The organism is Pseudomonas sp. IT-P100, assembly GCF_949767185.1.
Taxonomy (GTDB): domain Bacteria; phylum Pseudomonadota; class Gammaproteobacteria; order Pseudomonadales; family Pseudomonadaceae; genus Aquipseudomonas; species Aquipseudomonas fluorescens_B.
Window position 1 is genome coordinate 56,131 of the sequence record NZ_CATKQK010000009.1, and the last position, 55,361, is coordinate 111,491.

Below are 55,361 nucleotides of genomic sequence, written 5' to 3' on the forward strand. Positions count from 1 at the left end.
GACGTATCGCTAAGTAAGATTGGCCGCGAGAGATACAGGCCATTACAAAACCGATACGTGGGGGATACATCGAGGTGGCAAGGTTTGCCCATACCTCCTTTCCACCCTTCAGTCGGAGCCCCCGATGAATAAATTGCTGTCTGCGTTGGCCCTTGGTTGCACGTTGGGTCTGTCACTGGTCAATACTTCCCACGCCGCCGAACCGGCAGGTTATTCCTCGGATCAGTTGGCGGTGGCCTACCGCAGTGTCAAGGTCGATGGCCTGAGCATTTTCTATCGTGAAGCCGGTCGTGCGGATGCGCCCACCTTGTTGCTGCTGCACGGTTTTCCCAGTTCTTCACGCATGTATGACCCGCTGTTGGCGCGGTTGGCGCAGCACTATCATCTGGTGGCGCCGGACTATCCGGGGTTCGGCCATAGCGATGCGCCGGATGCCAAGGCGTTTGCCTACACGTTCGATCATCTGGCCAGTGTGATGGAGCATTTCACCGAAGCCCTCGGCCTGAATCATTACTCACTGTATGTGCAGGACTACGGCGGCCCCGTTGGCATGCGGATGATGCTCGCCCACCCCGAACGCGTGCAGGCGCTGATTGTGCAGAATGCGGTGTCCCATGAGGCGGGCCTGGGGCCGCTGTGGCAAAAGCGTCGTGAATTCTGGGCCAACCGGGCCGCCAATGAGGCGGGGTTGAGAGCGAGCTTTTTCTCGTTGGCGACGACCCGACAACGGCATGTCGGCGCCAACCCGCAGATCGAGGTGTTCAACCCGGACCTGTGGACCGACGAATTCAATTTCCTCAACCAACCAGGGCAGGCCGATATCCAGAGCGACCTGTTCTATGACTACCGCAACAACGTCGCCAGCTATCCGAAGTGGCAAGCGTGGCTGCGCGAGCATCAACCGCCGACGCTGGTGGTGTGGGGCAAGTTCGATCCGTCGTTCGAGGTGGCGGAAGCGGAGGCTTATCGCCGGGATTTGCCCAACGCCGAGATTCATGTGCTGGAGGCGGGGCATTTTGCGCTGGATGAGAAGCCTGATGACATTGCGCGATTGGTGGGGGATTTCCTCGGCAAGCACGTGAAGACAACAGGAAAATAAAGCTGGGTTTCGGGTAAGAGGGTGGGCTGGTCGTGGGCCACCTTCAGCCTGGCAATCGAGGGGGACGCAAACCGACAGGCGTGACGCCGCATTCTCACGGAATGAACCCGTAGCGAAGGGGTCAACCAGTAAGGCCACCTTCGGACAGTCGTCATGCCTAGCCACTGCCGCATTTCCATCAATGTACGCGAGCATCAGGACCCGCATGGACGCGGCTGAGTCGGCGCTGATGGCCGCACGCATGCAGTTTGCGCTCACCATCAGTTTCCATATTGTGCTGGCCGCGCTCACCATAGGCCTGGCCAATTTTCTGATGGTGCTTGAAGCGCTTTGGCTGTGGCGTGGCCAACAACGCTATCTGGATGTTTACCGTTACTGGCTGAAAATATTCGCCCTCAACGTGGCGGTGGGCACGGCGTCGGGGCTGATTCTGGAGTACCAGTTCGGGCTCAACTGGTCGCGGCTCTCGGTTCAGGCCGGCGATATCCTCGGCCCGTTGATGTTCTACGAAGTGCTGGCGGCGTTTTTTCTGGAGGCGGGCTTCCTCGGCATCATGCTGTTCGGCCTGAAAAAGGTCGGCCCTCGTCTGCATTTTTTCGCCACCTGCGCGGTGGCCATTGGCTCGTTGATCAGCGCGTTCTGGATCCTGTCGGCCAATTCCTGGATGCAGACACCCGCCGGTTACGCCATTGGCGCCGATGGCCGTTTCATGGCCGAGAACTGGTGGGCGATCATTTTCAATCCGTCGTTTCCTTATCGTCTGGCCCACATGACGCTGGCCGCGTTGCTCGGCACGGCGACCCTGGTGGCGGGTGCCGGCGCCTGGCAACTGTTGAAGGCGCCGCACAACCCGCGCGCGCGTCTGCAATTGTCCATGGCGCTGTGGACGATTGTCGTGCTGGCGCCCCTGCAAATCGTGGTGGGTGACCTGCATGGTCAGCACAGCCTCAAGGTGCAGCCACAGAAGGTGGCGGCCATCGAAGGTTCGTGGACGCGACCGCCGGAGGGTGCGGGCGAACCGCTGCGCTTGTTTGCGATTCCGGACATGGCGCAGCGGCGCAATCATTGGGAGGTGGCGATTCCGCGCATCGGTTCGCTGTACCTGACCCACGACCTGAGCGGCACCATCGCCGCGCTGGACGAGTTCCCGGCTGAGGACATCCCGCCGGTGCCGGCGGTGTTTTTCGCGTTTCGCTTGATGGTCGGCCTGGGCCTGTTGATGCTGGGGCAGGGGCTGGTCAGTCTGGTGTTGCGCTGGCGCGGCCGGTTGTACGCAGCGCGCTGGATGCTGCGGGTGTGCGTGCTGATGGCCCCGGCGGGTTTGCTCGCGATGCTCAGTGGCTGGGTCGTGACCGAGGTGGGACGGCAACCCTTTACCGTGTATGGATTGCTGCGCACGGCGGACAGTGTGTCGTTGGTGTCTCGCCAGCAGGTGGTCGGCTCGACCTGGTTGATTCTGATGTTTTACCTGCTGATCTTCGGCATCGGGCTGTGGGTGCTGCTTCGCCTACTGCGTGAGCCTCCGCATAAGGACGAGCCCGGGCCGCAGCCGACGTTGGCGGACGAGACGGGTGAACCCTGATGGACACTGACTGGATCACACTGCTGTCGGCGGCGGCCCTGGCGTTCTCGGTCATGAACTATGTGCTGCTCGATGGCACGGACCTCGGCGTCGGTGTGCTGATGGGCGTTACGCGATGCAGCCGGCAACGCCGCACGATGGCGGTGACGATACTGCCGATCTGGGACGCCAACGAAACGTGGCTGGTGCTCGGGGGTGGCGGTCTGCTGGCGCTGTTTCCGCTGGCATACGCCATTCTGCTGCCGGCGCTTTATCTGCCGTTTATCCTGATGTTTTTGGCGTTGATCCTGCGAGTGGTGGCGTTGGAGTTTCGCGACTACGCGCCCAATGCCGCCATCAAGCGTGTGGTCGATGGCTTGCTGATGTGCGGGTCAGTGCTGGCCGGTGCAACTCAGGGGGTGGTGCTGGGCACGCTGGTTCAAGGCATACCTGAACAGGGCGGGCAGTACAGCGGTGACGGCTCGGAATGGCGGGATATGTTTCCGCTGTTTTGTGGCGCCGTGCTTGTGGTGGGCTACACGTGGTTGGGGGCTTGTTGGCTTTACTGGCGCACTGAAGACGAACTCCAGCGGCGCTCGGCTTTTCAAGCGAAGGCGCTGGCCTGGGCCACCGTGCTGTTGTTGATCGTGTTGGTGGCCTGGACCGCGACGCTGGACACGCGCTATGCGCAACGGCTGGCCGATTGGCGGGTGTGGATGCCGGCGGTGACGTTGCTCGTCGCGCTGCTGATCGGCTTTGTGCTGGGCTTTCGAAGTCGCCTTCATGCGTTGCCACTGTTCGCGGCATTGGGCGTTTTCGTGTTGGCGTTTGCCTTGATGATCGTGGCGCTTTATCCGCTGATCGTTCCGCCGCACCTGACCCTGCAAGCGGCGGCGTCCAGCCCGACCAGTCAGGCATTCATGCTGATTGGTTTTGCCGTGCTGATACCGGTGACGCTGATCTACAACACCTACGGCTTCCGCGTCTTCAGCGGCAAGGTGCGTGCGGTGCGTGATTGACCTCAGGCCTGGACCCAGCGTTGCCGACTCCAACTGCTCAAGGTATCGACGGCGAAGACCAGGATCAGCATTGCCAGAATCACTGTGCTGGCTTGCGCTTCCTGAAACAGGCTGAGGCTGACATAGAGCATTTGCCCCAGGCCACCGGCGCCGACGAAGCCGAGCACACTGGCCATGCGGATGTTGTTTTCCCAGCGGTACAGGATGTAGGCCAGCAGCTGCGGAAACAGGTTGGGCAGGGTGCCGTAACAGAAGGCCCACACAGCGTTGCCGCCCTGCAACCGGATGGCATCGGCCGGTTCCGACGGGGTGTTTTCCAGCGCTTCGGCGAACAGCCGGCCGAGCACGCCGGTGGTGTGCAGCGCCAGCGCCAGCGTGCCGGCGTTGGGGCCGAGGCCGGCGGCGAGCACCATCAGCGCGGCCCACACCAGTTCCGGCACGGCGCGTAACGCGTTGAGCAGCAGTCGCGATGCGCTCTGCAACGGCCAGCCGAAACGTCCGGCCGCGGGCAATGCCAACAGCAAGCCGAACACCGCCGCGAGCAGGGTGCCGAGGGCGGACATGGCGATGGTTTCGAGGGCGCCATGGGCGATGGCTTGCAGGTGATTGGGGCTCAGGTCCGGGCTGAAAAAGCGCTGCGCATAAGCGCCCATCTGGTTCAGGTTGCCGGTGCTGCCGAGTTCGCTGAGGTCGATGCCGAGGTAGATGAACGAGGCGATGACGGCGGCGCCGATGCCGAGCAGCAGGGCCAGGTTGAACAGACGGTTCATGCCAGCCTCCAGCGCAGCAGGCGGCTGAGTTGGTCGGCGAGCAGCACCAGAACCAGGAAGGTCAGCAGCAGACTGGCCACTTCTCCGCCGGCGAACATGCGCAACGACAGGTCCATCTGCTGACCCAGCCCGCCGGCGCCGACAAAACCCATCACCACCGAGGCCCGTATCGCGCATTCCCAGCGATACACCGTGTACGACAGTAGTTCTGCCGAGACATTGGGCAGGATTCCGTAGAAAAACGCCGCCAGCCGCCCACTGCCGGATTGCAGCAATGCATGGGCCGGACGTTGATCAACCGATTCGAAAATTTCCGCGTAGACCTTGCCCAGCATGCCGCTGTAGGTAATGGCGATGGCCAGCACGCCGGCAGTGGGGCCGAGGCCGACGGCCCGCACGAACAGCAGGGCCCAGACGATTTCCGGCACGCTGCGCAGGAAAATCAGCAGCCCGCGCACCGGCCAGCGCAGCAGTTGACCCCCATAACTCGGGCGCCCTGCACGCGACGCCGCCGACAACGACAGCGCACGACTGGCCAGCAGGCTGGCGGGAATCGCCAACAGCAACGCCAGGGCCATGCCCGCCGTGGCGATGGCCAGGGTTTGCAGGGTGGCTTGCAGCAACAGCTCGATGAACGCCGCGTCATGGGCCGGGGGCCAGAAGGCGGACACGAACCGGCCGATTTCACTCTGGCTGTCACTTGCGACCAGCACACCGAGGTCCAGCTCGCTGTAGTGGATGCCCGGCCACAGCAGGGCGATGGCCAGCAGGCTGAGCAGCAGGCGCGGCAGGGTGGCCGGATCGCGGGTGTCGGACGTCAGCATCGGGGAATCTGCACACTCAAGTGAGCGGGAGGCACCGGCGAGCGTTCCAGTTGCTCGTTGGCGTAGAGCGCGTCGAGCTGCTCACGGTCGACGGCGCTGGCGGGCAGGTCGAACAGAATCTGCCCGTCACGCAGGCCAATGATCCGCGAAAAATGCGCCAGGGCCAGCTCCACCGCGTGCAGGCTGGCGACCAGTGTGACGTTTTGCTCCCGGGCATGACGGCAGAGCACCGACAGCGTGTGCTCGGCCAGCACCGGGTCCATGGCCGAGACCGGTTCATCGGCCAGCAACACCTCGGGCGCTTGGTACAACACCCGGGCAATGCCCACGCGCTGCAGCTGTCCGCCGGACAACTGCTGGCATCGGGTGAACAGTTTGTCGCTCAGGTCCAGCCTGGCCAAGGCCGCTCGCGCGCCCGGAATGTCCAGCGGATAGAACAAATTCAGCAGGCTCTTGCCCAATCCCCATTGACCCAGCTTGCCGGCCAGAACCGCCGTGACCACACGCTGGCGCGGTGGCAACGGCGGCGCTTGATGGATCAAGCCGATGCGTGCGCGCAGGCGCTGACGCTGACCGGCCGACAACTGCCAGGCACGCTCGCCGAGCACTTGCAGTTCGCCGGCGCCCGGTCGCAGGGCGGTGGCCAGCAGGTTGAGCAGGCTCGATTTGCCGGCACCGGACGGGCCGATAATGGCGACCTGTTCGTGGGCTTCGATGTGCAGGTCCACGCCACGCAGCGCGTGAACGCCGTTGGCGTGGGTAAGGCTGACCTGGGTCAGATGCAACGTCATTTGAGCAGTTCGGCGGCGCGTGCGGCTTCCTCGATGCCCTTGTAGTTGTCCGGGCTGGTTTCGATGAATCGGCTGGCGGCCTGCAAATCGAGAATTTCCTTGTCCTTCGGGTTCGCCGGGTCGAGTGCGAGGAACGCGGCTTTGATCTTGGCCGCCAGTGCCGGGTCGAGGGTCCCGCGTACCGTCCAGTTGTAGTCGAAGTAGGCCGGGGTGGTGGCAAACACCTTGACCTTGTTGGTGTCGACCTTGCCGGCCGCGACCAGTTTTTCCCACACGCTGGCGTTCAACACCCCGGCGTCGACCTTGCCGGCCTGGACCCAGGCGACCGTGGCGTCATGGGCGCCGGAGTAGCCGACGCGGCTGAAGTAGGTTTCCGGTTTGATGCCGTCCTTGAGCATGAAGTAGCGCGGCATGAGGCTGCCCGACGTGGAAGACACCGAGCCGAAGGCAAAGGTCTTACCCTTGAGGTCGGCGAGGGATTTGACGGCGGGGTCGGCGGTGATGAATTTGCTGGTGAACTGCGCATCCTGTTCGCGCTGTACCAGCGGAATCGCGTTGCCGGTTTTCAGGCGTGCCTGCACGAACGTGAAGCCGCCCAGCCAGGCCATATCGATCCGGTCGGTGGCCAGCGCCTCGACCACGGCCGGGTAATCGCTGACGGGCACGAACTCGACCTTCATGCCCAATTGCTGTTCCAGGTAGGCGCCCAGCGGCTTGAATTTTCGCAACAGTTCGGTGGGCGCTTCATCGGGAATCGCGCTGACCTTCAAGGTGTCGGCGGCCTGCGACAGCAGGGTGCAAAAAGACAGGGCCAGGCCGGCAGTCAATGCCAGGGTACGCTTGAACATGGAAATTCTCCGGTGCATTTACGGAACACTATAGAGGTGCGCCGGGCACACGCAGGTGACGGCAAGGCGCTTTGTGAGGTTAGACGAAGCGTAGCGGGGCCGATTACTTCAGGCCTTGGTGCAAGTGTGACGTGGATGTAAGCCAGGGGGAAGCCGGGGCGATAAATACCGTTCGTCAGCGATGTGCGCTACGACCTATTGACACAGGTGCGTGCCTGAGTGAATATTAATCCATCGCACACGACACAATCGAACGCGACAAGAAATCAAACCCCATTGCACCGTAGAGGATTCACCCCATGAGCAAGATCGACAAAGTCCTGGCCACCGGCAAAACCCACACCACCGCCAGCGCTGCCGGCAACACCTCACGCGGTCACAACGGCAGCCTCGACATCACCTTGTCGACGCCGGGCACTGCCAAGCCAGCCCACGTATTCGCCGCGACCCAGCCGCACCCGACGGCCGAGCAACTGTTCGCCGGTGCATGGTCGGCTTGCTACACCGCCGCGGTCGGTCTGGTGGCCAACGACTTGAACGTGGTGCTGCCGGCGGATCTGTCGGTCGACATCGAAGTCGATCTGGGGCAGGGCGGTGCGGAGTACTTCCTTCAGGCTCGGCTGACTTTGCGTGTACCTGGCCTGTCGCAGGACATTGCAACGACCCTGGCGCATACCGCTGACCAGATTTGCCCGTACTCGAAAGCGACTCGCGGCAACATCGACGTGGCGCTGAATGTCCTCACCGTTTAAATCTTTTTTTATTTCATATATATCGCGTGCGATAAAAGCGCATACGAATACAAATCTTAAGGGAATCATCATGAGCAAGATCGATAAAGTACTGGCCACCGGCAAAACCCACACCACCGTCAGCGCCGCTGGCAAGACCTCGCGCGGACATAGCGGCAGCCTCGACATCGTGCTGTCGTCGCCCGGCAGCGCCACACCGGCACATGTGTTTTCGAACACTCAACCGCACCCGACTGCCGAGCAACTGTTCGCCGGCGCCTGGTCCGCCTGCTACACCGCAGCGGTCGGGCTGGTGGCCAAGGACCTGAACGTGGCACTGCCGGCGGAGACGTCCGTGGACATCGAGGTCGATCTGGGCCAGACCGGTCAGGCGTACTTCCTGCAGGCTCGATTGACCTTGCGTGTGCCAGGCCTGTCGAACGAGATTGCAACGAAGCTGGCGCACACGGCCGACCAGATCTGCCCGTACTCGAAAGCCACCCGCGGCAACATCGACGTGGCACTGAACGTCATCACCGAGTGATGCGACAGGACTCGACGGCGCCACGGGCGGGCGCCGGACGAGTTCACGCCGTTGCAAAAAAAAACGGTGGTGAAACGGTGCAACAACCTGATCAAATCAGTGGGAGCCTCGCCCGGAGAGTCCCATGAATCCTCGATTGCCACCTTTCGCCGCATGGGTTGTTGCGCTCACCTTTGGCGCCTTGTCTGGCGCCGATGCCGCCGAATACACGCAAGTCAATACAACCGCCAGCACGCTTTCCTTCACTTATAACCAGTTCAGCTCTCGGGTTTACGGCACGTTCAGCCAATTCGAAGGCAGGCTGGATTTCGACACCGCAAACCCTTCAGCGGCCCATGCCGCGCTCACCATCCAGCTCGACAGCATCGATGCCGGCAGCATTGACGCCAACGAAGAACTGAAAAAGCCCGCCTGGTTCGACACCGCGAACTCGCCGGTAGCGACGTTTGAGTCGACCGCTGTGAAATCAGTGGGCAACGACCGCTATTCGATCACCGGCCAACTCACGCTCAGGGGCATCACCCGCGAGGTGGAAGTGCCCGTGCAACTGAAAGCCGAGAACGCCATCGGCATCTTCGATGGCGAACTGACGCTCAAGCGCAGCGACTTCAACATAGGTGAGGGCGAGTGGGCGGACACGGTGGTTTCCGACGACATCAACATCAGGTTTCGCATGGTTGCGCCGCAGCAGTAGGGTGCACGTCGCGGCTTGCCGGCGCCAAGGTCCGAACAACCAGCACAGCTCCCCCCTTCGGTCCCGCCAGCACGTTATGATACGCACGCCCGTCCGTTCCCAGAGTCCAGAGCCTCAATGCCCCAGATCACCCACTTCAAGACCCCATGCCCTGAGCATCTTTCCAGCCAGATCCTGCAGATGGTCGTCGACAACCTGACCGACATCAGCATGGTCGCCATCCCGCCGAGCAACCTGTTGTACAACGTGTACCAATACGCGATCGGCTACGAAGTGCACCTCTATCTGGAGGCGTTGAACGGGTCGAAAGGGGTTGCAGTGGAGTTGATCGTCGCCACGGACGTGGACGATCCGGAAACAGTTATCGGTTTCTTGCTGTACTTGCCGTTCCAGGATGATCCCGAGGCGTGCGGCGTGGCGTACATGGCGGTCCAGGCCGGTCATCGGCGCCAGGGCGTGGCGCGCAAGATGCTGCGGGAAATGGTCGGTCGCTACCCGCATGCCGAGCTGACCTGCGCGGTTGCCAAGGTACCGTGGTTTGAGTCGATGGGCTTTCAGGTGGTGGGCGTGCGCGGTACTCAGGTGCTGATGAACACCCGCGATCATCGTTCCGGCGGCTTGATGGGATTGCTGGATGTGGCGTCGATCTACAGCTCGCTGGAGGTGCGGCAGATTCATACCTACTTGCTGCAAAAACACGGCAAGCGCGCGATGCTCGATGCGGAGAAACAGCGTGACCGGCATCTGGACCAGCTGACGTACAAGGCCAATGAGTTTGTCCGCGAGCGGTTGGGCGAGTAACCGCGCTCTAAATGTACAAGCGAGCTTTTGTGGCGAGGGGATTTATCCCCGTTGGGCTGCGCAGCGGCCCCAGCATTTCCTTGTTAAACCGCATGTACAGGGTTTACGACTGCTGCGCAGCCGGACGGGGATAAATCCCCTCGCCACAAAAAGCCCATTCCCACATTAGACCCAATCAGGGTTTAAGAAAGCTTCACATTCATGGTGATCCGCGCCGTGAACACCTTCCTGCCTTCAACGTCGAGTATGTCCACCGGCACGATTTTGTCGCCTCCCGTGGTCCAGTCGACGTCGCCCCCATCGGCCACCGCCGTGACGTCGGTCTTTGCCTTCGCCAGGTACTCGACCGTCATGCCTTTTGGAATCCAGCGTGCCCCTTCGGGAATCGACACGTCGGTCATCATCCCCGCCGCCAGTTCAGCCGCATTGCACATCGCGATGGCGTGCACGGTGCCCAGGTGGTTGGTGATTTCCTTGGCGAACGGCACCTGCACCGTCGCAGAGCCTTTGCGCAACTCCGTGACCAGCGGGTTGATGGTGCTGAAGTAGGGCGCCACCTGGCAGGCCATTGTGCTGAAGGCTTGCGGGCCCACGCTGTTAAACAGGCTGAGGAACTGACTCATTTTGAAACCTCATTGATGATCGGATTAACAGAATGTTGTTCCGTAACAGAATAATGTTCTGTGACGGAACAGTATTCTGTCAGCGGGAAATCTGTCAACCTTGTTCGATGGCGATCACCTGCCTTCACTCTTGGTTTTTTGGGTCTGTGTTAAACATGGAAACGTCAGATTTACTCGAGCGCTGCTACCCCGGAAGACGCGCTGAACTCAAGCGCGATATTTTTCGAAAGGCCCTCACACTGTTCAATGAGCAGGGGATCGAGGCCACGACCATTGAAATGATCCGCGCCGAATGCGACACCAGCGTGGGCGCGATTTATCACCACTTCGGGAACAAGGAAGGTCTGGTGGCCGCGCTGTTTTTCACCGCCCTGGACGATCAGGCCAGGTTGCGCGACAGCTATTTGAGCGACGCGAAAACCACGCAAGAAGGCGTATACGCGCTGGTGCACAGTTACGTGGATTGGGTCGACAGCCAACCCGAGTGGGCGCGCTTCCAGTACCACGCGCGATTTGCCGTCACCAAAGGGCCTTTCAAGGACGAACTGACGACCCGCAACAAGGCGCGCAACAAGCAACTGCTGGAATGGCTGTCGGCTTCGGCCAGAGGCGATGAGTTGAAAGGCACTCCGGCCGAATTGCTGATGTCGCTGATCATTGGCCAGGCAGACAGCTATTGCAGGGCATGGCTGTCGGGCCGGGTAAAGGGCAGTCCGAAGGTGTACCGGGACACGCTTGCACGCGCGGCGTGGCGATCGGTTTCCGGCGATTGAACAGCAAAAAGCCCGGTCAGAAGCCCAATGCTGTTCACTTAAGCGCGCTCTTGGATCGTGCATACCTTTGTGGCGAGCGAGCTTGCTCGCGCTGGGCTGCGTAGCGGCCCCAAAAATCTGACAACTATTGCCGAGTTTTGTGAGTGCTACGCACTCAAGCGGGAGCAAGCTCCCTCGCCACAAGTTTCCTTTGATTCAAGACACTCTTAAGTGAACAACATTGCGGTCAGAAGCCGGGCTTTTTCCTGTCTGGAATGCGTGCACTTGAAAAAGAGCCTCAAGGCTCTTTGATGGGGAGGAAGTAGAGCTCTCGAGGCTCAAGATGCACGTGAAACAAGCGGCGAGCTTGGTAGGGGTTCAGATCACTCACCACCTACGCAACCGCTGAGTTGAGCAAACAAACGGCTGCGTAGAATCATCGTAGGAAGATGAGGTTTGGCACTCAAGTACCGCTAGTCGCCTCTGTGCCAGTCCTGCCACGCGCGCCTCTTTCAACCATTGCGACGATGGTTTCGAATAGCTCGTCCTGCGCCTGTACGGCGCTGATTTCACCCGTCGCGGCAGCCTGGGACAAGGCTTCCGCCGCACCGAGCATCGCCCGCAAACCCGCTGCCGTGATCTCGCCCGTGCCCGCGAAGGGGGCGAGGGCGGATCGGCATTTGTTCAGGAAGATCGCCTCGTACTCGCGCTTGATCTTCTCCAATTCCGGCGAACTGGCCAACGCGGCGATCACGCCCGGGATTTCGTTGCCCTGCAGCAACACACAGTCCACGTACGACGAGGCAATTACCCTGGCGGTGCCGACCAGCGTCGGTTCGCTGTTCTGCAGTGCCGTATCCATGACGGCAGTCTGGCGCGCATCAAAGTCTTGGTAGAGCGCCGCCAGCAAGCCGGGGCGCGTCGTGAAGTGGTCATACACCACCGGTTTGGTGATCCCGGCCTGTTCGGCGAGCCGCCCCAGCGTCAGCGCGTCGGTGCCTTCTTCCCGAACGAGTTGCCAGGCGACGTCCAGCAACTGGCGCAGGCGGTCCTCCCGGGACAGGCGTCGTCGTGGTTGCGGGGTGGAATCTTGCGCGGTTGTTTTGGAGGTTGACATGGCTATGTACCAAAAGTAACTTACTGATCGTAACTTACCAAGAGTATATAAGGTCCGCCCTGTGCTCTCAACCAGGAGTTTCCATCATGCATACCCTCATCGTTGTCGCTCATCACAATCCCGATTCGCTTACCCACAGCCTCGCGGCCCGGATCGCTGAAGGCCTGACCGCCAGCGATCCCGCCAGCACCGTGGAATTTGCCGATCTGTTCGCCCAAGGATTCGAACCGAGGTTCGGCGCCGCGGATTTTGCGGTGCATCACCGGGAAGCGTCACCGCCCGCCGATGTGATCGCCGAACAGGCACGAATCGAACGCGCCGACCATTTGGTGCTGGTCTATCCGGTCTACTGGTGGTCAATGCCGGCGATTCTCAAGGGCTGGATCGATCGAGTGTTCACCAACGGCTGGGCGTTCGATTACACGGCGGACAGCCTGGAGAAAAAACTGGGTCACCTGCGGGTTCACCTCATCGGTGTCGGCGGTGCCGATGCGGGCACGTTTGATCGACACGGTTTCACTGAGGCGATGAGAACGCAGATCGACCACGGCATTTTCGATTACTGCGGTGCTCGGGTGCTGACGTCCGAGCTGTTCCTCGAGTCGGAAAGCCAGAACCCGACGGTGCATCTGAAGGCCGCTAGCGCCTTGGGTCGCCGCCTCCTTGCGGCTTCGGCACAGGTCGATCCCGTTACGCCTGTTCGCCCGGCCAGCCTGCCCGACGCAAGGCTTTGAGCAGCGTTTCGGCGTCCAGCCCCGGCACCGCATGGCCATTGCCTTCGGCGGTGTCGGAGGCCAGCAGGGCGTTGATGATCGCTTCTTCCACGGCTTCGGTGGCGGCCAGGAACAACTCGCTGATGTGGTCGTTGTTGACCATGCGCAGGTGGTCTGTTGTCGGCGCCTTCTTGCTTTCATAAGCCGCGGGTGGGACGTCGTTGCCGGTGGCGAACGCGATGAAGATGTCGCCGCTATGGTCTTCGTTACCGCCGCCGGTGCGTGCCAGGCCGAGGCTGGCGCGCTGGGCGAGGCGGGTGCATTGATGCGGCAACAGCGGCGCATCGGTGGCCAGGCAAACGACGATCGAGCCCATGCCCGGATGGGGCAACGAGGCCTTGAGAAATGGCGAGTCAGCTTTTTCCATGGAGCGCCCGACCGGGTAACCGTCGACGCGCAATTCATTGCGGATGCCGTGGTTGGCCTGGACGATGGCGCCAACGGTCCAGCCGCCCTGGGCACTGTTCAGACGTCGCGAAGCGGTGCCGATGCCGCCCTTGAATTCGTGACAGATCATGCCGCTGCCACCGCCGACCGATCCTTCGGTCACGGGCCCGCCCGTTGCGGTGCGCAGGGCTTCAGCCACATGTTCGGGCTTCACGTGAAAGCCATTGATGTCATTGAGCAAACCGTCGAAGGTTTCCAGCACCACCGGCATGTTCCAGTAAAGGCGTCCGTCGTCGGGTTGCTGTTCACGGTCCAGGACAATCAACGCATCACGAACCACACCCAGGCTGTGGGTGTTGGTGAAGGCGACCGGGCTGGTCAACAGACCCGCTTCGCGAATCCACTCTAGACCGGTGGCATCGCCGTTGCCGTTGAGCACATGGACACCGGCGAAGCACGGGTGCTGGCTGGTGGAACCGGCTCGCGGCTCGATCACGGTGACCCCGGTCAGGATGTCGCGGCCATGCGCGCTGCGGCCCCGCACATTGCTGTGGCCGACCCGGACGCCGGGTACATCGGTGATGGCATTGAGCGGGCCAGGTTGCAGTTGGCCGAACTGGAGGTTCAGGTCGCGGGCACGTGGTTTCATCGATTCTCTCATCTTCAATTCGTGGCAGAAAAAAGTGGCTGGGCTAGACGCAGACCCTGCGGGAGCGGCGCAATTACTGACCGTTTTTGACTTTGCTCCAGATCCGCGTCCGCACCCGCTCGGTGGCCGGCGGCAGCGGCTGAAGGGTGAACAACGTGGCCAAGGCTTCGGCGGACGGGTACACCGCCGGATTGTTGCGGGTCGCTTCGGCCACCAGTGGCGTGGCGCTGCGGTTGCCGTTGGGGTAGTTGAGGTGGTCACTGACCGGGGCAATCACATCAGGGCGCATCAAGTAATCGATGAACGCCAGCCCTTGCTCCGGGTGCGGTGCATCCTTGAGCAACACGAGGGTGTCGAACCACACCGGCGCGCCTTCCTTGGGCAGGCTGTAGGCGATCTTCACGCCGTTGCTGGCCTGCTCGGCGTTGGTCTTGGCTTCAAGCATCGCCCCCGACCAGCCCACCGCCACGCAAATGTTGCCGTTGGCCAGGTCGCTGATGAACTTCGACGAGTTGAAGTAGGCGATGTGCGGACGCAGTTTCAGCAGCAGCGCTTCCGCCTTCTTGTAGTCCTCGGGGTTGGTGCTGTTGGGCGGCAGACCGAGGTAGTGCAGGGCGACCGGCAGCATCTCGGACGGCGAGTCGAGCATGGCCACGCCGCACTGGCCGAGCTTGGCCAGGTTGGCTTCGTTGAACACCAGCTCCCAGGAATCCACCGGCGCCTTGTCGCCCAGCGCGGCGCGAACCTTGTCGACGTTGTAGCCGATGCCGTTGGTGCCCCACAGGTACGGCACGGCGTACTGATTGCCTGGATCGTTGTTGGCCAGTTTCGCCAACAGATCAGCGTCCATGTTTTTGAAGTCAGGCATCTGTGCATGGGGCAGGGGCGCGAGTGCGCCAGCCTTGATCAGGGTCGGCAGGCTGAAGTTACTGGCCACCACCACGTCATAACCGCTGCGGCTGGTCAGCAGTTTTCCTTCCAGCACTTCGGCGCTGTCGAACGTGTCGTAAACCGGTGAGATGCCGGTGTCGCGCTTGAAGTCGTGCAGGGTCGTGGGGCCGATGTAGTCATACCAGTTGTAGACGTGAACCGTCGGGCCCTCGGCAGCCACCGCCGCCAGCGAAACGCACAGACAGGCGCTCAACCCAAGATTGATCTGTTGACGGGGACGACTCATGATGCGGCACTCCTGGCCTGCTGCAGGCCGGTGATGAACAGGTGCTTGCAGCGTATCGGCAGGCCGGGAACTCACCCATTCCCATCATGGGTTACTCGAAAGGGGTAGAGCGTGGATGCGTTGCTGAAAGAGTTGCCGGTGCACCAGGGCCTGGCGCGGGTGTTTGGCGCGTTGGGGCAGGACGGTTTCTGGCGTGCGCTGCTCGATACGCTGCGACTACTGGTGCCGCTGGACAATGCCTTGGTCGCGGTGATGACGCCTGGCCGAGTGCCGCGCCTGCTGATTGATTTCGACACCAGGGGCAGCGGCGATGACCCTGACGAACTGGCCGGCTACAGCGCCGGCCTGTACCTGCTCGATCCGTTTTATCAGGCGGCCTGTGCCGGTATCGCTGACGGTTTGCACAGCCTCGATTCGGTAGCCCCCGACCAGTTTCAGCAGAGCGAGTATTACCTGAGCTACTTCCGCTCGGTGGTGGGCAGTGATGAGTTGCAGTTCATGATCAACGCCGAGGGTGCCGTGCTCGGTCTGTCACTGGGTCGCTCGACGTGCTTTACCCTGGAAGAGCAGGGCCGTCTGCTCTGTGTGCGTGACTGGGTGTTGGCCGCGATGCGTCGTCACCTGCAATTGATGCCGCCGGAAGGCTCGGCCACTGAGGCTGTGGCCGGGGATCTGGCGACTTTGCTGGATCGCTTTGATGCGCGCTTGACGGTGAGGGAAATCGAAACGGCGCGCCTGATTCTTCAGGGCTTCTCCAGCAAGGCGATTGCCCAGCAACTGGGGATTTCGCCGGAAACGGTGAAGGTGCATCGGCGCAACGTCTATCACAAGCTCAATGTGAACGGGCATGGCGAGTTGTTCGCGTTGGTATTGCGGCCGCGTTGATATCAACATCAAAAGATCTTTAGTTAGCCGAGCGTAAACACCAACGCCTTCAACCCACACTCGACATCCGCATCGGGAAACTCCGGCGGGTTCTCCAGCCGTCGCTCGAACCGCAGGCTCGGCGCTTCACGCATCACGCCCTCGATAAGGAAGTCCGCGCCAAACGCCGGGTCATTCATGCAGGCCAGCACCGTGCCGTGCGGGCTGAGCAATTCCGGCAACCGCCGCAGCACGCGCTGGTAATCCTTGGTCAGCAAAAAGCTGCCTTTCTGAAAGGAGGGCGGGTCGATGATCACCAGGTCATACGGACCTTTGCCGATCACCTTGCCCCAGGACTTGAACAGGTCGTGGCCGAGAAAACTCACCTTGCTCAAGTCGTGCCCGTTGAGCCGGTGATTGTCGCGGCCACGGCTCAGGGCCGGGCTGGACATGTCCAGATTGACCACGTGTTCAGCGCCACCCTCGATGGCCGCCACCGAAAAACCGCAGGTGTAGGCGAACAGGTTCAACACCCGCTTGCCCTGAGCATTGGCGCGCACCCAATCGCGGCCGTAGCGCATGTCGAGGAACAAACCGGTGTTCTGCTTGCGGCCCAGGTCCACGCGATAGCGCAGGCCGCCCTCGGTGATGGTCATGTCCTCGATCACATCCCCGACCAGCCATTCGGTGGTGCTTTGCAGCAGGTAACGATGCTGCAGCGCCAGGGTATGTGCACCGGATTGCGTCCACTCGGGTGACCGGGTGATCGCCATCAGCCGCTGTTTCAACGCATCCAGTTGCGCGGCTTCAGGTTCCTTGAACAGCGACACCAGCACCACGCCCTGCAGCCAGTCGACGGTCAGTTGCTCCAGACCCGGCCAGCAGCGACCGCGACCGTGGAACAGCCGGCGGGTTTCTGCGGGGGCCGTTGCCAGGGCTGTCAGCAGATGGTCGTGTAGGGTGGTCAGCGCTTCTGAGTTCATCGGGTCGGATCGGCGATTTGAGGGGGCGGCATTTTAACCACAATTGCAGCGAATGAGCGGATGACGCAATCAATGTGGGAGTTTCTATGCTTGGAGGTCCTACTCCCAGATACAGGGCTGGCTTGTATCCGCCTGGCTTTTCATCAAAGTCAACACAGGTCGCAGCCATCAAATATTTAGTTACGATGCCGGCGTTGCTGTAATTGCCTGGACGTTCAAACTGCGCGACAAACCATTTCGCAGCGTTAGACCCCTGCATACATTGACGGTAGAAACAAATAGCATGTTCTCTTCTTGCGGTTCTTCAAACTTGTTAAGCACTCAAAGTGTTCGACAGAAAGTTAGCGAAACAGCCTCTGCAACAGCAACATCCGAACAGTATTTCTGCTCTTCTTTTTCTGAATCTAGAGGAGATCGCGTACTAGGTCTGTCTTCGATCGCCAGCAAGGAAAATTCCCCATGGACGCCAGTCCGTCTCCTGGAAAGTCTGAGGGTTGCATTTAATATAATGGCTGAGCAGCCTGAAGCCTATAATTTTGAAAGTCTGCCAGGCACAGAGGTAAACGACAAACCTACTACGATAATCGACGTGGAAGACGCGCTGGCAGTTGTCGTGACGGCAGAGAAACAACGAAAAAAGCCAAGTAGGGATAATAATTCGGTTGGCAATAACAATGCCAAGGATGGCAAGGTTGCTTTGTCGGATGTTACACCCAGTGTGCCCGTGGATTGTGTTATAGATTTTGTGACCGGTTTTTTTGATTGTGTTGTCGAGTTGGAAGAGAGAGCACAAGAGAGTGGAGGTATTAACAATGCTTTTTCAGACATTCCGGATAGTACAAGCAATAAACTGGATAAGTTGTTTTCAGATCTGTGCAAGCATCCTGGTTATGCTCATGCATACGGCCTCCTCGATGCAGAAGAAGGACGGGAAAAATTTACCAGGGGAGAAGCATGGCAACGGATTCATAAATCGGCCACCTACCTCTTTTCTAATATAAGTAAACGTATGATCGATGAGTTTATTCAGCAAAAAAGTGAAGGTGTGTCAACGGCCTGCCTCCATGTTCTGCTGGATGATATTCAGATGGTTGATGTGGTTGATAATAAAGAGCTGGAAGCAAACGGAATAACGGCGGAAGAACTGCGCCATTTGTATCGATGCAGAGCGCAACTGGGCGATACCGTCAGGTTCTATAAAAACAACATGCCGGAACCCTCGCCGTGGGAGCAGGATCCAGAATTGTGGGCTCGCTATGTACCCGCGAAAGAAACAGCTCCACCCGGTGTGGCATCGTCGGGTACGACATTGAATGCTTCTGCAATGTCAACATTTGAAGTCCCAAGTGTTCTGGAGAAAAGCCGAGTAGTGCTCAGGGAGGATCCCAATGGTCAAATGCAGAAACCAGCTTATCCTGATCAAATTTTTCACCTCAGAAAAAACGACAAAAATGAATATGAGTTTGTTCGGCAAGACAATGGGGAAAACTATGATCTGGAAGGTGTGCTCGCGTTTGTGATACTTGCCGAGGAGCCTGACCATATTATTTGCGGTTCGAGAAATTACGAAAGAAGTTCGAACGGAAAGCTCAACAATCATCGATATAAAGACCCGTTCTTTGTCGACGGTCACAGTTCGTTAAGCGGCGGCAAACCAACACTCTTTGCGGGCGAGATTCTATTTGAAGAAGGAAAAATAAAATTCTGGACAAATGGTAGTGGCCATTATAAGCCTCACGCCGAGCACCGCTTTAGCAATCTCACAGATTTGACTAAACGCCTACTCCCGGAAGACTGTTTTCGGGACCACGATAAATTGACTGGAACGGAAATACAGGCGCTGGAGAGGCATAAAATAATTCCGAAGGAATTAGAGGATGTTTCAGATGATGGCGATGACAGTCTGAGCGAAGACGATGAAAACGCCGCCTTCATTGCCCAGCGTAAAAAAACGGGTTTGAGAGGAGGGGGTGCAGCCGATCGAAAAACATCGGAAGGCGTCTGCGCTCCTGTATTCAATGCTATGGAAAAGAAGCCTCGTGACGATGATTCTGATAACGGCGGAGCCGGTGCGGGGGCATTCTCGGCAACTCACCGAACAGATATTTTATCTGACAGCGATAGTGAGGATGACGCAAAGCCAGATAGGCCATCCGGTTCTGCCAATGCAATGACCCCGCCCACTGCTCCAGTGAGCAAATCGCTGGATACTGTTGGTCCTGCTAGCGTTGAACTACAACATAAATTGACAATGGCTTTGAGCTCAGGAGAAGAAATCAAGGCGGTGCAAATTGAACGGATGTTGGAATTTGCCATTTTACTGGCGAAGTCTTCACCTGTCGTACAAGCCTCGGTAATTGATTTGAATCTTTTTAAGCGAGCAGATGAACTGTTCAGAATTCCGGTCTCGTATTTCAATGGTCGCCTCTTGGGGTCGAAAGCAAGTTGGGTGCCAGGGCAAATAGCGAAGAGTTTGATGCAGTCTCTGAATAACTGTGTAAGCAATGGGGCACTGAGTGAGGAACGTGCACGAGGTTTTCTGGCTCGAAAGTTTCCAGGCTTTGAGCGTCCTCAAGCCGGGTCCGTCAACATATTTGCCGACCCGAGGAGGCAGGATCAGGCAGTTCACGAGATAAGTTTATTGATAGGGACCAGGGAGCAGCGCCAGGAAAGAATTGCAGCGGATAACCGTCGAATAGCCGATGAGGCAAATGAGGTGGCGCGAAAGAAACTAGAGCGCAAACAGCACGATGCTGAACTGGCGAAATTTTCAGTCCGTGCGGGTGCCCAGGCTTATCAAACCAGTTTGAATAAGCGTGATCGAGAGGAGAATGAGCGCCAAGATATGCTGAGTCGGGGGCAAGCAGAAAAACAGGCAAACTATCTGAATGCCCGCGCAGTCAGGGGGCGTGAGTGGACTAATGTACTTGCTGGAATTGGACGGTCGCAAACTTATCAGGCACACCTAAGTAATGAGAGGCGAAAACAAGAGCAAGAAAATAGCCAGCGGAGCGTGCAAAGAAGTTTGCCGGAAACCCATGTCGACAAGCCTTTGGAACGCACCAGCAGCACTGACAGTTCTGATTCTGGTTACAGCTCATCGAGTAGCTTGAGTCGTTCCTTTAGTAGCGGGCCAATTACTTCGGCGGATATAAGCCAGGAGATATTGGACTTGAGGAGTGAGTATATTCCAGAGCTATCAGATATTGATCTGGTCCAGGTCGAAAAAACTCATATGGACATTCCGGAAGCGAGAAGCACTGTAGGGGCGGAGGAGGCGTTTAGACTCTATGAGGACAGCGTGAATAGATTTCTATCTCTAGGCCCTAAGATAGAAGATTTTGAGGCGGAGCTAGCTAAACATCGTGTCGATGATTAACTGACGGGACAAAACAAGCGGCTCTGGCCCTTGGAGTTATCACAAATAATTTAACTTTACGTGAGGATTTGGCGATCTGTCGGCTCCCATACTCGGTTCCAACGAATAACAACACCGCCGGGAGCCCATCATGTCGCCGATACCTGCTTCATCCCATCCGCGCTGGCTCCGGCTCACCCACTGGCTGAACGCACTGGCGGTGCTGGTCATGGTCACCAGCGGTTGGCGCATCTACAACGCTTCCCCGCTTTACGACTTCAGTTTTCCCAAAGGCATCACCCTGGGCGGCTGGCTCGGCGGTGCATTGCAATGGCATTTCGCCGCGATGTGGTTCCTCGCCATCAACGGGCTCGTTTACCTGGTCATCAACCTCGCCAGCGGTCGTCTGTCACGGCGCTTTTTCCCGGTGTCACCCAAAGGTGTTGTGCACGACCTGTGGGCTGCATTGTGCGGACGTCTGGGGCATGCCGACCTGAGTCATTACAACCAGGTGCAACGGCTGGCCTACCTGTTCGTGATGGTCGATATCACGCTGCTGGTGATCTCCGGGCTGGTGTTGTGGAAGTCCGTCCAGTTTCCGCTGTTGCGTGAATTGCTGGGCGGCTACGAAGCGGCGCGGCATGTGCATTTCATCGCGATGGCGCTGTTGATGGCCTTTGTGGCGGTGCACCTGGCGATGGTCGCGCTCGTTCCCAAAACGTTGCTGGCCATGATTGTCGGTCGCAAGGAGTCCGTATGAAAAAGCGCATCGAAGGTCTGGACGAGTCGTCCATCCTGAAAGACGCCCGGAAAATCATTGCACCGCAGATCGAGGACCGCTCACGCCGCTCGTTCCTGATGCGTGGGCTGACCCTCGGTGGCGTGGCCATGTTGTCCGGCTGCAACATCACCGACAACGAAAGCGTCGAGACGGCGTTGTCCTCCATGTCGCGGTTCAACGATCGGGTGCAGGGCTGGTTGTTCAATCCCAACGCACTGGCGCCGACCTATCCGGCGTCGATGATCACCCGGCCGTTTCCGTTCAATGCCTTTTACGGCATCGACGAGGCACCCACTGTCGAGGAAGAAAGCTATCGACTGGAAGTCACCGGGCTGGTGGCCGACAAACGCAGCTGGCGCCTCGAAGAGCTGCGTGCCATGGCGCAGAACGAGCAGATCACCCGGCATATCTGCGTCGAAGGCTGGAGCGCGATCGGGCGTTGGGGCGGCGTACGGTTCAGCGATTTCCTGAAACGAGTTGGTGCTGACACCGATGCCAGATATGTCGGCTTCAAATGCGCCGACGACTACTACACCAGCATCGACATGGCCACCGCGCTGCACTCGCAGACCCTGCTGGCGCTGACCTATGACGGCGCGGTGCTGCCTCGTGAATACGGCTTCCCGATGAAGCTGCGCATGCCCACCAAGCTCGGCTACAAAAACCCCAAACACATCCAGGCGATTTTCGTCAGCAACACCTACAGCGGCGGCTACTGGGAAGACCAGGGCTACAACTGGTTCGGTGGCAGCTGACGGCGCCCGACAACTTCACTCACCCGCAACCTGTGCTTCAAGGAGTTTCATCATGAAAAAGTTGACCACCGTCGTTCTGTCCATGTGCCTCGCCATGGGTGCTGCCAGTGTATTTGCCGCTGAAGCAACCAACGGCATGAGCAATGACAGCATGAGCAAGGATTCGATGTCCAAGGACGCCATGAAGAAAGACACGATGAAAAAGGATGCCATGAGCAAGGACACGATGAAGAAAGATGCCATGTCCAAGGATTTGATGAGCAAGGACGGGATGAAGAAAGATGCGATGTCCAAGGACGCCATGAAGAAGGACAACATGTCGCAATAAGCCAACACAGCGCGACCCCTGCAGGAGCCAGCTCTTGTGGCGAGGGAGCTTGCTCCCGCTGGTTCGCGGAGCGGACCCAGAAAATGGGCCTGCTGCGCAGTCCAGCGGGAGCAAGCTCCCTCGCCACAAGAGTTCGCTCCTGCAGATTTATCAGGGTATGACTTGAAGTCATGCCCCCATGACTTTTAATGGTTACAGCCCCGCCAACCCCCAGTGTTAAAAAATCGCAAACACAGCTCATCAACAACAAAAAAGAGCGTTTGCACTCATGACTGATTCTCTCCGCCACGACCCGCGCTCTTCGACTCCCGACATTTGCCACGCGACCGCCACGGTCTGCGTGCATTTCTGATCACCCCAAATCCCTGAAGAGTAACGACTCATGAAAGAACTCGACCTGTATATCGGTGAAGGCTTCGAAGGCCCGGGCGTGAACGCCGCGCACATCAACATGTTGATCGGCCCGCGCAACGGCCCGGCAGGGCAGGCGTTCGCCAATAGTCTGGCATCGCCGAGCCAGGGCCATTGCCCGTTCATGGTGATCGCCCAGCCGAACATTCCGGTCAAGCCGATGACCCTTTACGTGAACAAAGCCGCGATCGGCAGTGACCTGCACGGCAACGCAACCTGGGGCGCGTCCCAGGCCGGGATCGCCAAGGCGGTGCTGGAAGCCTTGCTCGACGGCACCTTGCCGCCGGAGGCCGAAGACGAGTGGGCCATCGTCACCGCGAACTGGGTCAACCCGGCGTGCGATGACCTCGATGCGGTCTACCTGAACAACTACAACGCCTGCCGCACGGCGATCCGTGCCGCGCTGACCGGCAAACCGGAAACCGCGCAACTGGCGGATGTGGTCAATCACATCAGCAACCCTTTCTACACGCCAAAAGCCTGAGGTCCGAACCATGCAATACATTCGTTTGGGCAACTCCGGCCTGCAAGTCTCCCGTCTGTGCCTGGGCACCATGAACATGGGCACCCCGGACTGGAAACCGTGGATTTTCGATGAGAAGAAAAGCGAGCCGATCGTGGCGCACGCGCTGGACAACGGCGTGAATTTCATCGACCTCGCGGACTTCTATTCCGCCGGTGTCGGCGAGGAAGTCGTGGGGCGCATCGTCAAGCGCCTGGCCCGCCGCGAAGACCTGGTGATCACCACCAAAGTCGGCTATGGCACCCGCGCTGGCATCAACGCCAGCGGCCATTCGCGCAAGCACATCATGGACAGCATCGACGCGTCGCTGAAGCGACTGAACATGGATTACGTCGATGTGTTCATGCTGCATTACTTCGACGTGAATACTCCGGTCGAAGAAACCATGAGCGCGATGAACGACATCGTGCGCTCCGGCAAGGCGCGTTACATCGGCGTGTCGACCATGCTCACCGGGCAGCTGGCGAAGATACTCATGGCCTGCGAGCGCAACGGTTGGGTCAAACCGATCAACATGCAACTGCAACTGAACTGCGCCTACCGCGAAGAAGAGCGCGAGATGATTCCGTTCTGCCGCGACCAGGGGTTGGGCGTCTCGGTTTTCAGCCCGCTGGCCCGAGGTCTGTTGACCGGCGACGTGCAATCGACCCGCAACCAGACTGACTTTTTCACCCAGCAGATGTACAGCGACGAAGCCTCGTTCGAGATCGCGCATTCGGTACAGCGTGTGGCCCGTGCTCGCGGCGTGTCCAACGCGCAGATCGCCCAGGCCTGGGTCGCCAATCATCCCGGCGTGGATTGCATGCTGGTCGGCGCCGACACCACGCAGCAGTTCGACAGCGCCCTGGCCGCGCTGGAAACCCGACTCGATGCCGAAGAGCTGCATGAGCTGGAACGCAACTACACCCCGTGCGACGTGATCAACGATTACACCGCCGGTAAACGTATCCTGCGTTCGGCCCGCCCGGGTCTGGAACGTTTCAACCTGACCGAGGCTGTGGCATGAGCGCGTTGATCCGTCACGGCAATTTCATCGATGGCCAATGGTCCAGCGGTGGTGTCACTTACCCGGTGCTGAACCCGGCCAATGGCGAACTGATCGCCGACGTGCAAAAGGCCGGCGCCGAACAAACCTGCCTTGCAATCGACGCCGCCAACCGTGCCTTGCCGGCCTGGCGCAAGTTGACCGCCAAGGAACGCAGCCAGAAGCTCAAGCGCTGGGGCGAGCTGATGCTGAGCAACCAGAAGGAGCTGGCGACGCTGCTCAGCCGCGAGCAGGGCAAGCCGCTGGCCGAAGCCATGGGCGAAGTGGTCTACGCCGCGAGTTTTCTGGAGTGGTTTGCCGAAGAAGCCAAGCGCGCCTATGGCGACGTGATCCCGAGCCACAAGGCGGATGCGCGAATCATCGTGGTCAAGGAAGCCATCGGCGTGGTCGCTGCGATCACACCATGGAACTTCCCGCTGGCGATGGTCACGCGCAAGGTCGGCCCGGCATTGGCGGCGGGTTGCACGATGATTCTCAAGCCTTCGGAAGAAACCCCGCTGTCGGCGTTTGCCCTGGCGGTACTGGCCGAGCAGGCCGGGATTCCGGCGGGCGTGTTCAACATCGTTTCAGGTGATGCGGTGGCGATTGGCGGGGCGCTGCAAGCTTCCGGCATCGTGCGCAAGCTGTCGTTTACCGGCTCCACGCGCACCGGCAAATTGCTGATGCGTCAGGCGGCCGACACCCTGAAAAAAGTCTCGCTGGAACTGGGCGGCAACGCGCCGTTCATTGTCTTCGACGATGCCGATCTGGACGCCGCCGTCAAAGGCGCAATGGCCTCGAAATTCCGCAACACCGGGCAAACCTGCGTTTGCGTGAACCGCTTCTTCATTCAGGACGGCGTCTACGAGGCGTTCACCGGCAAGCTCGCCGAAGCCGTGGCGGCGATGCGGGTCGGCAGTGCGCTGGACGGTGAAACCGAGCAAGGTCCGCTGATCAACGCAGCGGCGCTGGCCAAGGTCGAGCTGCATGTCAGCGACGCATTGGGGAAGGGCGCCAAGCTATTGTGCGGCGGCCGTCGCCACGCACTCGGCGGCACGTTTTATGAACCTACCATCCTCGCCGAAGCCAACAGCGACATGTTGATTGCTCAGGACGAGACCTTCGGTCCGGTTGCTGCTTGCTTCCGCTTCAAGGACGAAGCCGAAGTGCTGCAAAAGGCCAACGACACGCCGTATGGCTTGTCGGCCTACTTCTACAGCCGCGACATCGGCCGAGTGTGGCGCATGGCCGAAGGCTTGGAAGCGGGCATGGTCGGGATCAACGAAGGGATCATTTCCACTGAGGTGGCGCCGTTCGGTGGCGTCAAGGAATCGGGCCTCGGTCGCGAGGGTTCGAAGTACGGCCTGGATGATTACCTGGAAATCAAATACCTGTTGATGGGTGGTCTCTAACCCCATCACCTGTAGGAACGCGCTTTTGTGGCGAGGGGACAAATCCCCTCGCCACACCAGTCCGCACACAGCAAAAACGATCGGTTTCATTTCTCCGTCAATAACAACAATTGGAGACTTACATGTCCGTACAACCGGTAAAAATCGACGACTTGCCCATCGGGCGCTTCCATCTCAAGATCGCCGGCCTGACCTTCGGTGCACATTTCACCGACGGCTACATTCTCGGCCTGATCGGTATCGCCTTCACCCTGCTGAGCCCACAGATGCAGCTGGATGCATTTTGGCAGGGGCTGATCGGCGCATCGGCGCTGATCGGGCTGTTTCTCGGCAGCCTGTTTTTCGGCTGGATTTCCGACAAGGTCGGCCGGCAGAAAATTTTCCTGGTCAGCTTCGTGCTGATCACCATCGCCTCGGTCATGCAGTTCTACGCTGAAACGGCCATGGGCCTGTTTCTCTGTCGGGTGCTGATCGGTATCGGCCTGGGTGGTGACTTCAGTGTCGGCCACGCCATGCTCGCCGAGTTCGCGCCGAAGAAACACCGGGGTGTATTGCTGGGTTCGTTCAGCGTGATCTGGACCTTCGGTTACGTCGCCGCAACTTTCGTCGGCACCGCCATGCTCAGCCTTGGCGACGATGCCTGGCGCTGGATGCTGGCCTCGTCGGCGATCCCGGCGGCGTTGATTCTGATCGCCCGCATCGGCACGCCAGAGTCTCCGCGCTGGTTGGTCAATCAGGGCCGGATTGCCGAGGCCCGAGCCATCGTCAAAAAACACCTGGGTGCCAACGTCGAGCTCGACGAAACCCAGTCCACCGAAACCCGTTCTGGCTATGCGGTGTTGTTCAGTCGCGAATACCGCAAGCGCACCGCGTTCAACTGCCTGTTCTTCGTGTGCATCGTGATGCCGTATTTCGCCATCTACACCTTCTTGCCGTCGATCCTGCAGAAGATGGGCCTGGCCGAAGGCTTCGGCACCGAGCTGATGCTGAACCTGTTGCTGATCCTCGGCGCGTTGATCGGGATCTGGTGCACCATCAAGTTCTCGCGACGCGGGTTCCTGATCAACTCGTTCATCATCCTGGCGGTGGCGTTGTTCATGTTGGCCGTGTTGCCGAGTAGCGCAGCGTTCCTGATGGTGCTGGTGTTCGGACTGTTCACCCTGGTGTTGTCGGCGGTGAGCAATCTGGTGGGCGTGTTCCCGGCCGAGAGCTTCCCGACCGAAGTGCGGGCCAGCGGGATCGGCCTGGCGACGGCAGTGAGTCGTTTGGGCTCGGCGGTCAGCACGTTCCTGTTGCCGGTGAGTGTGGCGGGAATTGGCTTGAGTCCGACCATGGGGATACTGGCGGCGATTCTGGCTCTGGGCGCGTTGTTGTCCTGGGCCTGGGCGCCGGAGACCAAATCGTTGACGTTGAGCCAGGCGTGCAAGGCGCAGAGTCCGGTCGAAGCGGGCGTTCCGCTGGCAGCAAAAGTCGCGACACCGGTCTAAAGGTTTACGACGGATCAAATGTGGGAGCGAGCCTGCTCGCGATGGCGGTGGATCAGTCAACATCAATGTTGAATGTAATGCCCTCATCGCGAGCAGGCTCGCTCCCACAGGGGGAATATCACTGTTTCAGGGATTACTGACCAACCCCAGCCAGTCCGTAAACAACCGCACTTTCGACAACCCCTGTTTGTCGTTCGCCACATCCAGCCAATAGCCATACGGCCCGATCACTTCCACGGGGGTGATCGGCAACAAACTGCCATTGGCCAGTTCCTTCTCGATCATCTGCCGGTCGATCACCGCCAGGCCACCGCCCGCCAGCGCGGTGTGGATCACCTGATCCAGCGTGCTGAACTCCAGCCCTTGGTCCGCATCGACATCATCCCGGCCCATCGCCGCCAGCCAGTTTTCCCAGACCTTCAGGCGCTTGCCGTCATGCAGAATGTGCAGCAACGGAAACTGCCGCAGATCCGGTGGCTGGCCATCGTTGAACAGCTCCGGGCTGGCCACGGCGATATGCCGTTCCATCACGAGCAATTGGCTGCTGCAGTGGGTGGCTGCTTCGAGGCCGAAGCGGATGTGGCAGTCGATTTCGGCGAGGCTGTCGTGGCTGGCCTGGTTGGTCACGCTCAGGCTGATGTCCGGGTAGCGCTGGCAAAACACGCGCAAATGCGCCGACAACCAACGCGTGGCCCAGGTCGGTGGCGCGAGGATGCGCAGGCGTTGACGCAGGTTGGGCACGCGCACGGCTTGCAGGGCGCGTTCGATGTGGTCGAAGGCTTCCGCGAGGTGTGGGGAGAGGGCGCTGCCGGTTTCGGTCAGGGACAGGCCCTGGGGAGTGCGGATGAAGAGTGCGACGCCGAGGTAGTCTTCGAGTTGTTTGATCTGACGACTCACCGCACCCTGGGTGACGTTCAGACCGAGCGCCGCCTGGCTGAAACTGCGATGCCGCGCGACCTCTTCGAAAACGCGCAGCATGTTGAGCGAGGGCAGTTGACGCATGGCAGAGGCCTGGTTTGTTGTTTTTGGATGGTTTTGTAATGCCTATCTGACTATTAGCAAGGGGCTGATGCAAGTGGTGTTCGGGCGGACGTCTTCGCGGGCAAGCCCGCTCCCACAAGGATCACCGAACCTGTGGAAGCGGGCTTGCCCGCGATGGCGTACTTAGAGGCGACAAAAATCCTGGATCAGAAGTAATACCCAATGTTCATGTACAACTGATTCTCCCAATGATCAGTCCCGCCAGCGCCCAGGCTCTGGGTGTAGCTGCTGCCACCAATGTACGGATCATTCTTGCCATACAGCCACTCAGTCGCGATCCACAGTTTGCTGAAGGAAAACGAGGTACCGAGAATCATCCGTTGCGAGGTCTTGAACTCGTCGGCGGATTTGTCGAAGGCGCTGTAGTTGGCGTACAGCTTCACGCCGCTGATCTGGTCGAACAGGTACTTGCCGGCCACGTCATAACTCAGGTCCGCCACGTACAGGTTGCCGCGACTGGCGACGTTGTAGGTGCCGTCATAACCACCCAGCGTTACCACTTCATCAGTGCCGGCGTTGCGCGGCGACATCTGTTGCCGCGCCGCTTGCAATTGCACGCCCCACGGACCGTTCTTGCCCAGGTAGTGCACGGCCACGGCGTTGCGTCGGCCGTCGTTGTCGGTGTCCTTGTTTTTCAGGGTCGAGGTCAGGCCGGAGATCCCGACTTCCGATTTCCAGGGCCCCAGGTCCAGCGACTTGGCCACCCGCAGCACCACGGTGTTGCGTTCCTGGTTGTCGCTGCCATCGCCGACGTAGCTGTCGGCCCCGGACACCACGCTGGAGTAGGTCACGCCCTTGCTGGTGCCTTTGCCTTGCCACGCCGGGCGCAGGTAATAGCCGGCCTGGACGTTCCAGTCGCCACTTTGCTGGATGTACTTGGCGCCGATCTGCTGCACATCCTCCAGGCCGATGACGTTGCCCAGGGTTTCGTAGAAGGTGCTGCCGAAATAGGGCTGCAAACCGAATGGCACTGTGTTCAGGCCTACCTGTACTTGCTGGTCGGGGTTGAACTTGTAACCGGCCCACGCAAACTTGGCGAACTGAATATCACCGTAGTCCTTGGTGTACTGGTACGGGTAGGAGCGTCCGTAGAAACGGTACTGAGCCTCTCCGATCCAGCTGTCGGAGTTGTACTTGGCGCTAAGGAACACGGTGTCCAGGCCGAACTTCTGGATGTCGCGGTCGGGGTCGTAATCCCAGCGTGCGCGAACGGCGCCGCCGAGGTCGAGGTTGTCGGTGACTTGTACCGCCATGGCGGGCGCGGCAAAGGTGCAGAGCAGAGCGAGGTACGACGGACTAAGGCGCAGGGAAGCAGGGAGGGGCATGGGTCAGCTCTCGTTTATTTTTATTAGAGATGCTGGCCAGTCTTGCCATCAGCGCTGCGTTGAACAAACGATAAAAAATGCGTCGAAACCTTCATCAAATGCATGTTACTGGGAAAATCCTGTAGGACAATTCATCGTCGGCGTGGGATGCTTTACGCCTTGTCATCCACCTTGAGAGCCTTCCATGAAACGCAAAATGCCCGGCCTCAACGCGCTGAAAGCCTTTGAAGTGGCCGGCAGCACGGGCAGCTTCACCCGCGCCGCCGAACTGTTGAACGTGACTCAGAGTGCGGTCAGTCGCCAGGTGCGGCAACTGGAGGAACAGCTCGACGAGAGCTTGCTGGAGCGCCGTCACCATCACCTTGAACTGACCAGCGCCGGGCGCATTCTGCTGCGGGCGCTGCATCAGTCCTTCGACAAGATCGAGCTGACGGTACGCAGCATCCAGCAGAAAACCCATTCCAATCGCCTGCACATCAACGCGCCGCCGACCTTTACCAATCGCTGGCTGATGCCGCGTCTGGGCCGGTTGCGCGAGAAGCATCCGGAGCTGGAACTGAGCATCACCACGCGCTTGCAGGACAGCCTTGCGGAAACCAGCACGCTGGATTGCGCGATCCGGTTCGGCGACGGGGAATGGGATGGCATGGACAGCTCCCTGCTGATTCAGGAGCGGCATATCGCGGTGTGCGCGCCGACCTTGTATGCGCGGGAATGGAGCGAGCAGGGCATCGACCTCAATCGCCTGACGCTGCTGCACGTGCTCGCCCGGGAAGACCAGCGCTACCTGACCTGGAAACACTGGCTGGACGCGGCGCGCATCACCGGCGTCGATACCCAGGGCGGCTACGAGTTCGACTTGCTGGACCTGGCGATCCGCGCGGCCACCGACGGGTTGGGCATCACTATTGCCGACTGGCACATGGTCGCCCCGGAACTGGCCAGCGGGCAGTTGACCCAGGTGCTCAACGTGCATGTCGAAGGCCACCAGTCCTACTGGCTGGTGACCCGGCCGGAGCAGACGCAGATGCCGCAATTGCAGGTGTTCAGTCAGTGGTTGCAGGAGGAAATCTGGTTGGCGCAACGGCAGCTTGAACCCTCGACCGCTGCTCTCTGATCACCCTTGCCCGCGGTAACGATCTGTCAGTCGAAAAGAGGCTGATGTGCCGCCGCCATCGCAGGCAAGCCCTCTCCCACAGGGTTCTGCGTCGACCTGGATATAACATTCTTTTTTTGAATGTTACATCGCTCAATAAATCGTTTGTTCAATGCCGGTCAGATGCCAAGACTGCATCTCACTGGATAAAAACAACGATGGGCGATGCACATGCGACTCGAGCGAAATTTTGTTAACGGCCACTTCATCGAACCCGCCAGCGAAGCGCTGATCGCGGTGTACAACCCCGCGACCGAAGCGCTGGTGGGCCATGTATCAGCGGCCAATGCCGATGAAGCCGCCGCCGCAGTCGAAGCGGCCGCTGCGGCACAGAAAGCCTGGGCCACACTCACCAGCATCGAGCGTGCCGAACACCTGCGTTCGCTTGCCGATGCACTCGATGCCGGTGCCGAGAACATCGGTAAAGCCTTGGCCGCCGAATCCGGCAAGAGCGTCGCTGACGCCAGCAACGAAGCCCGTTACGCCGCGCAGATCACCCGCTACCACGCCGAATGGGCGCGTCGTATCGAAGGCGAGATCATTCCCAGCGACGCCCCGAACGAAAGCCTGTTCCTGCACCGCGAGCCGATTGGCGTAGTCGCGTGCCTGATTCCGTTCAACTACCCGGTCTATACGTTGCTGCGCAAAATTGCCCCGGCGCTGATTGCCGGCAACACCGTGGTCGTGCGTCCAAGCAACAACACACCGACGTCCGCGTTCGAAATCGCCAAGGCTGTGCAGCAATCCACCATGCCTGCGGGCGTGATCAACATCCTGACCATGGACCACGCCACCGCCGCTGCCGTTTGCACGCACAAGGCCGTCGGCTTGATCACCCTGACCGGCAGCGTCAACGCCGGGCGTATCGTGCTCGATTACTGCAAGGCCAACATCGCCAAGCCGTCGCTGGAACTGGGCGGCAAGACCCCGGCGATCATCGAAGCCGATGCTGACCTTGAAGCCGCCGCCACAGCGATTGTTGCCTCCAAGACCACCCACTGCGGTCAGTTGTGCACGGCGGTGGAGCGGGTCTACGTGCAGGAAAGCATCTACGAGCCATTCCTCGCCTTGCTCAAAAGTAAAATCAGTGCCGTGACATTCGGCGACCGCGCCACCGACGCCAGTCGGATGGGGCCATTGGTCAACGCCAGTGCGCAGCAGAACATCCACGCCATGGTCGAGCGCGCCGTCGCCGCCGGTGCTGTACTGGAAACGGGTGGATTTATTCCGCAGGGCAAAGGTCACTTCTACCCGCCGACCCTGCTCAGTGGCTGCCGTCAGGACATGGAAATCGTCCAGGAAGAAGTCTTCGGTCCGGTGCTGCCGGTGCTCAAGTACCGCGACATCGACGAAGCGCTGGCCTTGGCCAACGACCATCAGTTTGGCCTGTCGTCGGTGCTGTACACCGAGAACTACCGCACCACGATGAAAGTCGCCAACGCCATTGAAGCCGGCGAGTTGTACGTCAATCGCACCCCGGCGGACCCGTACCAGGGCTTTCACGCCGGGTGGAAACGCTCGGGCCTGGGCGGCGATGACGGCAAGCACGGCATGCTCGAATTCACTCAGACCCGGCTTGTGGTCATGAAGTATTGATCCACCGGTAAAACGCCTCACGCTGCACCCATAAAAACAATTATCAGGGGCGCCCGGTCACCGGGCTGCCCGAGGTCACATCAATGTCCAAGCATGCATCCACTGCTGCCGCTGTTCAGGGTTCGAACGCGGGTTCAAAAAGCCACAGTGACAAGGGAAGTCGCTATGTCCAACTGATGCTCCTGGTGCTGGCCGCCGGTGCGATCTACCCGATCCTGTACCTGCGTCAGGTCTACCAGACCACCATGCTCGAGGTGTTCCAGATCAACCACAGCGAGCTGGGTTATCTGTACTCGATGCTCGGTACGATTTTCCTCCTGAGCTACTTGCCGAGCGGTTGGCTGGCCGACCGCATCGCCCCGCGTTTTCTGATTTTCTTCTCGCTGGTTGCTACCGGTGCATTGGGCCTTTGGTATTCCACTGCGCCGTCGCTGACCGGGCTGATGATCATCTTCGGTTGCTGGGGGCTGACCACCGGCCTGACGTTCTGGGCCTCGGTGCTCAAGCGCGTGAAGATGATCGCCCATCACACCGAGCAAGGCCGGTTCTTCGGCATCCTTGATGGCGGTCGCGGCCTGGTCGAAGCGTTGCTGGCGACCGTTGCGCTGGGGCTGTTTGCCTTCGCCACCGAAACCCGTGGCGAGTCGGCGGCGCAAGGCTTCAAGCACGTGGTTTACCTCTATGCCTTCACCTGTATCGCCATCGGCTGTGTGCTGGTGCTGATCAAGGACCCGAAGTCGATGGACAGCACCGCGGCGGTGGAGAAGGGCAAATACAACCTGCTCAGCGACCTGGCCACGCTGGTGAAAATCCCCGAGTTGTGGCTGGTGACGGCCATCGTGTTCTGCGGTTATCACATCTTCTGGGCCACCTACAGTTTCTCCGATTATCTGCAGGGCGGCGGCATGACCGCCGTCATGGCCGGCACCATCACGACCATCAAGTTGTGGATGCGCCCGATTGGCGGGATCGGCGGTGGCTGGCTCGGTGACAGGTTTTCCAACATTTCGGTGCTGATCGTGGCGCTGTTCCTCGCGACATTGGCGATGGTCGGCCTGATCGTGTTCCCGGCACTCAACAGCATGGGCCTGTTGATCGGCACGGTGATTTTCATCGGCCTGATGACCTACGCCATTCGCGGTTTGTACTGGGCGATCCTCGACACCTGCAACATCCCGCTGCGCATCACCGGCCTGGCAATCGGCATTGTCTCGGTGGTCGGTTATATGCCCGACGCGTTCATTCCCTTGATCAACGGCTACCTCACCGAGCATTTCCCCGGCGCCTTTGGTTACAAGCTGTATTTCGGCTACATCGCCTTCGTCGGCCTGCTCGGTACCCTGGCGGCCCTGACTCTGCGCGCTCGTATCAATCGTAAAACTTTCAATAAGACAGGTGCCTGAGATGAAAATCGTCGCCCTTGAAACCCATATCGTTGCTGTACCGCCACCGCACGTCGGCGGCATGTACTGGCTGTTCGTCAAACTCAAGACCGATTGCGGCATCGAAGGCGTGGGCGAAATCTACGCTGCGACCTTCGGCCCGAAAGCCATGCTGCCGATCATCGAAGACGTGTTCGAACGCTACCTGCTCAACCACGATCCGCACCACATCGAACGCTTCTTCCGTCAGGCCTATTCAAGCGGTTTCACCCAACGTCCGGACCTGACCATGATGGGCGTGGTCAGCGGTCTGGAGATGGCGTGCTGGGACATCATCGGCAAAGCGGCGAACAAGCCGGTGTATGAACTGCTGGGTGGCAAGGTCCACGAAAGGCTGCGTTCCTATACCTACCTGTACCCGGTCAACAGCAAGGGTGAGTACGACTACGACGACCCGGACCTGGCGGCCGAATGCGCCATCGAGAACATGAACAAAGGCTTCACCGCCGTGAAGTTCGACCCGGCCGGGCCATATACGGCGTACTCCGGGCACCAGATCTCGCTGGAGGTGCTGGATCGCTGCGAAACCTTCTGTCGCAAGATCCGCGAAGCGGTGGGCGACAAGTGCGATTTGCTGTTCGGCACCCACGGGCAAATGGTGCCGTCCTCGGCGATTCGCCTGGCCAAGCGCCTGGAAAAATACGATCCGCTGTGGTTCGAAGAGCCGGTGCCACCGGGCCAGGAAGAGGCCATGGCGCAAGTCGCGGCCAAGACCAGCATCCCGATTGCCACCGGCGAGCGGCTGACCACCAAATACGAATTCTTCAAGCTGTTGCAGGCGGGCGGTGCGTCGATCCTGCAGATGAACGTCGCCCGTTGCGGCGGTCTGCTGGAAGCGAAAAAGATCGCCAGCATGGCCGAGGCCTATTACGCGCAGATCGCACCGCACCTCTACAACGGGCCGATTGGCGCGGCGGCAAGTTTCCAGCTGGCCACCTGCACGCCGAACTTCCTGATCCAGGAAAGCATCATGACCTGGGGCGGTTTCCACGCCGAAGTCCTGACCAAGCCGTTGCAGTGGGAGGACGGCTACATCATTCCGTCCACCGAACCGGGGCTTGGCGTAGAGCTGAACATGGACGTGGTGCGCAAGCATTCGCCGTACACCGGTGAGCGTTTGCACTTGCAAATGGCGCCGACCCCGGCCGACGTCAAAGACTCGTCGCCAGCCCGAGGCTGAAGATTTGCCGCCCATGGCAGGCACTGCGGGTGAACCCAGTCCCTGTGGGAGCAAGCTCGCCCCCCCAGATTTTACGCCATACCTGCCGGGCGGTTTTTTTGTACAACGACTTACGCGGTAACCCTGCATGACATACGACTACATCATCGCTGGCGCTGGCGCCGCAGGTTGCATCCTCGCCAATCGGCTCTCGGCTTCGGGCAAACATTCGGTGCTCCTGCTGGAAGCGGGCGGCAAGGACAGTTCCCTGTGGTTCAAGGTCCCGGTCGGTTTTGCCAAAATGTATTACAACCCGACGTTCAACTGGATGTACTACAGCCAGCCGCAAAAGCAGCTGAACAACCGCGAAATCTATGCCCCGCGCGGCAAGGTCCAGGGCGGTTCGGGTTCGATCAACGCGATGATCTACGTCCGCGGCCAGGCCCATGACTTCGATGACTGGGCGGCCAACGGCAACGAGGGCTGGGGCTTCAAGGACGTGCTGCCCTACTTCCGCAAACTGGAAAACCATCCCCTGGGCGACAGCGAATACCACGGCGGCAGCGGCCCGATCAGCATCACGCCGATGAAAGGCCAGACCCATCCGATCTGCGACGTGTTTATCAAGGGCTGCGACGAACTCGGCTACCCGCACAGCGACGACTTCAACGGACCGACATTCGAAGGCTCGGGGATCTACGACGTCAACACCAAAAATGGCCAGCGCTGTTCCAGCAGCTTTGCGCATCTGCACCCGGCCTTGAGCCGGCCGAACCTGACCGTCGAGCATTTCGCCCTGGTGGATCGGGTGCTGTTCGACAACGGCCGGGCGACCGGTATATCGGTGACCCAGCACGGCGTGGTGCGCACCTTCACCGCCAGCAAGGAAGTCATTCTGTGTGCCGGTGCCGTGGACACACCCAAGATTCTGCAACTGTCCGGTGTCGCCGATCAGGCGCTGCTGGCCAGGCACAATATCGCGCTGGTCAAACACCTGCCGGCGGTGGGGCAGAATCTGCAGGATCACCTGTGCGCCAGTTATTACTACAAGGCCAACATCCCGACGCTAAACGATCAACTGAGCTCGCTGTTCGGGCAATTCAAACTCGGCCTCAAATACCTGTTCACCCGCAAGGGCGCACTGGCGATGAGCGTCAATCAGGCCGGCGGGTTCTTTCGGGGTAGCGAGCAGCAGAGCCATCCGAACCTGCAGCTGTACTTCAACCCACTGTCGTACCAGATCCCGAAAAACAACAAGGCCAGCCTCAAGCCCGAACCATATTCAGGCTTCCTGCTGTGCTTCAACCCGTGCCGGCCGACCAGTCGCGGGCACATCGAGATCGCGTCGAAAAATCCCCGTGACGCGGCCTTGATCGACCCGAATTACCTGAGTACGCAAAAGGACATCGACGAGGTGATCCAGGGCAGCCGGCTGATGCGCAAGATCATGCAGGCACCGGCGCTCAAAGGCATCACGGTCGAAGAAGTGCTGCCGGGCCCGGTGGTCGAAACCGACGAGCAGATGCTGCAGTATTTCCGTGAAAACAGCGGTTCGATCTATCACCTGTGCGGTTCCTGCGCGATGGGTGCGGATGAACGGACTTCGGTGGTGGACAAGCGTTTGAAAGTCCACGGTATTGACGGGTTGCGCATTGTCGATGCGTCGATTTTCCCTAACGTGACGTCCGGCAATACCCATGCCGCAGTGCTGATGGTGGCGGAGAAGGGCGCCGATCTGATTCTGCAGGACGCCTGATTTTTTCACTTGCCTGTATCAAAAATGAATTTCCGCCGAGCCCGCTGCTCATACCTGTAAGCAGCGGGTTTGAGCCCGCGAAATCATTAGGCGATCAGGGAGTGGCAAAGTCATGTGTCCAGAATCGATGGCGGGCGAGCACCTTCCTGGCGGGTTGATTCTTGTGGTTGAGGATGACCCGTTGATCCTGGAGTTTCTCTGCGAAATTCTTCAGGAGGAGGGTTTCGTCGTTGAACCACAGGTCAGCGCGGATGCAGCCGCCAATTACCTGGAGCAGCACGCCGATGAGGTACGGTTGTTGCTCACGGACATCACCATGCCCGGCAAACTCAATGGCGCGGATCTGGCTAATCTGTTTGGCGACCGCTGGCCGGACAAGCCGATCATGATCATGTCCGGCTTCGAAACGCCGGAATCGTCCGGGGTGAGGCATCAGGTGTCCTTTATCAAGAAGCCTTGGGCGCTGGGGCAATTGCTCGATGGCGTGGCAGCTGCATTTAAGCCGAAGACGGTGGGCTGAACATCAGCGCGCGGTTGAGCCCAACCCTCTCGCAAATGCTACATTGCTCGGCAAAACTCGCCTGGCTCTTGTAAAAGGACGCTCATCCTTGTCAGCTCAACATTCGGTTTTCAACAAACCTTATCGTGCCTTTCTGTTTGATATGGACGGCACCGTCCTCAACTCCATCGCCGCCGCCGAGCGCATCTGGACCACCTGGGCCTTGCGCCACGGGGTAGATGTCGACGCTTTTCTGCCGACCATTCATGGCGCCCGGGCCATCGACACGGTCAACCGCCAGGCCTTGCCGGGTGTCGATGCCGAAGCTGAGGCGGCGTGGATTACCCAGGCGGAAATCGAGGACGTCGAGGGGATTGTCGAGGTAGGCAGGGCGGCGGAGTTCCTGACGTCGCTGCCGGCCGGTCAGTGGGCGATCGTGACGTCTGCGCCCAGGGCACTGGCGCTGCGACGGATGGCGGCGGCGGGGATTCCGGAGCCTGCGGTGATGGTCACGGCGGAAGATGTCAGCGCGGGTAAACCCGATCCTGCGGGGTATCGATTGGCGGCCAGGCGGTTGGGCGTCGAAGTGACCGATTGCCTGATTTTCGAAGATGCCACGGTGGGCATTCTCGCGGCGGAGGCGGCGGGGGCAGACCTTGTGATCATCACCTCGACCCATGAACATCCGCTCGAGACGCCGCATGCGACGATGGTCAGTTATGAAGCGATCGCCTGCGGTGTCGACGGCGATGGCCGGATCCGTCTGCGATATTCGTAATCCCCCCATGTTGGAATGGGTTTGTTCAGTACACACCGGGTATCAACCGCCAGCTGCGGCTGCAATACGCCTCATATTCACTGCCAAACTGCGCCCGCAGCAGCGCTTCTTCCGAGTGAATGCGGGCGATCAGCGGGATCAACGTCAGCGCTGCCAGCAACAGGCCAACGCCTGAACGAAACGCCAGCGCCCAACCCACGGCATTGACTAACATCCCCAGATAACTGGGGTTGCGCAACGTTCGATAAATCCCGTCGGTGACCAGCCGGTGCCCCGGTTGAATCGCCACCAGCCCGCTGAAACGCTTGCCCAGGACAAACACCGGCCACAGGCGCAATACACCGCCGACGATGAACAGCAACGCCCCGAGCCAGCGCACGCCTTCACCGCCGAAGGTCCAAACGTCGATCCGGTCGGTGTAGGCCGGTAGAAAAGCGCTCACTGTCCCGATCACCCCGAAGGCCGGCAGCACCCAGCGATTGGCCCGGTCTTCCCGTTGGCCGGAGCTGAGATTGACCTCGGAGAACAGCGCCGCGATCGCCATCACCAGGGTCGCCAAGGCAACGACCACCAACGCCGAATGAGAGAAAAACGCCACAAACGAGCCCATCCCCCACACGGCGAACCCAAGGTAGGCGAGGGTGCTCACGATGGCGAAAAACGCCAGTCTGGCCGAGATGTTCATCCGTACCTCCACACGCGAACCTGCCCCCTCATTGTAGGAGCTGCCGCAGGCTGCGCGGATAAACGCTTCAGGCCGAACGGGCGTTGCGCCGAATCACCTGGGGTGGCTGCCCGAACGCCCGAAGAAACGCTTCGCGCATGCGCCGGCGATCACTGAAGCCGGATTCGGCAGCGATCTGATCGAGGTTCAGTCGCCCGCGCTCCAGCATCTGTCGCGCCGCTTCCAGGCGCAGGTTTTCGATGGCCTTGGCCGGCGATTGTCCCGTTTCTGCCCGGAACGCCCGGCTGAACTGGCGCGGGCTGAGGCGCGCCACGTCCGCCAGTTGTTCCACCGACAACGCCTCGGCGAGGTGTTCCCGGGCGTAACCGAGCACGGTCTGGATGCGGTCGGATTTCGGCTCCAGTTCCAACAGCGCCGAATGCTGGGACTGGCCGCCCGCCCGCCGGTGGTACATCACCAGTTTCTGTGCCACGGAGCGCGCGAGCAGCGGGCCGTGATCCTTCTCGACCATCGCCAGCGCCAGGTCGATACCGGCCGTCATCCCGGCTGAAGTCCAGATCGAACCGTCAATCACGTAAATGCGGTCCTCTTCCACCTTGATCGACGGAAACCGTGCTTGCAGTTCCCTTGCATAAGCCCAGTGCGTGGTCGCCCGGCGCCCCTCAAGCAAACCGGCCTGGGCCAGGACAAACGCCCCGGAGCAAATCGACGCCGTGCGCCGCGCGGTTTTAACGCTGGCGCGCAGGTAATCCAGCACACCCTCGGGCGCCTGTTCGAGGATGGCATCGCCGCCGACCACGATCACCGTATCGAACACCCGCTCATCGAACGCCTGGGTGCCGACACTCAAACCGCCGGAAGCACGCAAGGTACGGCCGTCCTCGGACAGTACGCTGACGTCGTAAAGCGCTTCGCCGGCGCTGAAGTTGGCGTACTCGAACACCGGCATGGCCGCCAGCGCCATGGTTTGAAAACCCTCAAACACTACAAACGCCACGGAAGTCATCGATAGGCCCTCAATGGACATGTCCTAAAAGCGTACTTTAAACGTCATTTGAGACGAAGGTCAGTCAATTTATAACGGTCACACCCGGCGAACCTCTCGCCTCACTGTGAAGGACACTGAACATGGCTCTCTCATCCAAAGGCACCGCCCTCATCACGGGCGCCTCTTCCGGCATCGGCGCGGTCTATGCCGATCGTCTCGCGCGTCAGGGTTACGATCTGATTCTGGTCGCCCGCAGCCAGGCCAGGCTGAACGCCTTGGCCAATCACTTGAGCAACGAAACCGGTCGCGCCGTGGAAGTCGTCGCTGCCGATCTGAAAGACAAGGCCGATCTGCGCCGGGTCGAAGGGATTCTGCGTACCGACGCGAGCATCACCTTGCTGGTCAACAACGCCGGGGTCGGTGCTGTCATGCCGCTGCTGGGGAGCCCGGTGGATGACATGGAAGACATGATCACCCTGAATGTCACCGCACTGATGCGTTTGGCCTACGCGGTAGCGCCCGGGTTCGTCGCCCGTGGCAACGGCACCGTGATCAACATCTCCTCGATCGTGGCGATTGCCCCCGAGATTCTTAATGGCGTGTATGGCGGGACCAAGGCGTTCGTTCTGGGATTGAGCCAATCCATGCACCATGAACTGGCTGACAAAGGCATTCGTATTCAGGCCGTATTGCCTGGCGCCACCGCCACCGATTTCTGGAGCGAGGCCGGCAACCCGGTGGAAAACCTGCCGCAGGAAATCGTCATGACCGCCGAGGACATGGTCGATGCGGCGCTGGCAGGGCTCGCGAATGGAGAGGTGGTGACTATTCCGGGTCTGCACGACGGCTCGCAATGGGACCGTCACGAAGCCCAGCGCCAAACCCTGTCGGGCTTGTTCGGCAACTCCATGGCGGCACCGCGTTATCGTTGAAGCGGCAAGCTCGGGCCGCGATGAACTAAGCTTGGATAAGGACCGCACCACACCGCAATATTTTTCACTTAAGAGTGTCTTGAATCAAAGGAAACTTGTGGCGAGGGAGCTTGCTCCTGCTTGAGTGCGTAGCACTCACAAAACTCGGCAATAGTTGTCAGATTTTTGGGGCCGCTACGCAGCCCAGCGCGAGCAAGCTCGCTCGCCACAAAGGTATGCACGATCCAAGAGCGCGCTTAAGTGAACAGCATTGCGCTCCACACCGATTCGTTGAACCACTCGACAAGTCGGTGTGCGACCGAGGAGCCCAACATGCTTCACATCAGAACTCCCCTTATCCTGCACCCGGGCTTGTCGACCCCCACTCGGCGGATCTGGCTCAAGCTGGAAAACCTGCAACCCAGCGGTTCGTTCAAGCTGCGTGGCATGGGGTTGTTGTGCAGCCAGGCAAAGGCCCAGGGCAAGCGCAAGGTGGTCTGTCCTTCGGGGGGCAACGCCGGTTTCGCCACCGCTGTCGCGGCGGCCAGCCTCGGGTTGCAAGCCTGCATCGTGGTGCCGCACACCACCCCGGAAAGCACCCGCGCGAGGATTCGCAAAACCGGTGCCGAGGTGATCGTTCACGGCAAGGTCTGGGACGACGCCAATCAACGGGCGAAGGAGCTTTCACAAGCGGCGGACACCGAATACGTGCCGGCCTTCGATCATCCGGTGTTGTGGGAAGGGCACAGCACGATGATCGATGAGATTCTCGAGGACTGCCCTCAAGTCGATACGCTGGTGACGTCGGTGGGGGGTGGTGGTTTGCTGGCGGGCCTGCTCACGGGATTGACTCGGCATGACCGCCTGGATTGCCGCATCGTCGCCTGCGAAACCGCGGGAGCGGCATCTTTTTCGGCGGCGATCAAGGCCGGACATCCCGTCAGGCTTTCGCGCATCGACACCGTGGCGACCTCCCTCGGCGCCGCTCAAGTGGCCGCCTGGCCGGTGCAGCACATCCTCGATTTCCCTCACCAATGCGTGGTGCTCGGCGATGACGAAGCGATCATGGGCGTGGTGCGTTACGCCAATGACCTGCGTCAGCTGGTGGAGCCGGCGTGCGGTGTTTCATTGGCCATCGGCTATCTGGACCACCCGGCAATCGCCGATGCCCATGATGTGGTGATCGTGGTGTGTGGTGGCATCAGCATCAGCGTACAACTCGTTGCCGGATGGGCACGTTCATCCGCTACAAGCGCAAAGTAGCCGCAAAGCAGGGCCGTTAACACCTATCCAGGTGTTACAGGCCCCACCGCGCCCGTTTCAGCCCTCATTGCCCGGCAGCGGCACTGTCCTGGATCAGAATGGCTCTGGCGAGGTCTTCGTCACTGGCGTTCAGCCCGGGATTGTCCTGGCGAATCTGCTTCATGACCGATTCCAGATACACGCCTCGAATCGCACCGCCGCTGGCCACGAAGCTGGAGGCGTCATCCCGGGCGGGAATCATGAGTTTGTCGTCCTTGAAGGTCGAGTACAGCGAAGCGGAAACCCCGGCGGAGGTGGCGACATCGCCCGCATCCACTTTCGCGAAAGCCGAGCCGAAGGGTAAGCACAACACAAGGGAAGAGATGATGATCAGACGGCGCATGACGGTGTCCTCCGAAAGCGTGAAGCGTAAAGGAAGTACCACACAGTTTAGGATATGCAGCGACGGTCAGGAGTTCCTTGCGGCACAAACTATCACTTCAACCAGCAGCCTTGGATCCGCGAGCCGGACCTCGCCGCACGCGCCGGACATCCATATGCGACGGCTCGAGAAACAGAGTCCAGGCCAAGGCTTTGCCGGCCAACTCGGGCTCAAGTTGTTCGACATCCGCGGCGTTCAACACCCGCTGCGCAATGCCCAGCGAACGGCGCAACGCGAAGCCCGGCATTCAGTGAGAAAGCGCAACAGCAGGGCATCAACCGAAGCAGGCGCGCCCAGTTGAAAGACCTGTCATTTGTGTCAGTAGCCGCCATCAACGCCGCATGTTATTCAATAGGCATGAACAGCCTCCGCATCGACAATGGCACGCCCGATCTCGCAGTCTTTGACCCGCGAGGCTTGGCAGTGTGCGCGGTGGCTTACTACCGTTCGGTCGCGGGACAGCCGGTGCAGCCGCAGATCACCCGGCGGGTGTTCGACCCGTTGGGCCGTGAAGTCGAGCGCTTCGATCCGCGATTGTGGGCCGAGCAGCGTGGGCCGAATCGAACCTCCCTCCGCGCATTGTCTAGCACCGAGTTGCTCAACGTCAGCGTTGATTCGGGCTGGACTCTGTTGCTGTTCGGCCCGGCGGGGCAGCGGCTGCAACGCTGGAACAGTCGCAGCAGCCAGCAACGCGACTACGATGTGCAATTACGTCCGGTCGCCGTCACCGAACAACTCGAGGACGAAACCCCGCGGGTGGTCGAACGCTTCCAGTACGGCGGCCCCGGCGGCAGCACTCGCAACCAGTGCGGCAAGTTGATCCGCCACGACGACCCGAGCACTACCCGGCACATGCTCGACTATGATCTGCGCGGCCAACCGTTGCTGGAGAGCAGCCACTTTCTGACGTCGCTGGATCCGTTGCACTGGCCGCTGGAGATCGACGCGCGCAATGCCTTGCTCGAACCGGCGCCCGGCCTCGACAGTCGCTGGACCTACGACGCCTTGGGCGAGGTTGCGACGCAAACCGATGCCATGCTCAACCGCCGGCGGTTCAGCCGCACCTGCGCCGGGCAATTGCGCGCCGTTTCCTTGCAGCGCCAAGGTGCAGGCGAGGTGACGCTGGTCAGCGATCTCGGCTACAGCGCCGGGGGGCTGGTCGAGCAGGAAACGGCAGGCAACGGCGTGATTACCCGTGCCGAGTTCAGTCCGGACGACGCGCGTCTGCTGCGCTTGAGCGCCGGCCTGCCCAACCAACCCTTGCTGCAAAACCTGCTTTACACCTACGACCCGGTTGGCAACCCGCTGCAAATCGACGACCAGGCCAAAGCCATCACCCATTTCAAAAACCAGCGCATCGACCCCGTCAGCACCTACATCTATGACAGCCTGTACCGCCTGACCCGCGCCACCGGCCGCGAAGTCTACCGCGCCGCCAACGACCCGAACGCGCTGGTCAACTACCGCGAAGAATACGATTACGACGCCAGCGGCAACCTGCTGGAACTGCGCCACCTCGGTGCGCAACCCTTCACCCGGCGTTGGGCGGTGGACGCGGCCAGCAACCGTCGGGTGATCGCGTACGACGGCGATCCAGCGCCGGATTTCCCCCGCGAATTCGACGGTAACGGCAATCAGCTTCATTTGCTGCGGGGGCAAGCGATGGGTTGGGATGCGCGCAACCAGCTGAGCCAGGTATCCCCGGTCACCCGTGAAGACGGCCCGGACGACTGTGAACTGTATCGCTACGGCGGCGGTGGCAAGCGCCTGCGCAAGGTACGTTGCGCACTGGCCTCACACCGCAGCGTGATCGCCGACGTACGTTACTTGCCGGGGCTGGAAATCCACCGCGCCGCCAATGGCGCCGAACGGCATGTGCTGGAGATCGAGGCCGGGCGCAACACGGTGCGGCTGCGGCATTGGGTCGGCACTCCCCCGACTGGCGTCGACAACAACCATTTGAGTTACAGCGTCAGCGATCACCTGCGTTCCAGCCAACTGGAACTTGACGAAGAGGGTGCAGTGATCAGTGAGGAAGGCTATTTGCCGTTTGGTGGTCGGGCGTGGTGGGTGGCCCATCACGCCGCCAAGGCGTCGTACAAGACCACGGGTTACTCGGGCAAGGAATGCGACGTGACCGGGTTGAGTTACTACGGTTATCGCTATTACGCGCCGTGGCAACACGGCTGGCTCAACCCGGACCCGGCGGGAGAGGTGGACGGGTTGAACCGGTACTGTTTTGTCGGGAACTCGCCGATGCGATATGCCGATGCTGATGGGCGGATGATGGATGACACCTTGGATCAATTCATCAGTAATTTGAAATACAACCCCGGGGGAGATGACCAAACGGTGATGGAACTTGTGGTGGGGTTATCTGGGCACGTGAGCGAGAACGTGATCGATCCAACCGCATTTCTCCAAACGTTAACGAGCAACCCTGCGGACGATGGGCCTCGGGTGAGAAGCCTTGCCGAGGAGCTGAGCCGCTCCGGGCAAGCGGCCTCCCAAACGCAGGCATTGCCTGCTCAGTTCCCGGGATACGTATCTGCATCTGCCCTTCCCGGTACGGCATATGAGACCGGCGCGGAGCAGGCGCACGACGGGAATATACGGTTCAGCTGTCAGCATTGCCCGAAAGGGTTTAAGAGAAAACATAATTTTGATATGCACATGCGAACCCACACGGGAGAAAAGCCTTTCAATTGCTTGGTTTGCAAAAAAAGTTTTGCGCTCAAAAGGCATTTGACGAGACATATGCTAAGCCACACCGGAGAAAAGCCGTACCACTGTGAGACTTGCGGCAAAGATTTTGCGCGAAACGATGCTTTGACGAGCCACAGACGAACTCACAACGGAGAAAAGCCGTACGTCTGCAAGTTTTGCCATCAAGGTTTTGCAACAAATGGTGCTTTGACGAGCCACAGACGAACTCACACCGGAGAAAAGCCGTACGTCTGCGAGTTTTGCCATCAAGGTTTTGCAGAAAGTACTACTTTGACGCGCCACAGACGAACACACACCCTGGAAAAGCCTTATGACTGCTCGAGTTGCTATATGTGTTTTGCGGATTCCAATAGCAGGAATAATCATCAGCGGCGCAAACATGGTGCTCTGGAATAGCCATATTCGAATGAAGTCAGTTTGCCCCAGACTTTTCGCTCACCGCGAAAACCGCTTCCAATATTCCCGCGGTGAACCCTCGGTCTGTGCTGAAACATGAGGCGTACCCCATCACTAAGCTCCAAGGTGCTGCCTTCATTAGCGTTACCTGTCATTTGTGTCAGTAATGGCATGTTATTCAACCCGCATGAACAGTCTCCGCGTCGACAAGGGCACGCCCGATCTTGCAGTCTTTGACCCGCGAGGCTTGGCAGTGTGCGCGGTGGCTTACTGCCGTTCTGTCGCGGGACAACCGGTGTTTTTTTGCCTGCGCGTTGCCCCCGTTTCCACTCGTGATAATCCGGAACAATTGAATTGCCGGGGCAGGGCAGTTTCCCCTCGGCTCCGTCCCGCGCACGGTGGTAACGTAGGGCGCTCGAACCGTCGGGAGCATCGTCATGGAATTGGGAATATCGGGTCGCTGGGCGATCGTCTGCGCCGCCAGCAAGGGCTTGGGGCTGGCCTGTGCGCGTGCCTTGGCGAAAGAGGGCGTGAACCTGGTGATCAACGCTCGCGGCAACGACACTTTGCAGGCTGCCGCCGTTGAATTGCGCAGCCTGGCGCCGACCATCGAAGTGCGCACGGTCGCCGGCGACATCAGCGAGCCGGCCGTGCGTGAGCAAGTATTGGCGGCGTGTCCGCAAGTGGACATCCTGATCAACAACGCGGGTGGCCCACCGCCGGGTGACTTCCGTGACTGGCAACGTGAGGACTGGTTGAAGGCGCTGGATGCCAACATGCTCACGCCCATCGAGCTGATCAAGGCTTGCGTCGATGGCATGGCCGAGCGCGGTTTCGGACGCGTCGTCAACATCACCTCCGGCGCGGTGAAGGCGCCGATCGATGTGCTCGGTCTGTCCAACGGCGCCCGCAGCGGCCTGACCGGTTTCATCGCCGGACTCGCGCGTCAGTCGCAGTTGGCGGGGAACAACGTCACGATCAACAATCTGCTGCCCGGCCCGTTCGAGACCGAGCGCCTGCACAAAACCCTGAGTGCTGCCGCCGAGGCCAATGGCGCCAGCGTCGAGCACATCAGTGCGCAGCGGCGCAAAAACGTGCCAGCCCAACGCTTTGGCCAGCCCGATGAGTTCGGCGCCTATTGCGCGTTCATTTGCAGCGCCCAGGCGGGTTTTCTCACCGGGCAAAACCTGTTGCTGGACGGCGGCAGTTATCCCGGCACGTTTTGATCGTTACAAAGGAGCGCAGGGCAGGTGAGCGTCGATATCGAATGCGTCGTGGTCGGGGCTGGCGTGGTCGGGCTGGCGGTGGCCAGAGCGTTGGCCCGGAGCGGGCGCGAAGTGATGCTGGTCGAAGCCGGCGAAGGCATCGGCGTGGGCATCAGTTCGCGCAACTCGGAAGTGATCCACGCCGGCATCTATTACCCGAGCGACAGCCTCAAGGCGCAATTGTGCGTGGAAGGCAAACAACGTCTATATGCCTTTTGTGATGAGCGCGGCGTCGGCTATCAGCGGCTGGGCAAGCTCATCGTCGCCACTGATGATCACCAGCGCGGGGCGTTGCAGAAGTTGCTGGAGCAGGGCGTCCGCAACGGTGTCGATGACTTGCAATGGCTGGACGCCAATCAGGCTCGCGAACTTGAACCGGCGCTGTCCTGCGTCGCCGCGCTCTGGTCGCCTTCCACCGGAATCGTCGATTCCCATGCCCTGATGCTGGCGATTCAGGCGGACGCCGAGGCCGCCGGAGCCTCGATGGCATTTCATACGCCGCTGGCATCGGCGCGGTGCAGCGAACACGGTTTCCAGTTGCACATGGGCGGCGTCCAGCCGATGACCTTGAGCTGTCGTGAGTTGATCAACTGCGCCGGGTTGTCCGCACCGGAAGTGGCGAGCCGCATTGAAGGCTTGTCGTCGCTGCACGTTCCATCGGCTCGTTTGTGCAAGGGCAGTTATTTCAGTTTCAGCGGTCGCGCGCCGTTCCGGCATCTGGTTTATCCGGCACCGGAAAGTGCCGGGCTGGGGGTGCACATGACCCTCGATCTTGGCGGTCAGGCGCGTTTCGGACCGGATGTGGAGTGGATCGACCACATCGATTACCGCGTCGATCCGCGCCGTGCCGAGGGTTTCTACGAGGCCATCCGGCGTTACTGGCCGGCCCTGCCCGATGACAGGCTGCAACCGGCCTACAGCGGCATCCGCCCGAAAATCACCGGCCCGACAGAACCCGCCGCCGACTTCATCATCAGCGGCCCCGACGACCATGGCGTGCCCGGACTGGTCAATCTGTTCGGCATCGAATCACCGGGGCTGACCAGTTGCCTGGCGCTGGCCAGGCGGGTAACGCAGGCTCTGAGCGACCGATGATCAGCGTTTGAGCTGCCCCCGCGAGATGAGGGCTATGCTTTGCAGTGCGCCCATTGCAATGGGAGACCTGCGATGATCAACGTACGCACGGCCCGCATGCTGGCCGATTACAAACGCTGGGCCAATCAGCGCCTCTTTGACAGCCTGGCCGATTTGCCGCCGGGCGAGGTCAACAAAGCGCGGGTCTCGGTGTTCAAGAACATGATCGGTACTCTCAACCACATCTACGTGGTGGACTGCATCTGGCAGGCTCACCTCGAAGGCCGGGGGCACGGCTTCAAGACTTCCCACGATCTGCTGCATCCCGACCTTGCCGACCTGCGCATGGCGCAAAAGGACATCGATCATTGGTACTGCAACTGGAGCGACCGGCAAACCGAGGCGTCGCTGGATAAACCTGTCGAGTTCACGTTTGTCTCGGGCGAAAGCGGGACCATGAGCGCTGGCGCGATGTTGCTGCACGTGGTCAATCACGCCAGCTATCACCGAGGCTGGGTGATCCAGATGTACTTCGATATTCCGGCCATGCCGCCGATGACAGACCTGCCGATTTTCCTGCGCGAGACCGACCCGGGCTTCAACGCGGTCAATGCCCCGGCAGTGGCGCCGACATGTGTTGGGCAATTCTCGAGCGCAACCAACGTTCTGCCGGATCGTTATCGTTGACCCCGTTCCACACCATCGACAACTCGGACAGGTTGATGTCAAACGGCGGGTCATCTGCCCGCAACTGGCTGCTGCCTTCGATCAACGCACAGGCGGCGTAGTCCGGCACCGTGGCGAGCATGTCAGTGCCGGCCAGCAGGGCGCGCAGGCCGGCGAACTGCGGCACCGCCAGCACCACGCGGCGTGAGCGGCCAATACGCGCCAGATCGTTGTCGATCGCGCCGGTCAGGTCCCCGGAAAACGACACCAGCGCATGCGGCCGGTCACAGTAGTCATCCAGCGTCAGGGCGCCGGGACGGTTGTCGCCGCGCAGGATCTTCACGCTCAGATCGCGCAGTTTCTTGCGTTTGGCGTTGGCCGGCAGTTCCGTGGTGTAGCTGATCCCGACGGAAATCTCGCCGCTGGCGAGCATCGACGACATCAGCAGGAAATTCACTCGCCGCACGACGACCACAACGTTCTGCGCCTCTTCGCGGATTTGCTTGAGCAGCGGCGGAAACAGGCCGAACTCGGCGTCGTCGGACAGGCCGATGCGGAACACGTCGCGGCTGGTGGCCGGGTCGAAATCCTTGGCCCGGCTGACCGCACCGGAGATGGTGTCCATCGCCGGCTGCAATTCCTTGAGAATCTGCAGCGCGCGCTGGGTCGGTTCCAGCACACGACCGTTGCGCACCAGCAGCGGGTCATCGAACAGATCGCGCAACTTGGCCAGTGAAGCACTGACGGCAGGTTGGCCGAGGAACAGCTTTTCCCCGGCCCGGGTCAGGTTCTTTTCGAACATCAGGGTTTCGAAAATCACCAGCAGGTTCATGTCCACGCGGCGCAGGTCGTTGCGATTCATGGCGGGGCTACTCGCAGGGCTTCGGGGTTTATTCAGTAAAGCACCGAACTCCCGGGGCAGGAGCCGCACACCTTTGTCATGACAGGATTACTGTGGCGAGGGAACTTGCTCCCGCTCGGCTGCGCAGCAGTCGTAAAACCTGCATGCGCGGTTTGTCAGAACTGACCATCGTCGCCTGATTGGGGCCGCTTCGCGACCCAGCGGGAGCAAGCTCCCTCGCCACACGGATGGTGGTTTAGCTGACGGGCTCGGTCAGCACCTTCCTGAACGTCTCCACCAACGGCCGCAAATTGATCCGGTGCCACGCTGCCCACAGCGGCGTGGTGAACGCAATCCACGGCACTTCCCGCAGCACCACGCCCGGTGGCGCATTGCGGCTCAAGCCTTTCTGAATCATCGCGATGCCCAGCCCCGACGCCACCAGCCCCAGTGCGGTGAAGGGTTCAGTGGCCTCCATGCGGATGTCCGGGGTGAAACCGGCGCGGATGCAGGCACTGACGAAGTCTTCGCGGCTGGCGCAGTTCTGTCGGTGTTGCACACCGATCCATTCTTGGTCGGACAGGTCTTCCGGGCCCAGCGTCGCTTGATGGGCGAGGGGATGATGCTCGGGCAGCGCCAACAGCATCGGGTCGTCGAGCACCTGAAAACCCAGCAAGTCCGGATCGTCGGCGACGGGCGGTTCGCTGACCAACGCGATATCGAGGCTACGCTGACGCAGGCCTTCGAGTTGTTCGGCGGAGCTGAGGTTGTACAGCGCGACGTGCACGTTGGGCCGGTCCACCCGCAACACCCGCAAGGCATTCGGCAGGACGCCGGCGTGCATGGCGTTTTCGATGTAGCCGATGCACAGGCCGCCTTCTTCGCCACGACCGAGGCGTTTGCCGAGGGATTCCAGGCGATTGGCGTGGGTCAGCAGGGCGCGGGTTTCGGCGAGAAAGGTCTGGCCGTCGCGGGTCAGCCGAATGCGTTGCTGGCTGCGCTCGAACAGGGTCAGGCCCAGCCGTTCTTCGAGCTGGGCGATCTGCCGGCTCAGGGGCGACTGGGAAATGTGCAGGCGCTCGGCGGCGCGACCGACGTGTTCTTCCTCGGCGACGGCCACGAAGTAGCGCAATTGGCGGATGTCGATCATGTCAGACCTATAGGGACTCAAGTGCTGCGCATTATGTCTTGGACGGTCCGATCCTCGCAATCTAGGATTGGCTCATCGGTCACTTGACTGACCACTGACATCGAGAGGAATCATCCATGAGCTTGAAAGACAAACTGCCCGGCGCGCTGGGTTTCGGCACTGCCCCCCTGGGCAATATGTTCCGCGCCATCCCGGAAGAAGAGGCGATGGCCACCGTACACGCCGCCTGGGATGCTGGCGTGCGCTATTTCGATACCGCGCCGTTTTACGGCTCGGGCCTGTCGGAGATTCGCCTCGGCGCCGCGCTGGCTCGCTACAACCGTGACGACTACGTACTGAGCAGCAAGGTCGGCCGGGTGATTCTCGACGAAATCGAAGACGCCGCTGCCCGGGATCTGGGCGAGAAGAGCGGGGTGTTCGAGCACGGTCGCCCGAACAGGATCGTCAACGACTACAGCGCCGACGCGACGATGCGTTCCATCGAAGACAGCCTCAAGCGTCTGCAAACCGATCGCCTGGACATCGTCTGGGTGCATGACATCGCGCAGGACTTCTACGGCGATCAATGGCTGGAGTACTTCAACCAGGCCCGCACCGGCGCTTTCAAGGTACTGACCCGTTTGCGTGAAGAAGGCGTAATCAAAGGCTGGGGCCTGGGCGTGAACAAGGTCGAGCCGTGCGAACTGACCCTTGATCTGACCGAAGCCCAACCGGACGGTTTTCTGCTGGCGGGGCGCTATACGCTGCTGGATCACGATCGTGCCCTGCAACGTTTGATGGACGCTGCCTTGGCACAGAATGTCGAGATCGTGGTCGGTGGCCCTTACAGCTCGGGCATTCTGGCCGGCGGCGCGCACTTCGAATACCAGAAGGCCAGCCCGGCGATCATCCAGAAAGTCGAGCAGATCAAACGCATCGCGGCGGCCCACGGCGTCGACATCAAGGCCGCTGCATTGCAATTCTCCCTGGCCAATCCTGCCGTCGCGGCGGTGATTCCGGGGTCCAGCCGTCCGGACCGGATTGCTGAAGATGTGGCTGCGTTGTCGGCAGTCATTCCCGCTGCGTTCTGGCAAGCGATGCGCGAAGCGAAGCTGGTGTCTGAACGCGCTCCATTGCCTGTCACAGGAGTTTGAACATGAAGATCGATCTGACTGGAAAACTCGCCATTGTCAGCGGCAGCACCGCCGGCATTGGCCTGGGCATCAGCAAGGCACTGGCCGAGTCCGGCGCCACGGTGGTGGTGATCGGACGCGAAACCGCCAAGGTCGAGCAAGCGCTGGCGAGCATTCGCCAGAGCGTGCCGGGTGCGCAACTGCGAGGCCTGACCGCCGACCTCGGCACCGCCGAAGGCGCCGAGCAATTGTTCGCCGCTGAGCCGCGTGCCGACATCCTGGTCAACAACCTCGGCATCTTTAACGAGGTGGATTTCTTCGACACCCCGGACAGCGAGTGGACGCGCTTCTACGAGGTCAACGTGATCTCCGGTGTACGCCTGTCACGGCATTACGTGCCGGACATGGTCAAGCAGGGCTGGGGGCGGGTGATCTTCCTGTCCTCGGAATCCGGGATCGCGATCCCGGCCGACATGCTCAACTATGGTGTGACCAAAAGCGCTAACCTCGCCGTGTCCCACGGGCTGGCCAAGCGGCTGGCGGGCACTGGCGTGACCGTCAACGCGATCCTGCCCGGCCCGACGTTGACCGATGGCCTGGAGCAGATGCTCAAGGACGCCACGACCGAATCGGGGCGCAGTGTCCGGGAAGAAGCCGACGCCTTCGTGCGCAAGGCCCGGCCGACATCGATTATCCAGCGCGTGGCGAATGTCGAGGAAGTCGCCAACCTGGTGGCCTACATCGCGTCGCCGCTGTCGTCGGCAACAACCGGTGCCGCCCTTAGAGTTGACGGCGGCGTCGTCGACAGCATGGCGATCTGAAATTTTTGAATGAGAGAGAATATTACATGGCAACGGCATCAGCGTTTATCGACATCCCGGCTTCGGCCGACCAGGTCTGGCATTTGATCGGTGGCTTCAATTCGCTGCCGGACTGGCTGCCGTTCATTCCCAAAAGCGAGCTGAGCGAAGGCGGGCGCGTGCGCAGTCTGCAAACCGCGGATGGCGCGGTAGTGATTGAGCGGCTGGAGGCGTTTGATAACGCCGGGAAGACATACAGCTACTCGATTTTGCAGGCGCCGTTCCCGGCGACTGATTATCTGGCGACCATTCGCGTTGAAGCGCAGGGTGAGAGTGCGCGGGTGACCTGGTCGGGTCGGTTTGCGCCGGTCGGGGTGAGTGAGGAGGAGGTGACGGCGTTGTTTGGCGGGATCTACCAGGGCGGACTCGAAGCCCTTCGAGCCAACTACCCGGCCTGACTGATCGACACAGAACCTGTGGTAGCGGACAAGCCCGCTCCCACAGGTCATGTGTCAGTTCAGCAGATTTGCGTCAGGTCTGGGGAATCAGGCTCTGCCGACAATCCAGCACCAACCGCGCGCCACCCCATTCGCTGTCACCCACTTCCAGCGTAAACCCATGCAGGCTGACAATCGCCGCCACGATCGACAGCCCCAGCCCGAACCCGCTTTGCTGATTGCCACCTTCGGCGCGGTAGAAACGCTGGAACACGGCTTCGCGTTCGGCTGCAGGAATGCCCGGTCCGGAGTCGAGCACTTCGATCCGCGTATGCCCACCCTCATTGACCCCGCGCAAAATCACCTCGCCACCCGGCGGTGTGAATTTGATCGAATTGCTCAACAGATTGGCCACGGCTTCGAACAGCAGCGCCCGATCGCCCTTCAGCGCCGGCAATGATTCGGGCAATTGCAGCTTGAAAACCAGCTCGTCTTCCTCCGCTAGCGGCAGGTAAAAGTCGTGCAGTTCCTGCAACAACGGCACCGGGTCGAGTTGCACAAAACCGGAGCGCCGCTGCCGGTCTTCCAGCTCGGAAATGCGCAGTAAACCGCGAAAGCGCGCCATCAGCGTGTCCGCTTCACTCAACACGGAATCCAGTTGCGCGGCTTCCTGGGAACCTTCGCCCGCCTGTTGCTGCATGCGGTACAACTGCGCCCGCAAGCGGGTCAGCGGCGTCCGCAAGTCGTGGGCAATGTTGTCGCACACACCCTTGACCTCGTTCATCAAGCGTTCGATGCGTTCGAGCATGGCATTGACGATGGCGGCGAGCATGTCCAGTTCGTCGCGGCGATTGGACAGCGGCAGGCGTCGGGTCAGATCCCCGGCCACAATCGCCTCGGCACTGGCCTGAATCCCGCGAATGCGCCGCAGCGGTCGACGGCGCAGCAGGTGCCATCCGACGATGCCCGGCAAAATGGTCAGGGTCACGCCCCAGAACAGCGCGTGGAGGATGATCCGGGTCACGGCGAACAGCGAGCCGTTGTCGCGCACCAGTATCAGCCAGCGACCATCACGCGTCTGGGTCGCCACCGCATCGCAACTGTCGCTGGGCAAGGTCGGATCATCGGAGTCGGCGCAGTCGCTGAGCATGTGAATCCTGCCGTCCAGTGGCAGGCCTGCGGGTATGTGGCGCAGGGCGCCGCTGAGGTAGCGATGCTCGGCATCGAACAGGCCGTAGGCGTCGATGCCACGAATGTCGAAGGTCATACTGACGGCGAGGGCGTCCACCAGTTGTTCGCCGGAAAAGCGCGAGAACAAATGCTGACGTTGCATCAGCGAGTGCTTGGCCAGGTTATCCAGGTAGGCGGACACCTCGTAGTACATGACCCCCATGAGAATCCCGCTCCAGAGCACGAACAGCGAACTGTAGAGCGCCAGCAAGCGGCTGATGGAAGAACGCCAGCCTTTAGAGGGGTTCGGCAATGACATAACCCGAGCCTCGCACGGTCCGAATCAGGGGGACGTTGCCGGGCGGGTCGATCTTTTTACGCAGGCGGCCGATGTGCACGTCGATCAGGTTGGTGCCAGGGTCGAAGTGATAGCCCCAGACCTCTTCGAAAATCATCATTCGCGACAGAATCTGCCCGGTGTTGCGCATCAGGAATTCCAGCAACTTGTATTCGGTGGGCAACAGCGTCAGCAACTGACCGTCTCGGCTGGCTTCGTGGCTGATCAGGTTCAGTTCCAGATCGGCCACCCGCAGCGTGGTGGCCTGGGCGGTCACGGTGTTCTGCCGGCGCAGCAACACTTCGACCCGCGCGGCCATTTCATCCGTGGCAAAGGGTTTGGTCAGGTAATCGTCCCCGCCGGCACGCAAGCCACGCACGCGCTCATCGACATCGGAGAGGGCACTGATCATCAGGATCGGCGTCGACACGCCCATGGTCCGCAGCGTCGTGACAATCGCCAGGCCATCGAGCTCGGGCAGCATGCGGTCCAGCGTGATCAGGTCATAGTTGCCGCTGACCGCGCGCTCAAGCCCTTCGCGGCCATTGTCGACCCAATCCACGTCGAGGCCGTGGCTGCTCAGTTCGGCGACGATTTCCCGGGCGGTCACGGCGTCGTCTTCGATGGTCAAGATGCGGGTCATAGATTGGCCTGATTAAAGGTTCACAGCGATGTGCGGCATTTTGCCAATAAATGGCTGCAACCTTTTTAAATAAAACTTCATTTGGCGGTGCTTCCCGTGGCATGCAGAAAACCCGCTGATATTGCCGGTTTCTTGCAATTTGCATGAGAAATTTAAGTTCAGATTTTCTATGTGATTGAAATTCAACAACTTATCTAGGATTGGCGACTGGCACGTTGACTGCAATTCCTCTTTTGACGAGTTGTAACAACATCTTTCCTGCCTGGAGCGACACAATAATGAATAGATCCTCTGATGGTTTCTATCCTGCCGCAGAAGAGTCAAGCACGCTGTCGGGCGTTTCCTGGGGTGCGATTTTCGCCGGGGCCGCTGCTGCGGCGGCGTTGTCGTTGATCCTGGTACTGCTCGGTTTCGGCCTGGGTTTCTCGGCGGTTTCCCCATGGGCCAACGAAGGCGTCAGCGCCAAGGGCCTGGGCATTTCAACGATTATCTGGCTGGCCGCCACACAAATCGTCGCTTCGGGGCTCGGTGGTTACATCGCCGGCCGCCTGCGGGTGAAATGGGCGAACATGCATGGCGATGAAGTCTACTTCCGCGACACGGCCCATGGCTTCCTGGCCTGGTGCGTGGCGACGCT

53 protein-coding genes (1 of these 53 running past the window's edge) are annotated in these 55,361 nt (G+C 60.3%); 35 read left to right on the forward strand and 18 right to left on the reverse strand.

The window, feature by feature from the left end; translation table 11 throughout:
- The first annotated feature begins 124 nt into the window (after nt 1-124).
- The 3 genes from ACM6IQ_RS07140 to ACM6IQ_RS07150 all read left to right on the forward strand — a co-directional run bounded on the left by ACM6IQ_RS07140 (nt 125) and on the right by ACM6IQ_RS07150 (nt 3,679).
- A complete protein-coding gene (locus tag ACM6IQ_RS07140) occupies nt 125-1,099 on the forward strand; it encodes an alpha/beta fold hydrolase (protein ID WP_414878375.1) in 975 nt (324 codons plus the stop codon).
- A gap of 205 nt (nt 1,100-1,304) precedes the next feature.
- Nucleotides 1,305-2,681, forward strand: coding sequence for a cytochrome ubiquinol oxidase subunit I (locus tag ACM6IQ_RS07145; protein ID WP_414878376.1), 1,377 nt, complete (start codon nt 1,305-1,307; stop codon nt 2,679-2,681).
- Complete coding sequence (locus ACM6IQ_RS07150) at nt 2,681-3,679, forward strand: cytochrome d ubiquinol oxidase subunit II (RefSeq protein ID WP_414878377.1); 999 nt, start codon at nt 2,681-2,683, stop codon at nt 3,677-3,679. The genes ACM6IQ_RS07145 and ACM6IQ_RS07150 overlap by 1 nt, the downstream gene beginning before the upstream one ends.
- A 2-nt stretch (nt 3,680-3,681) precedes the next feature.
- Here ACM6IQ_RS07150 and phnE read toward each other — a convergent pair whose 3' ends face one another.
- From phnE to ACM6IQ_RS07170, 4 genes are read right to left on the reverse strand one after another with little or no spacing between them, the layout of a single operon-like run.
- Complete coding sequence (gene phnE / locus ACM6IQ_RS07155) at nt 3,682-4,449, reverse strand: phosphonate ABC transporter, permease protein PhnE (RefSeq protein ID WP_017338413.1); 768 nt, start codon at nt 4,447-4,449, stop codon at nt 3,682-3,684.
- Nucleotides 4,446-5,273 carry a PhnE/PtxC family ABC transporter permease gene (locus ACM6IQ_RS07160; protein WP_017338414.1) on the reverse strand — a complete coding sequence of 276 codons (828 nt, stop codon included), beginning with the start codon at nt 5,271-5,273 and terminating at the stop codon, nt 4,446-4,448. Before ACM6IQ_RS07160 ends, phnE begins: the two co-directional genes overlap by 4 nt.
- Nucleotides 5,267-6,064, reverse strand: coding sequence for a phosphonate ABC transporter ATP-binding protein (locus ACM6IQ_RS07165; protein ID WP_414878378.1), 798 nt, complete (start codon nt 6,062-6,064; stop codon nt 5,267-5,269). The genes ACM6IQ_RS07160 and ACM6IQ_RS07165 overlap by 7 nt, the downstream gene beginning before the upstream one ends.
- Nucleotides 6,061-6,912: a putative selenate ABC transporter substrate-binding protein gene (locus ACM6IQ_RS07170; RefSeq protein WP_017338416.1), complete on the reverse strand. Its 852-nt coding sequence runs from the start codon at nt 6,910-6,912 to the stop codon at nt 6,061-6,063. The genes ACM6IQ_RS07165 and ACM6IQ_RS07170 overlap by 4 nt, the downstream gene beginning before the upstream one ends.
- A 299-nt stretch (nt 6,913-7,211) precedes the next feature.
- Between ACM6IQ_RS07170 and ACM6IQ_RS07175 the strand changes: the two genes are divergently transcribed.
- From ACM6IQ_RS07175 to ACM6IQ_RS07190, 4 genes are all read left to right on the forward strand, one after another.
- A complete protein-coding gene (locus tag ACM6IQ_RS07175) occupies nt 7,212-7,664 on the forward strand; it encodes an Ohr family peroxiredoxin (RefSeq protein WP_017338417.1) in 453 nt (150 codons plus the stop codon).
- A gap of 70 nt (nt 7,665-7,734) precedes the next feature.
- The gene (locus tag ACM6IQ_RS07180; protein WP_017338418.1) at nt 7,735-8,187 is read left to right on the forward strand and encodes an Ohr family peroxiredoxin; all 453 of its coding nucleotides are present in this window, start codon (nt 7,735-7,737) and stop codon (nt 8,185-8,187) included.
- Between the two features lie 124 nt (nt 8,188-8,311).
- Entirely contained in the window at nt 8,312-8,881 is a 570-nt protein-coding gene (locus tag ACM6IQ_RS07185; RefSeq protein ID WP_414878379.1) for a YceI family protein, read from the forward strand.
- 117 nt (nt 8,882-8,998) lie between these two features.
- Nucleotides 8,999-9,682: a GNAT family N-acetyltransferase gene (locus tag ACM6IQ_RS07190; protein ID WP_017338420.1), complete on the forward strand. Its 684-nt coding sequence runs from the start codon at nt 8,999-9,001 to the stop codon at nt 9,680-9,682.
- 182 nt (nt 9,683-9,864) lie between these two features.
- Here the strand turns inward: ACM6IQ_RS07190 and ACM6IQ_RS07195 are convergent, their stop codons facing one another.
- Nucleotides 9,865-10,305: a hotdog fold domain-containing protein gene (locus ACM6IQ_RS07195; RefSeq protein ID WP_017338421.1), complete on the reverse strand. Its 441-nt coding sequence runs from the start codon at nt 10,303-10,305 to the stop codon at nt 9,865-9,867.
- A 155-nt stretch (nt 10,306-10,460) separates the two neighbouring features.
- Here ACM6IQ_RS07195 and ACM6IQ_RS07200 point away from each other — a divergent pair, with 155 nt between their 5' ends.
- Entirely contained in the window at nt 10,461-11,078 is a 618-nt protein-coding gene (locus ACM6IQ_RS07200) for a TetR/AcrR family transcriptional regulator (protein ID WP_414878380.1), read from the forward strand.
- A gap of 442 nt (nt 11,079-11,520) precedes the next feature.
- Here the strand turns inward: ACM6IQ_RS07200 and ACM6IQ_RS07205 are convergent, their stop codons facing one another.
- The gene (locus tag ACM6IQ_RS07205) at nt 11,521-12,174 is read right to left on the reverse strand and encodes a TetR/AcrR family transcriptional regulator (protein WP_414878381.1); all 654 of its coding nucleotides are present in this window, start codon (nt 12,172-12,174) and stop codon (nt 11,521-11,523) included.
- 86 nt (nt 12,175-12,260) lie between these two features.
- Between ACM6IQ_RS07205 and ACM6IQ_RS07210 the strand changes: the two genes are divergently transcribed.
- Entirely contained in the window at nt 12,261-12,908 is a 648-nt protein-coding gene (locus ACM6IQ_RS07210) for an NAD(P)H-dependent oxidoreductase (protein ID WP_414878382.1), read from the forward strand.
- Here ACM6IQ_RS07210 and ACM6IQ_RS07215 read toward each other — a convergent pair.
- Nucleotides 12,865-13,983, reverse strand: coding sequence for a P1 family peptidase (locus ACM6IQ_RS07215; protein ID WP_414878383.1), 1,119 nt, complete (start codon nt 13,981-13,983; stop codon nt 12,865-12,867). The genes ACM6IQ_RS07210 and ACM6IQ_RS07215 overlap by 44 nt on opposite strands.
- Nucleotides 13,984-14,056: 73 nt before the next feature.
- The gene (locus tag ACM6IQ_RS07220) at nt 14,057-15,160 is read right to left on the reverse strand and encodes a polyamine ABC transporter substrate-binding protein (protein WP_414878384.1); all 1,104 of its coding nucleotides are present in this window, start codon (nt 15,158-15,160) and stop codon (nt 14,057-14,059) included.
- A gap of 111 nt (nt 15,161-15,271) precedes the next feature.
- Between ACM6IQ_RS07220 and ACM6IQ_RS07225 the strand changes: the two genes are divergently transcribed.
- The gene (locus ACM6IQ_RS07225; protein ID WP_414878385.1) at nt 15,272-16,045 is read left to right on the forward strand and encodes a helix-turn-helix transcriptional regulator; all 774 of its coding nucleotides are present in this window, start codon (nt 15,272-15,274) and stop codon (nt 16,043-16,045) included.
- 23 nt (nt 16,046-16,068) lie between these two features.
- Here ACM6IQ_RS07225 and ACM6IQ_RS07230 read toward each other — a convergent pair whose 3' ends face one another.
- Nucleotides 16,069-17,007: a class I SAM-dependent methyltransferase gene (locus ACM6IQ_RS07230; RefSeq protein ID WP_017338428.1), complete on the reverse strand. Its 939-nt coding sequence runs from the start codon at nt 17,005-17,007 to the stop codon at nt 16,069-16,071.
- 283 nt (nt 17,008-17,290) lie between these two features.
- On the opposite strand from ACM6IQ_RS07230, the gene ACM6IQ_RS07235 reads away from it, so the two are divergent.
- The 8 genes from ACM6IQ_RS07235 to ACM6IQ_RS07270 all read left to right on the forward strand — a co-directional run bounded on the left by ACM6IQ_RS07235 (nt 17,291) and on the right by ACM6IQ_RS07270 (nt 27,086).
- A complete protein-coding gene (locus tag ACM6IQ_RS07235) occupies nt 17,291-20,386 on the forward strand; it encodes a hypothetical protein (protein ID WP_414878386.1) in 3,096 nt (1,031 codons plus the stop codon).
- A gap of 130 nt (nt 20,387-20,516) precedes the next feature.
- Nucleotides 20,517-21,125: a cytochrome b/b6 domain-containing protein gene (locus tag ACM6IQ_RS07240; RefSeq protein WP_017338430.1), complete on the forward strand. Its 609-nt coding sequence runs from the start codon at nt 20,517-20,519 to the stop codon at nt 21,123-21,125.
- Nucleotides 21,122-21,901, forward strand: a complete 780-nt coding sequence (locus ACM6IQ_RS07245) for a molybdopterin-dependent oxidoreductase (RefSeq protein WP_017338431.1) — start codon at nt 21,122-21,124, stop codon at nt 21,899-21,901. The genes ACM6IQ_RS07240 and ACM6IQ_RS07245 overlap by 4 nt, the downstream gene beginning before the upstream one ends.
- A gap of 52 nt (nt 21,902-21,953) precedes the next feature.
- On the forward strand, nt 21,954-22,229 hold the full coding sequence (locus ACM6IQ_RS07250; RefSeq protein ID WP_414878387.1) for a pentapeptide MXKDX repeat protein: 276 nt from the start codon (nt 21,954-21,956) through the stop codon (nt 22,227-22,229).
- A gap of 382 nt (nt 22,230-22,611) precedes the next feature.
- Nucleotides 22,612-23,124: a formaldehyde-activating enzyme gene (gene fae / locus ACM6IQ_RS07255; protein WP_017338433.1), complete on the forward strand. Its 513-nt coding sequence runs from the start codon at nt 22,612-22,614 to the stop codon at nt 23,122-23,124.
- A gap of 10 nt (nt 23,125-23,134) precedes the next feature.
- The gene (locus ACM6IQ_RS07260; protein ID WP_017338434.1) at nt 23,135-24,169 is read left to right on the forward strand and encodes an aldo/keto reductase; all 1,035 of its coding nucleotides are present in this window, start codon (nt 23,135-23,137) and stop codon (nt 24,167-24,169) included.
- Nucleotides 24,166-25,599 (forward strand): NAD-dependent succinate-semialdehyde dehydrogenase, encoded by a 1,434-nt coding sequence (locus ACM6IQ_RS07265; protein WP_017338435.1) that lies wholly within the window; start codon nt 24,166-24,168, stop codon nt 25,597-25,599. Before ACM6IQ_RS07260 ends, ACM6IQ_RS07265 begins: the two co-directional genes overlap by 4 nt.
- A 122-nt stretch (nt 25,600-25,721) precedes the next feature.
- Nucleotides 25,722-27,086: an MFS transporter gene (locus ACM6IQ_RS07270; RefSeq protein WP_017337362.1), complete on the forward strand. Its 1,365-nt coding sequence runs from the start codon at nt 25,722-25,724 to the stop codon at nt 27,084-27,086.
- A 126-nt stretch (nt 27,087-27,212) separates the two neighbouring features.
- On the opposite strand, the gene ACM6IQ_RS07275 is transcribed toward ACM6IQ_RS07270, so the two are convergent.
- Together ACM6IQ_RS07275 and ACM6IQ_RS07280 are read right to left on the reverse strand one after the other, a co-directional pair.
- Nucleotides 27,213-28,088: a LysR substrate-binding domain-containing protein gene (locus tag ACM6IQ_RS07275; RefSeq protein ID WP_017339555.1), complete on the reverse strand. Its 876-nt coding sequence runs from the start codon at nt 28,086-28,088 to the stop codon at nt 27,213-27,215.
- 185 nt (nt 28,089-28,273) lie between these two features.
- Nucleotides 28,274-29,452 (reverse strand): hypothetical protein, encoded by a 1,179-nt coding sequence (locus tag ACM6IQ_RS07280; protein WP_414878388.1) that lies wholly within the window; start codon nt 29,450-29,452, stop codon nt 28,274-28,276.
- 184 nt (nt 29,453-29,636) lie between these two features.
- Between ACM6IQ_RS07280 and ACM6IQ_RS07285 the strand changes: the two genes are divergently transcribed.
- The 7 genes from ACM6IQ_RS07285 to ACM6IQ_RS07315 all read left to right on the forward strand — a co-directional run bounded on the left by ACM6IQ_RS07285 (nt 29,637) and on the right by ACM6IQ_RS07315 (nt 37,838).
- The gene (locus tag ACM6IQ_RS07285; protein ID WP_017339553.1) at nt 29,637-30,569 is read left to right on the forward strand and encodes a LysR substrate-binding domain-containing protein; all 933 of its coding nucleotides are present in this window, start codon (nt 29,637-29,639) and stop codon (nt 30,567-30,569) included.
- A gap of 210 nt (nt 30,570-30,779) precedes the next feature.
- Nucleotides 30,780-32,204, forward strand: a complete 1,425-nt coding sequence (aldA, locus tag ACM6IQ_RS07290; RefSeq protein ID WP_414878411.1) for an aldehyde dehydrogenase — start codon at nt 30,780-30,782, stop codon at nt 32,202-32,204.
- 83 nt (nt 32,205-32,287) lie between these two features.
- Nucleotides 32,288-33,607 (forward strand): MFS transporter, encoded by a 1,320-nt coding sequence (locus ACM6IQ_RS07295; protein ID WP_017339551.1) that lies wholly within the window; start codon nt 32,288-32,290, stop codon nt 33,605-33,607.
- A gap of 1 nt (nt 33,608) precedes the next feature.
- Complete coding sequence (locus ACM6IQ_RS07300) at nt 33,609-34,826, forward strand: mandelate racemase/muconate lactonizing enzyme family protein (protein ID WP_017339550.1); 1,218 nt, start codon at nt 33,609-33,611, stop codon at nt 34,824-34,826.
- Nucleotides 34,827-34,953: 127 nt separating this feature from the next.
- Nucleotides 34,954-36,561, forward strand: coding sequence for a GMC family oxidoreductase (locus tag ACM6IQ_RS07305; RefSeq protein ID WP_017339549.1), 1,608 nt, complete (start codon nt 34,954-34,956; stop codon nt 36,559-36,561).
- 112 nt (nt 36,562-36,673) lie between these two features.
- Entirely contained in the window at nt 36,674-37,081 is a 408-nt protein-coding gene (locus ACM6IQ_RS07310) for a response regulator (protein ID WP_031319014.1), read from the forward strand.
- Nucleotides 37,082-37,169: 88 nt separating this feature from the next.
- A complete protein-coding gene (locus tag ACM6IQ_RS07315) occupies nt 37,170-37,838 on the forward strand; it encodes an HAD-IA family hydrolase (RefSeq protein WP_414878389.1) in 669 nt (222 codons plus the stop codon).
- A gap of 25 nt (nt 37,839-37,863) precedes the next feature.
- On the opposite strand, the gene ACM6IQ_RS07320 is transcribed toward ACM6IQ_RS07315, so the two are convergent.
- Together ACM6IQ_RS07320 and ACM6IQ_RS07325 are read right to left on the reverse strand one after the other, a co-directional pair.
- Entirely contained in the window at nt 37,864-38,523 is a 660-nt protein-coding gene (locus tag ACM6IQ_RS07320) for a methyltransferase family protein (RefSeq protein ID WP_414878390.1), read from the reverse strand.
- Between the two features lie 67 nt (nt 38,524-38,590).
- Nucleotides 38,591-39,529 carry a GlxA family transcriptional regulator gene (locus tag ACM6IQ_RS07325; RefSeq protein ID WP_017339545.1) on the reverse strand — a complete coding sequence of 313 codons (939 nt, stop codon included), beginning with the start codon at nt 39,527-39,529 and terminating at the stop codon, nt 38,591-38,593.
- A gap of 122 nt (nt 39,530-39,651) precedes the next feature.
- Between ACM6IQ_RS07325 and ACM6IQ_RS07330 the strand changes: the two genes are divergently transcribed.
- Together ACM6IQ_RS07330 and ACM6IQ_RS07335 are read left to right on the forward strand one after the other, a co-directional pair.
- On the forward strand, nt 39,652-40,443 hold the full coding sequence (locus ACM6IQ_RS07330) for an SDR family NAD(P)-dependent oxidoreductase (protein WP_017339544.1): 792 nt from the start codon (nt 39,652-39,654) through the stop codon (nt 40,441-40,443).
- Between the two features lie 312 nt (nt 40,444-40,755).
- The gene (locus ACM6IQ_RS07335; RefSeq protein WP_414878391.1) at nt 40,756-41,685 is read left to right on the forward strand and encodes a pyridoxal-phosphate dependent enzyme; all 930 of its coding nucleotides are present in this window, start codon (nt 40,756-40,758) and stop codon (nt 41,683-41,685) included.
- 64 nt (nt 41,686-41,749) lie between these two features.
- Here the strand turns inward: ACM6IQ_RS07335 and ACM6IQ_RS07340 are convergent, their stop codons facing one another.
- Nucleotides 41,750-42,067, reverse strand: coding sequence for a DUF2388 domain-containing protein (locus ACM6IQ_RS07340; protein WP_017339414.1), 318 nt, complete (start codon nt 42,065-42,067; stop codon nt 41,750-41,752).
- 336 nt (nt 42,068-42,403) lie between these two features.
- Here ACM6IQ_RS07340 and ACM6IQ_RS07345 point away from each other — a divergent pair, with 336 nt between their 5' ends.
- The 4 genes from ACM6IQ_RS07345 to ACM6IQ_RS07360 all read left to right on the forward strand — a co-directional run bounded on the left by ACM6IQ_RS07345 (nt 42,404) and on the right by ACM6IQ_RS07360 (nt 48,255).
- The gene (locus ACM6IQ_RS07345) at nt 42,404-45,229 is read left to right on the forward strand and encodes a C2H2-type zinc finger protein (RefSeq protein WP_414878392.1); all 2,826 of its coding nucleotides are present in this window, start codon (nt 42,404-42,406) and stop codon (nt 45,227-45,229) included.
- A gap of 437 nt (nt 45,230-45,666) precedes the next feature.
- Entirely contained in the window at nt 45,667-46,455 is a 789-nt protein-coding gene (locus ACM6IQ_RS07350) for an SDR family oxidoreductase (protein ID WP_017339412.1), read from the forward strand.
- Between the two features lie 24 nt (nt 46,456-46,479).
- Complete coding sequence (locus ACM6IQ_RS07355) at nt 46,480-47,589, forward strand: NAD(P)/FAD-dependent oxidoreductase (protein ID WP_414878393.1); 1,110 nt, start codon at nt 46,480-46,482, stop codon at nt 47,587-47,589.
- A gap of 72 nt (nt 47,590-47,661) precedes the next feature.
- Entirely contained in the window at nt 47,662-48,255 is a 594-nt protein-coding gene (locus tag ACM6IQ_RS07360; protein ID WP_017339410.1) for a DinB family protein, read from the forward strand.
- Here the strand turns inward: ACM6IQ_RS07360 and ACM6IQ_RS07365 are convergent.
- Nucleotides 48,176-49,096: a LysR substrate-binding domain-containing protein gene (locus ACM6IQ_RS07365; RefSeq protein ID WP_017339409.1), complete on the reverse strand. Its 921-nt coding sequence runs from the start codon at nt 49,094-49,096 to the stop codon at nt 48,176-48,178. The genes ACM6IQ_RS07360 and ACM6IQ_RS07365 overlap by 80 nt on opposite strands.
- 235 nt (nt 49,097-49,331) lie before the next feature.
- Nucleotides 49,332-50,225 carry a LysR substrate-binding domain-containing protein gene (locus tag ACM6IQ_RS07370; protein ID WP_017339408.1) on the reverse strand — a complete coding sequence of 298 codons (894 nt, stop codon included), beginning with the start codon at nt 50,223-50,225 and terminating at the stop codon, nt 49,332-49,334.
- Nucleotides 50,226-50,341: 116 nt separating this feature from the next.
- Between ACM6IQ_RS07370 and ACM6IQ_RS07375 the strand changes: the two genes are divergently transcribed.
- Genes ACM6IQ_RS07375 through ACM6IQ_RS07385 form a run of 3 tightly spaced genes read left to right on the forward strand, consistent with a single transcriptional unit; the run spans nt 50,342 to nt 52,595 of the window.
- A complete protein-coding gene (locus ACM6IQ_RS07375) occupies nt 50,342-51,358 on the forward strand; it encodes an aldo/keto reductase (RefSeq protein ID WP_414878394.1) in 1,017 nt (338 codons plus the stop codon).
- Between the two features lie 2 nt (nt 51,359-51,360).
- Complete coding sequence (locus ACM6IQ_RS07380; protein WP_017339406.1) at nt 51,361-52,158, forward strand: SDR family NAD(P)-dependent oxidoreductase; 798 nt, start codon at nt 51,361-51,363, stop codon at nt 52,156-52,158.
- Nucleotides 52,159-52,184: 26 nt separating this feature from the next.
- Entirely contained in the window at nt 52,185-52,595 is a 411-nt protein-coding gene (locus tag ACM6IQ_RS07385) for an SRPBCC family protein (RefSeq protein WP_414878395.1), read from the forward strand.
- A gap of 73 nt (nt 52,596-52,668) precedes the next feature.
- Here ACM6IQ_RS07385 and ACM6IQ_RS07390 read toward each other — a convergent pair whose 3' ends face one another.
- Together ACM6IQ_RS07390 and ACM6IQ_RS07395 are read right to left on the reverse strand one after the other, a co-directional pair.
- Entirely contained in the window at nt 52,669-54,063 is a 1,395-nt protein-coding gene (locus tag ACM6IQ_RS07390; protein ID WP_017339404.1) for a sensor histidine kinase, read from the reverse strand.
- Nucleotides 54,041-54,724: a response regulator transcription factor gene (locus ACM6IQ_RS07395; RefSeq protein ID WP_017339403.1), complete on the reverse strand. Its 684-nt coding sequence runs from the start codon at nt 54,722-54,724 to the stop codon at nt 54,041-54,043. The genes ACM6IQ_RS07390 and ACM6IQ_RS07395 overlap by 23 nt, the downstream gene beginning before the upstream one ends.
- Nucleotides 54,725-55,002: 278 nt before the next feature.
- On the opposite strand from ACM6IQ_RS07395, the gene ACM6IQ_RS07400 reads away from it, so the two are divergent.
- Nucleotides 55,003-55,361, forward strand: partial view of a hypothetical protein gene (locus ACM6IQ_RS07400; protein WP_414878396.1) — the start only. Its footprint extends 574 nt past the window's final position; only the first 359 of its 933 coding nucleotides appear in the window; its start codon is at nt 55,003-55,005; the stop codon falls past the right edge of the window.

Excerpts from the sequence above, each read along its gene's own strand:
- ACM6IQ_RS07140 (WP_414878375.1), top strand. The coding sequence starts at position 125 with ATGAATAAATTGCTGTCTGCGTTGGCCCTTGGTTGCACGTTGGGTCTG.
- ACM6IQ_RS07145 (WP_414878376.1), top strand. The coding sequence starts at position 1,305 with ATGGACGCGGCTGAGTCGGCGCTGATGGCCGCACGCATGCAGTTTGCG.
- ACM6IQ_RS07150 (WP_414878377.1), top strand. The coding sequence starts at position 2,681 with ATGGACACTGACTGGATCACACTGCTGTCGGCGGCGGCCCTGGCGTTC.
- phnE (WP_017338413.1), bottom strand. The coding sequence starts at position 4,449 with ATGAACCGTCTGTTCAACCTGGCCCTGCTGCTCGGCATCGGCGCCGCC.
- ACM6IQ_RS07160 (WP_017338414.1), bottom strand. The coding sequence starts at position 5,273 with ATGCTGACGTCCGACACCCGCGATCCGGCCACCCTGCCGCGCCTGCTG.
- ACM6IQ_RS07165 (WP_414878378.1), bottom strand. The coding sequence starts at position 6,064 with ATGACGTTGCATCTGACCCAGGTCAGCCTTACCCACGCCAACGGCGTT.
- ACM6IQ_RS07170 (WP_017338416.1), bottom strand. The coding sequence starts at position 6,912 with ATGTTCAAGCGTACCCTGGCATTGACTGCCGGCCTGGCCCTGTCTTTT.
- ACM6IQ_RS07175 (WP_017338417.1), top strand. The coding sequence starts at position 7,212 with ATGAGCAAGATCGACAAAGTCCTGGCCACCGGCAAAACCCACACCACC.
- ACM6IQ_RS07180 (WP_017338418.1), top strand. The coding sequence starts at position 7,735 with ATGAGCAAGATCGATAAAGTACTGGCCACCGGCAAAACCCACACCACC.
- ACM6IQ_RS07185 (WP_414878379.1), top strand. The coding sequence starts at position 8,312 with ATGAATCCTCGATTGCCACCTTTCGCCGCATGGGTTGTTGCGCTCACC.
- ACM6IQ_RS07190 (WP_017338420.1), top strand. The coding sequence starts at position 8,999 with ATGCCCCAGATCACCCACTTCAAGACCCCATGCCCTGAGCATCTTTCC.
- ACM6IQ_RS07195 (WP_017338421.1), bottom strand. The coding sequence starts at position 10,305 with ATGAGTCAGTTCCTCAGCCTGTTTAACAGCGTGGGCCCGCAAGCCTTC.
- ACM6IQ_RS07200 (WP_414878380.1), top strand. The coding sequence starts at position 10,461 with ATGGAAACGTCAGATTTACTCGAGCGCTGCTACCCCGGAAGACGCGCT.
- ACM6IQ_RS07205 (WP_414878381.1), bottom strand. The coding sequence starts at position 12,174 with ATGTCAACCTCCAAAACAACCGCGCAAGATTCCACCCCGCAACCACGA.
- ACM6IQ_RS07210 (WP_414878382.1), top strand. The coding sequence starts at position 12,261 with ATGCATACCCTCATCGTTGTCGCTCATCACAATCCCGATTCGCTTACC.
- ACM6IQ_RS07215 (WP_414878383.1), bottom strand. The coding sequence starts at position 13,983 with ATGAAACCACGTGCCCGCGACCTGAACCTCCAGTTCGGCCAACTGCAA.
- ACM6IQ_RS07220 (WP_414878384.1), bottom strand. The coding sequence starts at position 15,160 with ATGAGTCGTCCCCGTCAACAGATCAATCTTGGGTTGAGCGCCTGTCTG.
- ACM6IQ_RS07230 (WP_017338428.1), bottom strand. The coding sequence starts at position 17,007 with ATGAACTCAGAAGCGCTGACCACCCTACACGACCATCTGCTGACAGCC.
- ACM6IQ_RS07235 (WP_414878386.1), top strand. The coding sequence starts at position 17,291 with ATGTTCTCTTCTTGCGGTTCTTCAAACTTGTTAAGCACTCAAAGTGTT.
- ACM6IQ_RS07240 (WP_017338430.1), top strand. The coding sequence starts at position 20,517 with ATGTCGCCGATACCTGCTTCATCCCATCCGCGCTGGCTCCGGCTCACC.
- ACM6IQ_RS07245 (WP_017338431.1), top strand. The coding sequence starts at position 21,122 with ATGAAAAAGCGCATCGAAGGTCTGGACGAGTCGTCCATCCTGAAAGAC.
- ACM6IQ_RS07250 (WP_414878387.1), top strand. The coding sequence starts at position 21,954 with ATGAAAAAGTTGACCACCGTCGTTCTGTCCATGTGCCTCGCCATGGGT.
- fae (WP_017338433.1), top strand. The coding sequence starts at position 22,612 with ATGAAAGAACTCGACCTGTATATCGGTGAAGGCTTCGAAGGCCCGGGC.
- ACM6IQ_RS07260 (WP_017338434.1), top strand. The coding sequence starts at position 23,135 with ATGCAATACATTCGTTTGGGCAACTCCGGCCTGCAAGTCTCCCGTCTG.
- ACM6IQ_RS07265 (WP_017338435.1), top strand. The coding sequence starts at position 24,166 with ATGAGCGCGTTGATCCGTCACGGCAATTTCATCGATGGCCAATGGTCC.
- ACM6IQ_RS07270 (WP_017337362.1), top strand. The coding sequence starts at position 25,722 with ATGTCCGTACAACCGGTAAAAATCGACGACTTGCCCATCGGGCGCTTC.
- ACM6IQ_RS07275 (WP_017339555.1), bottom strand. The coding sequence starts at position 28,088 with ATGCGTCAACTGCCCTCGCTCAACATGCTGCGCGTTTTCGAAGAGGTC.
- ACM6IQ_RS07280 (WP_414878388.1), bottom strand. The coding sequence starts at position 29,452 with ATGCCCCTCCCTGCTTCCCTGCGCCTTAGTCCGTCGTACCTCGCTCTG.
- ACM6IQ_RS07285 (WP_017339553.1), top strand. The coding sequence starts at position 29,637 with ATGAAACGCAAAATGCCCGGCCTCAACGCGCTGAAAGCCTTTGAAGTG.
- aldA (WP_414878411.1), top strand. The coding sequence starts at position 30,780 with ATGCGACTCGAGCGAAATTTTGTTAACGGCCACTTCATCGAACCCGCC.
- ACM6IQ_RS07295 (WP_017339551.1), top strand. The coding sequence starts at position 32,288 with ATGTCCAAGCATGCATCCACTGCTGCCGCTGTTCAGGGTTCGAACGCG.
- ACM6IQ_RS07300 (WP_017339550.1), top strand. The coding sequence starts at position 33,609 with ATGAAAATCGTCGCCCTTGAAACCCATATCGTTGCTGTACCGCCACCG.
- ACM6IQ_RS07305 (WP_017339549.1), top strand. The coding sequence starts at position 34,954 with ATGACATACGACTACATCATCGCTGGCGCTGGCGCCGCAGGTTGCATC.
- ACM6IQ_RS07310 (WP_031319014.1), top strand. The coding sequence starts at position 36,674 with ATGTGTCCAGAATCGATGGCGGGCGAGCACCTTCCTGGCGGGTTGATT.
- ACM6IQ_RS07320 (WP_414878390.1), bottom strand. The coding sequence starts at position 38,523 with ATGAACATCTCGGCCAGACTGGCGTTTTTCGCCATCGTGAGCACCCTC.
- ACM6IQ_RS07325 (WP_017339545.1), bottom strand. The coding sequence starts at position 39,529 with ATGACTTCCGTGGCGTTTGTAGTGTTTGAGGGTTTTCAAACCATGGCG.
- ACM6IQ_RS07330 (WP_017339544.1), top strand. The coding sequence starts at position 39,652 with ATGGCTCTCTCATCCAAAGGCACCGCCCTCATCACGGGCGCCTCTTCC.
- ACM6IQ_RS07335 (WP_414878391.1), top strand. The coding sequence starts at position 40,756 with ATGCTTCACATCAGAACTCCCCTTATCCTGCACCCGGGCTTGTCGACC.
- ACM6IQ_RS07340 (WP_017339414.1), bottom strand. The coding sequence starts at position 42,067 with ATGCGCCGTCTGATCATCATCTCTTCCCTTGTGTTGTGCTTACCCTTC.
- ACM6IQ_RS07350 (WP_017339412.1), top strand. The coding sequence starts at position 45,667 with ATGGAATTGGGAATATCGGGTCGCTGGGCGATCGTCTGCGCCGCCAGC.
- ACM6IQ_RS07360 (WP_017339410.1), top strand. The coding sequence starts at position 47,662 with ATGATCAACGTACGCACGGCCCGCATGCTGGCCGATTACAAACGCTGG.
- ACM6IQ_RS07365 (WP_017339409.1), bottom strand. The coding sequence starts at position 49,096 with ATGAATCGCAACGACCTGCGCCGCGTGGACATGAACCTGCTGGTGATT.
- ACM6IQ_RS07370 (WP_017339408.1), bottom strand. The coding sequence starts at position 50,225 with ATGATCGACATCCGCCAATTGCGCTACTTCGTGGCCGTCGCCGAGGAA.
- ACM6IQ_RS07375 (WP_414878394.1), top strand. The coding sequence starts at position 50,342 with ATGAGCTTGAAAGACAAACTGCCCGGCGCGCTGGGTTTCGGCACTGCC.
- ACM6IQ_RS07380 (WP_017339406.1), top strand. The coding sequence starts at position 51,361 with ATGAAGATCGATCTGACTGGAAAACTCGCCATTGTCAGCGGCAGCACC.
- ACM6IQ_RS07385 (WP_414878395.1), top strand. The coding sequence starts at position 52,185 with ATGGCAACGGCATCAGCGTTTATCGACATCCCGGCTTCGGCCGACCAG.
- ACM6IQ_RS07390 (WP_017339404.1), bottom strand. The coding sequence starts at position 54,063 with ATGTCATTGCCGAACCCCTCTAAAGGCTGGCGTTCTTCCATCAGCCGC.
- ACM6IQ_RS07395 (WP_017339403.1), bottom strand. The coding sequence starts at position 54,724 with ATGACCCGCATCTTGACCATCGAAGACGACGCCGTGACCGCCCGGGAA.